62 protein-coding genes (2 of these 62 cut by a window edge) are annotated in these 53,146 nt (G+C 62.4%); 23 read left to right on the forward strand and 39 right to left on the reverse strand.

What is annotated here, in order from left to right:
• Positions 1-940, forward strand: partial view of a cellulase family glycosylhydrolase gene (locus tag AC1DY9_RS09110; RefSeq protein WP_477666336.1) — the 3' end only. Its footprint begins 1,490 nt before the window's first position; only the last 940 of its 2,430 coding nucleotides appear in the window; its start codon lies beyond the left edge, outside the window; it ends in the stop codon at positions 938-940.
• Between the two features lie 24 nt (positions 941-964).
• On the opposite strand, the gene AC1DY9_RS09115 is transcribed toward AC1DY9_RS09110, so the two are convergent.
• A complete protein-coding gene (locus AC1DY9_RS09115) occupies positions 965-1,924 on the reverse strand; it encodes a tripartite tricarboxylate transporter substrate binding protein (RefSeq protein WP_477666337.1) in 960 nt (319 codons plus the stop codon).
• Positions 1,925-1,973: 49 nt separating this feature from the next.
• A complete protein-coding gene (gene argE, locus AC1DY9_RS09120) occupies positions 1,974-3,200 on the reverse strand; it encodes an acetylornithine deacetylase (RefSeq protein WP_477666338.1) in 1,227 nt (408 codons plus the stop codon).
• 180 nt (positions 3,201-3,380) lie between these two features.
• Here argE and AC1DY9_RS09125 point away from each other — a divergent pair, with 180 nt between their 5' ends.
• On the forward strand, positions 3,381-3,890 hold the full coding sequence (locus tag AC1DY9_RS09125; RefSeq protein WP_457279178.1) for a DUF1993 domain-containing protein: 510 nt from the start codon (positions 3,381-3,383) through the stop codon (positions 3,888-3,890).
• Positions 3,891-3,953: 63 nt separating this feature from the next.
• Here the strand turns inward: AC1DY9_RS09125 and AC1DY9_RS09130 are convergent, their stop codons facing one another.
• The 8 genes from AC1DY9_RS09130 to AC1DY9_RS09165 form a co-directional block, all read right to left on the reverse strand.
• Positions 3,954-4,475 carry a hypothetical protein gene (locus AC1DY9_RS09130; RefSeq protein WP_457279177.1) on the reverse strand — a complete coding sequence of 174 codons (522 nt, stop codon included), beginning with the start codon at positions 4,473-4,475 and terminating at the stop codon, positions 3,954-3,956.
• A 622-nt stretch (positions 4,476-5,097) separates the two neighbouring features.
• Positions 5,098-5,796, reverse strand: coding sequence for a hypothetical protein (locus AC1DY9_RS09135; RefSeq protein ID WP_477666339.1), 699 nt, complete (start codon positions 5,794-5,796; stop codon positions 5,098-5,100).
• A 149-nt stretch (positions 5,797-5,945) separates the two neighbouring features.
• A complete protein-coding gene (locus tag AC1DY9_RS09140) occupies positions 5,946-6,995 on the reverse strand; it encodes a class I SAM-dependent methyltransferase (RefSeq protein WP_477666340.1) in 1,050 nt (349 codons plus the stop codon).
• 220 nt (positions 6,996-7,215) lie between these two features.
• Entirely contained in the window at positions 7,216-7,689 is a 474-nt protein-coding gene (locus AC1DY9_RS09145; RefSeq protein ID WP_457279173.1) for a DUF4864 domain-containing protein, read from the reverse strand.
• Positions 7,690-7,782: 93 nt separating this feature from the next.
• Positions 7,783-8,673 (reverse strand): PhzF family phenazine biosynthesis protein, encoded by an 891-nt coding sequence (locus AC1DY9_RS09150; protein ID WP_477666341.1) that lies wholly within the window; start codon positions 8,671-8,673, stop codon positions 7,783-7,785.
• Positions 8,674-8,792: 119 nt separating this feature from the next.
• Positions 8,793-9,029, reverse strand: coding sequence for a hypothetical protein (locus tag AC1DY9_RS09155; RefSeq protein ID WP_457279171.1), 237 nt, complete (start codon positions 9,027-9,029; stop codon positions 8,793-8,795).
• Positions 9,030-9,108: 79 nt separating this feature from the next.
• Positions 9,109-9,726, reverse strand: coding sequence for a ubiquinol-cytochrome c reductase iron-sulfur subunit (petA, locus tag AC1DY9_RS09160; protein ID WP_477666342.1), 618 nt, complete (start codon positions 9,724-9,726; stop codon positions 9,109-9,111).
• Positions 9,727-9,767: 41 nt separating this feature from the next.
• Positions 9,768-10,217, reverse strand: coding sequence for a carboxypeptidase-like regulatory domain-containing protein (locus AC1DY9_RS09165; protein WP_457279169.1), 450 nt, complete (start codon positions 10,215-10,217; stop codon positions 9,768-9,770).
• A gap of 278 nt (positions 10,218-10,495) precedes the next feature.
• Here AC1DY9_RS09165 and AC1DY9_RS09170 point away from each other — a divergent pair, with 278 nt between their 5' ends.
• A complete protein-coding gene (locus tag AC1DY9_RS09170) occupies positions 10,496-11,158 on the forward strand; it encodes an alpha/beta hydrolase (RefSeq protein ID WP_457279168.1) in 663 nt (220 codons plus the stop codon).
• A gap of 93 nt (positions 11,159-11,251) precedes the next feature.
• Here AC1DY9_RS09170 and AC1DY9_RS09175 read toward each other — a convergent pair whose 3' ends face one another.
• Together AC1DY9_RS09175 and AC1DY9_RS09180 are read right to left on the reverse strand one after the other, a co-directional pair.
• Positions 11,252-12,541: an MFS transporter gene (locus AC1DY9_RS09175; RefSeq protein ID WP_477666343.1), complete on the reverse strand. Its 1,290-nt coding sequence runs from the start codon at positions 12,539-12,541 to the stop codon at positions 11,252-11,254.
• 63 nt (positions 12,542-12,604) lie between these two features.
• Positions 12,605-13,342 (reverse strand): hypothetical protein, encoded by a 738-nt coding sequence (locus tag AC1DY9_RS09180; RefSeq protein WP_457279166.1) that lies wholly within the window; start codon positions 13,340-13,342, stop codon positions 12,605-12,607.
• A gap of 356 nt (positions 13,343-13,698) precedes the next feature.
• Here AC1DY9_RS09180 and gshA point away from each other — a divergent pair, with 356 nt between their 5' ends.
• Positions 13,699-15,285 carry a glutamate--cysteine ligase gene (gene gshA, locus AC1DY9_RS09185; protein ID WP_477666344.1) on the forward strand — a complete coding sequence of 529 codons (1,587 nt, stop codon included), beginning with the start codon at positions 13,699-13,701 and terminating at the stop codon, positions 15,283-15,285.
• A gap of 195 nt (positions 15,286-15,480) precedes the next feature.
• Here the strand turns inward: gshA and AC1DY9_RS09190 are convergent, their stop codons facing one another.
• Together AC1DY9_RS09190 and AC1DY9_RS09195 are read right to left on the reverse strand one after the other, a co-directional pair.
• Complete coding sequence (locus AC1DY9_RS09190) at positions 15,481-15,705, reverse strand: oxidoreductase-like domain-containing protein (RefSeq protein WP_457279164.1); 225 nt, start codon at positions 15,703-15,705, stop codon at positions 15,481-15,483.
• 20 nt (positions 15,706-15,725) lie between these two features.
• A complete protein-coding gene (locus tag AC1DY9_RS09195) occupies positions 15,726-16,001 on the reverse strand; it encodes a hypothetical protein (protein WP_457279163.1) in 276 nt (91 codons plus the stop codon).
• A gap of 230 nt (positions 16,002-16,231) precedes the next feature.
• Between AC1DY9_RS09195 and AC1DY9_RS09200 the strand changes: the two genes are divergently transcribed.
• Entirely contained in the window at positions 16,232-17,104 is an 873-nt protein-coding gene (locus tag AC1DY9_RS09200; RefSeq protein ID WP_477666345.1) for a MipA/OmpV family protein, read from the forward strand.
• Between the two features lie 148 nt (positions 17,105-17,252).
• Here the strand turns inward: AC1DY9_RS09200 and AC1DY9_RS09205 are convergent, their stop codons facing one another.
• Both AC1DY9_RS09205 and AC1DY9_RS09210 read right to left on the reverse strand, forming a co-directional pair.
• Positions 17,253-18,665, reverse strand: coding sequence for an ATP-binding protein (locus tag AC1DY9_RS09205; protein ID WP_457279785.1), 1,413 nt, complete (start codon positions 18,663-18,665; stop codon positions 17,253-17,255).
• A gap of 5 nt (positions 18,666-18,670) precedes the next feature.
• A complete protein-coding gene (locus tag AC1DY9_RS09210; RefSeq protein WP_477666346.1) occupies positions 18,671-19,336 on the reverse strand; it encodes a response regulator transcription factor in 666 nt (221 codons plus the stop codon).
• A 315-nt stretch (positions 19,337-19,651) separates the two neighbouring features.
• On the opposite strand from AC1DY9_RS09210, the gene ylqF reads away from it, so the two are divergent.
• The gene (ylqF, locus tag AC1DY9_RS09215; protein WP_477666347.1) at positions 19,652-20,626 is read left to right on the forward strand and encodes a ribosome biogenesis GTPase YlqF; all 975 of its coding nucleotides are present in this window, start codon (positions 19,652-19,654) and stop codon (positions 20,624-20,626) included.
• Between the two features lie 21 nt (positions 20,627-20,647).
• Here the strand turns inward: ylqF and AC1DY9_RS09220 are convergent, their stop codons facing one another.
• Both AC1DY9_RS09220 and AC1DY9_RS09225 read right to left on the reverse strand, forming a co-directional pair.
• Positions 20,648-20,848: a YgaP family membrane protein gene (locus AC1DY9_RS09220; protein ID WP_457279159.1), complete on the reverse strand. Its 201-nt coding sequence runs from the start codon at positions 20,846-20,848 to the stop codon at positions 20,648-20,650.
• Between the two features lie 26 nt (positions 20,849-20,874).
• Positions 20,875-21,312 carry a universal stress protein gene (locus AC1DY9_RS09225; RefSeq protein WP_457279158.1) on the reverse strand — a complete coding sequence of 146 codons (438 nt, stop codon included), beginning with the start codon at positions 21,310-21,312 and terminating at the stop codon, positions 20,875-20,877.
• Positions 21,313-21,565: 253 nt separating this feature from the next.
• On the opposite strand from AC1DY9_RS09225, the gene AC1DY9_RS09230 reads away from it, so the two are divergent.
• The gene (locus AC1DY9_RS09230; protein WP_457279784.1) at positions 21,566-22,153 is read left to right on the forward strand and encodes a hemerythrin domain-containing protein; all 588 of its coding nucleotides are present in this window, start codon (positions 21,566-21,568) and stop codon (positions 22,151-22,153) included.
• A 15-nt stretch (positions 22,154-22,168) separates the two neighbouring features.
• Here the strand turns inward: AC1DY9_RS09230 and AC1DY9_RS09235 are convergent, their stop codons facing one another.
• Complete coding sequence (locus AC1DY9_RS09235) at positions 22,169-22,825, reverse strand: GDSL-type esterase/lipase family protein (RefSeq protein WP_477666348.1); 657 nt, start codon at positions 22,823-22,825, stop codon at positions 22,169-22,171.
• A gap of 389 nt (positions 22,826-23,214) precedes the next feature.
• Between AC1DY9_RS09235 and AC1DY9_RS09240 the strand changes: the two genes are divergently transcribed.
• Positions 23,215-23,817, forward strand: a complete 603-nt coding sequence (locus AC1DY9_RS09240) for a hypothetical protein (RefSeq protein ID WP_477666349.1) — start codon at positions 23,215-23,217, stop codon at positions 23,815-23,817.
• Positions 23,818-23,821: 4 nt separating this feature from the next.
• On the opposite strand, the gene AC1DY9_RS09245 is transcribed toward AC1DY9_RS09240, so the two are convergent.
• Positions 23,822-24,070, reverse strand: a complete 249-nt coding sequence (locus AC1DY9_RS09245; RefSeq protein ID WP_477666350.1) for a hypothetical protein — start codon at positions 24,068-24,070, stop codon at positions 23,822-23,824.
• Here AC1DY9_RS09245 and AC1DY9_RS09250 point away from each other — a divergent pair.
• On the forward strand, positions 24,063-24,857 hold the full coding sequence (locus AC1DY9_RS09250; RefSeq protein ID WP_457279154.1) for an oxygen-binding di-iron domain-containing protein: 795 nt from the start codon (positions 24,063-24,065) through the stop codon (positions 24,855-24,857). The genes AC1DY9_RS09245 and AC1DY9_RS09250 overlap by 8 nt on opposite strands.
• Positions 24,858-24,882: 25 nt before the next feature.
• On the opposite strand, the gene AC1DY9_RS09255 is transcribed toward AC1DY9_RS09250, so the two are convergent.
• On the reverse strand, positions 24,883-25,551 hold the full coding sequence (locus tag AC1DY9_RS09255; protein WP_477666351.1) for a hypothetical protein: 669 nt from the start codon (positions 25,549-25,551) through the stop codon (positions 24,883-24,885).
• 158 nt (positions 25,552-25,709) lie between these two features.
• On the opposite strand from AC1DY9_RS09255, the gene AC1DY9_RS09260 reads away from it, so the two are divergent.
• A complete protein-coding gene (locus AC1DY9_RS09260) occupies positions 25,710-26,276 on the forward strand; it encodes a hypothetical protein (protein WP_477666352.1) in 567 nt (188 codons plus the stop codon).
• A gap of 183 nt (positions 26,277-26,459) precedes the next feature.
• Positions 26,460-27,014 carry a DUF2242 domain-containing protein gene (locus AC1DY9_RS09265; protein ID WP_477666353.1) on the forward strand — a complete coding sequence of 185 codons (555 nt, stop codon included), beginning with the start codon at positions 26,460-26,462 and terminating at the stop codon, positions 27,012-27,014.
• Positions 27,015-27,130: 116 nt separating this feature from the next.
• On the opposite strand, the gene trxC is transcribed toward AC1DY9_RS09265, so the two are convergent.
• The 4 genes from trxC to AC1DY9_RS09285 all read right to left on the reverse strand — a co-directional run bounded on the left by trxC (position 27,131) and on the right by AC1DY9_RS09285 (position 29,657).
• The gene (gene trxC / locus AC1DY9_RS09270; protein WP_457279151.1) at positions 27,131-27,568 is read right to left on the reverse strand and encodes a thioredoxin TrxC; all 438 of its coding nucleotides are present in this window, start codon (positions 27,566-27,568) and stop codon (positions 27,131-27,133) included.
• 206 nt (positions 27,569-27,774) lie between these two features.
• A complete protein-coding gene (locus tag AC1DY9_RS09275) occupies positions 27,775-28,296 on the reverse strand; it encodes a hypothetical protein (protein ID WP_457279150.1) in 522 nt (173 codons plus the stop codon).
• Between the two features lie 193 nt (positions 28,297-28,489).
• The gene (locus AC1DY9_RS09280; RefSeq protein WP_477666354.1) at positions 28,490-29,413 is read right to left on the reverse strand and encodes a peptidoglycan DD-metalloendopeptidase family protein; all 924 of its coding nucleotides are present in this window, start codon (positions 29,411-29,413) and stop codon (positions 28,490-28,492) included.
• 28 nt (positions 29,414-29,441) lie between these two features.
• Positions 29,442-29,657: a hypothetical protein gene (locus AC1DY9_RS09285; RefSeq protein WP_457279148.1), complete on the reverse strand. Its 216-nt coding sequence runs from the start codon at positions 29,655-29,657 to the stop codon at positions 29,442-29,444.
• Positions 29,658-29,913: 256 nt separating this feature from the next.
• Here AC1DY9_RS09285 and AC1DY9_RS09290 point away from each other — a divergent pair, with 256 nt between their 5' ends.
• The 7 genes from AC1DY9_RS09290 (at position 29,914) to AC1DY9_RS09320 (ending at position 33,035) form a co-directional block, all read left to right on the forward strand.
• Entirely contained in the window at positions 29,914-30,249 is a 336-nt protein-coding gene (locus AC1DY9_RS09290) for an ArsR/SmtB family transcription factor (RefSeq protein WP_457279147.1), read from the forward strand.
• Positions 30,246-30,680, forward strand: a complete 435-nt coding sequence (locus tag AC1DY9_RS09295; protein WP_477666355.1) for an SRPBCC family protein — start codon at positions 30,246-30,248, stop codon at positions 30,678-30,680. The genes AC1DY9_RS09290 and AC1DY9_RS09295 overlap by 4 nt, the downstream gene beginning before the upstream one ends.
• 39 nt (positions 30,681-30,719) lie before the next feature.
• Positions 30,720-31,169, forward strand: coding sequence for a DUF1801 domain-containing protein (locus AC1DY9_RS09300; RefSeq protein WP_477666356.1), 450 nt, complete (start codon positions 30,720-30,722; stop codon positions 31,167-31,169).
• Positions 31,170-31,212: 43 nt separating this feature from the next.
• Positions 31,213-31,620, forward strand: a complete 408-nt coding sequence (locus AC1DY9_RS09305; protein ID WP_477666357.1) for a DUF1801 domain-containing protein — start codon at positions 31,213-31,215, stop codon at positions 31,618-31,620.
• Positions 31,621-31,842: 222 nt separating this feature from the next.
• A complete protein-coding gene (locus AC1DY9_RS09310; RefSeq protein ID WP_477666358.1) occupies positions 31,843-32,322 on the forward strand; it encodes an SRPBCC family protein in 480 nt (159 codons plus the stop codon).
• 13 nt (positions 32,323-32,335) lie between these two features.
• Entirely contained in the window at positions 32,336-32,662 is a 327-nt protein-coding gene (locus AC1DY9_RS09315) for an ArsR/SmtB family transcription factor (RefSeq protein WP_477666359.1), read from the forward strand.
• A 22-nt stretch (positions 32,663-32,684) separates the two neighbouring features.
• Positions 32,685-33,035, forward strand: a complete 351-nt coding sequence (locus tag AC1DY9_RS09320; protein ID WP_477666360.1) for a DUF2200 domain-containing protein — start codon at positions 32,685-32,687, stop codon at positions 33,033-33,035.
• Positions 33,036-33,065: 30 nt separating this feature from the next.
• Here the strand turns inward: AC1DY9_RS09320 and AC1DY9_RS09325 are convergent, their stop codons facing one another.
• On the reverse strand, positions 33,066-33,668 hold the full coding sequence (locus tag AC1DY9_RS09325) for a pseudouridine synthase (RefSeq protein ID WP_477666361.1): 603 nt from the start codon (positions 33,666-33,668) through the stop codon (positions 33,066-33,068).
• A 41-nt stretch (positions 33,669-33,709) separates the two neighbouring features.
• On the opposite strand from AC1DY9_RS09325, the gene AC1DY9_RS09330 reads away from it, so the two are divergent.
• Positions 33,710-34,432: an SOS response-associated peptidase gene (locus AC1DY9_RS09330; RefSeq protein WP_477666362.1), complete on the forward strand. Its 723-nt coding sequence runs from the start codon at positions 33,710-33,712 to the stop codon at positions 34,430-34,432.
• Between the two features lie 121 nt (positions 34,433-34,553).
• Here AC1DY9_RS09330 and AC1DY9_RS09335 read toward each other — a convergent pair whose 3' ends face one another.
• From AC1DY9_RS09335 to AC1DY9_RS09355, 5 genes are all read right to left on the reverse strand, one after another.
• Positions 34,554-35,177, reverse strand: coding sequence for a DUF938 domain-containing protein (locus AC1DY9_RS09335; protein WP_477666363.1), 624 nt, complete (start codon positions 35,175-35,177; stop codon positions 34,554-34,556).
• Between the two features lie 22 nt (positions 35,178-35,199).
• Positions 35,200-36,948, reverse strand: coding sequence for an AIPR family protein (locus tag AC1DY9_RS09340; RefSeq protein ID WP_477666364.1), 1,749 nt, complete (start codon positions 36,946-36,948; stop codon positions 35,200-35,202).
• Between the two features lie 91 nt (positions 36,949-37,039).
• Positions 37,040-37,759 (reverse strand): alpha/beta hydrolase family protein, encoded by a 720-nt coding sequence (locus AC1DY9_RS09345; RefSeq protein ID WP_477666365.1) that lies wholly within the window; start codon positions 37,757-37,759, stop codon positions 37,040-37,042.
• A gap of 264 nt (positions 37,760-38,023) precedes the next feature.
• Entirely contained in the window at positions 38,024-40,852 is a 2,829-nt protein-coding gene (locus AC1DY9_RS09350) for a DUF3857 domain-containing protein (RefSeq protein WP_477666366.1), read from the reverse strand.
• A 79-nt stretch (positions 40,853-40,931) separates the two neighbouring features.
• Entirely contained in the window at positions 40,932-42,776 is a 1,845-nt protein-coding gene (locus tag AC1DY9_RS09355) for a glutamine--tRNA ligase/YqeY domain fusion protein (RefSeq protein ID WP_477666367.1), read from the reverse strand.
• 118 nt (positions 42,777-42,894) lie between these two features.
• On the opposite strand from AC1DY9_RS09355, the gene AC1DY9_RS09360 reads away from it, so the two are divergent.
• Positions 42,895-43,290, forward strand: coding sequence for a hypothetical protein (locus tag AC1DY9_RS09360; RefSeq protein WP_457279131.1), 396 nt, complete (start codon positions 42,895-42,897; stop codon positions 43,288-43,290).
• A gap of 120 nt (positions 43,291-43,410) precedes the next feature.
• On the opposite strand, the gene AC1DY9_RS09365 is transcribed toward AC1DY9_RS09360, so the two are convergent.
• The 7 genes from AC1DY9_RS09365 to AC1DY9_RS09395 all read right to left on the reverse strand — a co-directional run bounded on the left by AC1DY9_RS09365 (position 43,411) and on the right by AC1DY9_RS09395 (position 49,819).
• The gene (locus AC1DY9_RS09365) at positions 43,411-43,992 is read right to left on the reverse strand and encodes a DUF3455 domain-containing protein (protein ID WP_457279130.1); all 582 of its coding nucleotides are present in this window, start codon (positions 43,990-43,992) and stop codon (positions 43,411-43,413) included.
• Between the two features lie 335 nt (positions 43,993-44,327).
• Positions 44,328-44,918 carry a DUF3455 domain-containing protein gene (locus AC1DY9_RS09370; protein WP_457279129.1) on the reverse strand — a complete coding sequence of 197 codons (591 nt, stop codon included), beginning with the start codon at positions 44,916-44,918 and terminating at the stop codon, positions 44,328-44,330.
• A gap of 341 nt (positions 44,919-45,259) precedes the next feature.
• Complete coding sequence (locus AC1DY9_RS09375; protein ID WP_457279128.1) at positions 45,260-45,814, reverse strand: DUF3455 domain-containing protein; 555 nt, start codon at positions 45,812-45,814, stop codon at positions 45,260-45,262.
• Positions 45,815-46,161: 347 nt separating this feature from the next.
• Positions 46,162-46,833 (reverse strand): DUF924 family protein, encoded by a 672-nt coding sequence (locus tag AC1DY9_RS09380; RefSeq protein WP_477666368.1) that lies wholly within the window; start codon positions 46,831-46,833, stop codon positions 46,162-46,164.
• An 18-nt stretch (positions 46,834-46,851) separates the two neighbouring features.
• Entirely contained in the window at positions 46,852-48,012 is a 1,161-nt protein-coding gene (locus AC1DY9_RS09385; protein WP_477666400.1) for a branched-chain amino acid ABC transporter substrate-binding protein, read from the reverse strand.
• A gap of 234 nt (positions 48,013-48,246) precedes the next feature.
• Positions 48,247-49,272: an alpha/beta hydrolase family protein gene (locus AC1DY9_RS09390; protein WP_477666369.1), complete on the reverse strand. Its 1,026-nt coding sequence runs from the start codon at positions 49,270-49,272 to the stop codon at positions 48,247-48,249.
• A gap of 136 nt (positions 49,273-49,408) precedes the next feature.
• Complete coding sequence (locus AC1DY9_RS09395) at positions 49,409-49,819, reverse strand: DUF2306 domain-containing protein (protein WP_477666370.1); 411 nt, start codon at positions 49,817-49,819, stop codon at positions 49,409-49,411.
• 299 nt (positions 49,820-50,118) lie between these two features.
• On the opposite strand from AC1DY9_RS09395, the gene AC1DY9_RS09400 reads away from it, so the two are divergent.
• The 3 genes from AC1DY9_RS09400 to AC1DY9_RS09410 all read left to right on the forward strand — a co-directional run bounded on the left by AC1DY9_RS09400 (position 50,119) and on the right by AC1DY9_RS09410 (position 52,696).
• Entirely contained in the window at positions 50,119-50,952 is an 834-nt protein-coding gene (locus AC1DY9_RS09400; RefSeq protein WP_457279124.1) for an undecaprenyl-diphosphate phosphatase, read from the forward strand.
• A 44-nt stretch (positions 50,953-50,996) separates the two neighbouring features.
• Complete coding sequence (locus AC1DY9_RS09405) at positions 50,997-52,202, forward strand: dienelactone hydrolase family protein (protein ID WP_457279123.1); 1,206 nt, start codon at positions 50,997-50,999, stop codon at positions 52,200-52,202.
• Between the two features lie 98 nt (positions 52,203-52,300).
• The gene (locus tag AC1DY9_RS09410) at positions 52,301-52,696 is read left to right on the forward strand and encodes a DUF3597 domain-containing protein (protein WP_477666371.1); all 396 of its coding nucleotides are present in this window, start codon (positions 52,301-52,303) and stop codon (positions 52,694-52,696) included.
• An 18-nt stretch (positions 52,697-52,714) separates the two neighbouring features.
• Here the strand turns inward: AC1DY9_RS09410 and AC1DY9_RS09415 are convergent, their stop codons facing one another.
• Positions 52,715-53,146: the end of an acyl-CoA-binding protein gene (locus AC1DY9_RS09415; protein WP_477666372.1), read on the reverse strand. The gene runs 1,074 nt beyond the window's last position; the window shows 432 of its 1,506 coding nt (coding positions 1,075-1,506); its start codon lies off the right edge, out of view — the gene reads right to left on this strand; the stop codon is at positions 52,715-52,717.

The following is a 53,146-nucleotide window of genomic DNA, read 5'->3' on the forward strand; positions in this document are numbered from 1 at the left end:
CACGCCGGCAGCCAATCGGGTGGCTACGCTGACCTATACCAGCGGCGGCCAGCTGTCGGGCCAGGTGCCGCCGCCGCGCAAGGTGTTCTCGCTGACCGATCCGGTGGCCTACGCTGCCACCAGCCTGGCCGATGCCGCGCTGGCCATCATCGCGAAATACAACGCCTGCAAATGGGACATGACCCACGGCTACACCGACTACCTGCTGGGTGCGCCCGCCGCGGCCGGGCAGGCGGTGCGCGCGGTGTCGGATTCGGGTTATGGCTCCAGCCCCGGCAATGCCATGGAGATGATCAACTGGATCAACAGGGACGGCCCCAACATGGGCACGATGGCGCCGCCGGTGATGCGCGTCAACGCCGGCGGCAAAAAGTATTCGGACCACAGTGTTTACGACACGGCGGGCTTCTGGTGCAAAAAATCAGTGCCGATGGCCGGCATCCAGCCCAATCCGAAAAACCGCGTGCCCTACAACATTGAAGATCCCCATTTCGCCATTGCCGCGGTCAGTGTTCCGGGGCCCACCAATACCGGCGTGGTTTTCCAGGCCTCAAAGACCGAGACGCTCTACACCTCGGACCTGGGTTTCACCAACAGCCAGCCGTATGCCAAATGGGTGGACTCAGCGGGGCAGACCGTGCAACTGACCAGTGCCACGAAACTCACAGCGGGTGTGCCTGCCGTGATGGCGCTCACCTCTGCCCCCGGTGCGCAGAGGTTGCGTATCAATTCGGTGCAGGCAGGCACCGCCAGTGCCACGCTGGCGCCGGGTGTGTGCAGCCAGATGCTGATCGGCTGGGGTTATCTCAGCTACTACCCGCGCGGCAGTTTCAGGGGACACATTTACGCCGTCATCGCGGGCAAGGGCGCCCCCACCGTGGCCGAGCTGGCCGTGCTGGAAAAATACCTCGCCTCCGTGGCCGGCGTCACGCTGGCATAGGCCAGCGGTGAAGTATTGCCGGCGCTATTCGACCTTGGCGCCCGATGCCTTCACGACCTCGGCCATGCGCTTGTAGTCCACTGCCAGCAGTTTGGCAAAGTCGGCGTTGTTCAACGCCAGGGGTTCGATGCCCTGCTTGTCCAGGCGCTCAAGGATGACGGGGTCCTTGAGCAGTTTGGCGATGGCCGCGTTGACACGGTTGACGTCGGCTGCAGGTGTACCGGCAGGGCCCAGCAGGCCAAACCATGAATCAAACTGGTAGCCCGGCAAGCCGCTTTCGGCAATGGTAGGGACTTCAGGCAGGTATCTGGAACGCTTGGGGGAGGTCACGCCGATCAGCCGGATGCGGCTGTCTTTGGCGAAAGCCAGCGCACCAATGCTGGCGGCAATCACGGCCTGTGCGCGGCCAGAGATCACTTCATTGATGGCTTCGCCCGTGGCTTTGAGCGGCACATGCACCACGTCGATGCCAGCCAGGCCGTTGAAATACGCCATGGAAAGATGTGTGGCGCTGCCAACGCCGGCTGTCGCGTAATTCATCTTGCCCGGGTTGGCTTTAGCGTAGCGGATGTATTCGGCCGCGGTTTTGGCGGGCACCTCGGGGTGGATCATCAGCACGTAGTCGGCCGTGCCGATATGCGCCATGGGCGTAAAGTCTTTTTGCGGGTCGTAGGCGAGTTTGGTGTAGAGCGTACCGGCGATGTTGTGGCTGGCGGCAGCCAGCACCATCGCACCGCTGTCGGGCGGGGACTTGGCGACATAACCTGTGCCCACGGTGCCGCCCGCGCCTGGACGGTTTTCCACAATCACGGTTTGGCCCAGTGCAAGGCCGAGCTCGGTGGAGATGGACCGGGCCAGGATGTCCTGCACGCCGCCCGGTGCAAAAGGCACCACGATGCGCGCGATTTTGGGGTTGGCCTGCGCCAGTGCGCTGCCTGCGGTCAGTGCCAGGCTGGTGCCCAGGAAATCTCTGCGTTGCATCATGTGTTCTTTCGGGTGAGGTAGGGGGTGCAGTGGTCAGTTCAGGACGGGCTCACGACGGATTTATGCAGAGCTCGTCGGCCAGGCGGCGCATGAAGCGCTCGCACCAGGCCAGTTGCTCCAGCGTGACCCATTCGTTCGGCTGGTGTGCCTGCGCGATATGGCCGGGGCCGCACACGATGGTCGGCACACCGGCCTGGTGGAACAACGCAGCTTCCGTGCCAAAGGAAACCTTGCCGGCGCCCGAGTTGGCATCCACATCCGCGCACCTGAAGCACAACTGGGCGATTTCGCTGCCGGCTTCCGTCGCAAAACCGGGCAGCACCGAATTGAGTTTGTGGGTGATGCCGGTGTCAGCCGCCACCGCCTGCATGGCCGGCACCAGGCTGTCGGCAAAAGCTCTGGCTTCGTTGAACAGTGCATCGGGCGAATTCATGTGATGGTGGCGGATCTCCCAGGTCACATCGCAGTCGCGCGGGATGATGTTGAGCGCGGTGCCGCCGGCAATCACCCCGGTGTGGATGGTGGTGTGGGGCACGTCGTAAACCGGATCGAAGGGGCCTTCCTTGACCAGTCGCCTGTGCATGGTCTTGAGGTGGGCCACAAATTCGCAGGCGATCTCTACCGCGTTCACGCCCAGCGGCGTGAGCGATGAATGCGCTTCAAAACCGCGCACCGACGTCTTGTAGGCATGCTTGCCCTTGTGCGCAATCACCACCTGCATGCCGGTGGGTTCGCCCACGATGCAGCCCGCAGGCTTGTAACCCTGCTCCACCATGTCGGCAATCAGGCGGCGCACGCCGATGCAGCCGACTTCCTCGTCGTAGCTGAAGGCCAGGTGAACCGGGCGCTTGAGTTTGCGCTTGAGCAGTTCGGGCACCATCATGAGCGCGGTGGCTCCATAGCTTTTCATGTCGGTCACGCCGCGGCCATAGAGCTTGCCGCCAATAATTTGCGCTGCGAACGGGTCGGTGTCCCAGGGCTGGCCGTCCACCGGCACCACGTCGGTATGGCCCGACAGCACGATACCGCCCACTTTGGTTTCGCCGTTTTCGGCGGGCAGGGTGGCCCACAGGTTGGCCTTCTTGCCGCTGTCGTCATAAGTGCGCCGGCATTCAATGCCCAGTGCCTCAAGCCGTGCCTGCGTCCAGTCAAGAAGGGGCAGGTTGCTGTCGCGCGAGACGGACGCGAAGGACACCCATTTTTCAATGATTGGCAGGGCGGCGAGGTCGGTGGCCTGCACGGCCTGGCGGGCGGCGGCGGGGAGAGGGGCGTTCATGGTGGGGCCTTTTGGGGAGGGCGGAAATTGGTATGACAGCATACTATTTTGCGAAGGGCTTCGCCGTCCCCGCAGGCCATTGCCGGGCTGCAAAGCGTTCCCGCCGCAATCCGGCGAGAATGCAGGGCGCCGCGCGCAGGGCGCGGCAGGCTATCTCCATTCCTTTACCGAAAGCTTTTCATGACCAGCAGCATCTACACCACGTCCATTCCCGTTTTCAAGCAGATGCTGGGTGGCCTCAAGGGCGTCCTGGCCAAGGCCGAAGCCCACGTTTCCGCCAAAAACATCGACCCGAATGCGCTGCTGCAGGCCCGCCTCTTCCCCGACATGTTCCCCTTGCTGCGCCAGGTGCAAGTGGCCAGCGATTTCGCCAAGAGCGTGTCGGCTCGGCTGGCCGGTGTGGAAGTGCCGAAGATCGAAGACAAGGAAACGACGTTTGCCGAACTGCAGGCGCGTATTGACACCATCCTCGCCTTCGTCGAAGGCCTGGACGTGGCGAAATTTGATGGGGCCGCCACGCGGGAGATCGTCACGCAAGCCGGCACGCCCAAGGAAAAGCGCTTTACCGGCCAGTCCTATTTGCTGAATTACGGCCTGCCGCATTTCTTTTTTCACACCACCACGGCATACGCCATCCTGCGCCACAACGGCGTGGAAGTCGGCAAAAAAGATTACATCGGCTCGTATTGAGCCCATCGCCCGCACCCGGGATGGGTGCCTGCTGCCGGGCCCCGGTGGCGCCCGGTGGTGCGCCTAGTGCGCCGGGCTTTGTGCCAGCGCGGGCGCTCCGGGCGCAGCCGGTTCCACGGGCGCACGTGGCGCGTAGCCGCTGCGCGGCCGGGTGGGGCTTTGCATCCAGATGGTCGGGTCGGGCATTTCCTGATGGGGGCAGCTGTCGCCGCCGTCAAGCTGCCATGAAATGCCGTGGAGCCAGTCACTGGCGCGCGGCTCAAAACGCATGATGTCCGCCATCAACACTTTCTGGAAAGCCGCCGCGTAGGTCAGCAGGCGCAGGTCCCACTGCTTCATGATGATGCGCAGGTACATGCCTTCGCCGCGTGTGGGGTTGGCGGTCAGCAACATCTGGCAGTCCAGCCAGTTCGACGGAATGCCCGCCCGCCGGGCAGTGTCCCGCAACAGCACCTGAATGAGCTGCTGCCGCACGCCGATGGTGGAGTGTTCGTCGCCGGGGACAGAGACTTCCGATTCAGGGTGGGTGGCGCTTGAGGCCGTTTTTGGCTGGCTTTTCAGTCCAAAGAGCTGTTGAAGTTTCATGAGGTGCCCGCATCGCGTTGCGGCGCCAGCTGTCTGACAAGAGGTATTTTTCGCTCTGTCTTTGGCTAACACCGCGTGTTACAAAGTGTTAACAATGTCGACGACTGGCGTCCGCAAGTCAAGCCGAGGGCTCTTTAAAAGCGGAATTTTTTCATGAAAACGCGGCCAAAATGATGTGCTTCGTGAGTATTCAACCTGGACGCTACAGGCGAGAACTGGCCGCGGTTGGGATTTTCAATCGAAGACGCTGGCAGCGCCGGGAAGCCTGCGCTGGATTTGCACTTGGCAAACGTCAATTTTCGTTAAATGTTTCTTTGTGTAACTGATTGATGATTTTTGCCGGCGAAGAAGGGTGTTGGCATGACGCGAATCCAGCCTGGCGCGATGCCCGCGCAACTGGACTTCAGTGACACGAAAGCGGGCCTGCATCGGGCCCATCTGGCATGTGTCCCGGCCTGCGCGAACATTTGAGCAAGCGTTGAGGGGGCGGCTGCTGTTCTTACGGGAAAAGAGCCTGCAGGCCAGACAGGACGAGCGCAAGCAGCTATTAAATCGATAGCGATACGACAGCCTTGCGCAGGTGCTTGTGGTTTAGCGGCGCGCGGTTGAACAGATGCGCGCGTTACTTTCCACCATTTCCGCCACCGTTGCCTCCGCCATTACCACCGCCGTGGCCGCCTCCATTGCCTCCGCCCTGACCTCCATTGCCGTTGCTGCCGCTTTTACCGGACTCTTTTCCGGTGCCCAGGCCCTTGCTGGAGGCATGGGCCGTGGCGACATTGCTGGCATGAACGGCATGGATGTTGTCGTTGGCTTTCTTGCCGCTCTTGGACGTGTGCGAAGCGCTCACGACGGCGCCTAGTTTCACGCCCATGCTGTTGGCAATCTGGCCCCAGCCAATGCCGTCGGCCTTCTGGGACAGCAACCCGCCCAGTGTGGCTGAGAGCTGTGAAGGCGTAGGGTTGGTAATGCCCTGTTTGGCCAGTGAAGTCTTGGCCAGCGCAAGCGCGATGTTGATGTTGCCGTAACCCATTTTTCCGGTGGCCGGCGAAAGGCTTGCGGCCGGCGCGGTGGCGTTGGGTCCGGTCGGGCTGGGGCTCAGCGAGATCGGTGTGCCCGTGCGCAGCCCCTCAACCAGCGACTCGGCGTTTTGGGGTGAACCGGCAAACGCGCTGTAGCGGCTCGCCAGCCTTGCGCCTTCCGGATTCCCGGCCGTGGTGCTCACACCGGCGTCTGTTGTTTGTGCAGCGATGACAACACCGCCGGCCAGAAACATGGCAGTGGCCGTTGCGGCGATGGTGATGGTTTTTTTGATCAGCATGGGGTGCCTCGCTTTCTGAATCAACCCTGAAGCAGGCCGGACCGCGACATACGGTGCGACCTTTTTTTATCTTAAAGGCCGTGTGGCACCGCTCGACCGTCTTCCGGCGCCGTCCTACGGCCAAGCCCGCCAAAAATGAAGCCGCGGCGCTAGGCGCGCACAAAATAGATGAACGTGGTGCCCGGAAAAATATGCCGGTAGACAGGCCGGGCAATGACCCGCGCCAGGTTTTTGGGCTGAAGCAGGCCCGAGGCGCTGTTGTACAGCCGATAGAGTTTGGGGCGCAGCGGTTTCAGGCCAAACTCTTTTCCGAAGGCGACGAGCGATTCATGGCTGAAAGCGTTGATGTGTTCGAGCGGGGCGATGGGCATCTGGTCGTCGGGCGACAGCGCGCCGAAATCTTTCCCCTGGCTGATCTTTTTCAGCGCGGCAGCCGCGTTGGGAACGCTGATCTTGATGACCCCGTCGCCTGACAGGGCATCGCGCAGTTTTTCGAGCACCAGCCTGGGCTCCGTCAGGTGTTCAAAGACCTGCTCCGTATTGATGAACCGGAACCTCCTGGCCGGCAGGTCGGCCAGGCCGACAACCCGCAGCCCCACGGATTTGCCGTGGCGGGCGCGTTCCTCGGAAAGCTCCACACCCCACACATTGCAGCCAAATCCCATGGCCATTTTTGACCAGTGCGCCCAGCCGAAGCCGAAGTCAAGCGCATCCAGCTCACCCGGCGGAAGCCCGAAGTATTGAATGATGAACTGGACCTGCTCGGCCAGGTAGCGGTATTCGTCCAGGCTGTAGTTGCGGTGCTCGCGGTCCAGCTCGGTGCCGGGAACCCAGTCGTTGTAGATCTCGCCGAGCAAGGGGTCGTCGGGCACCTGTTGCTGAAAGACCAGGCTGCAGCTGTTGCAGCGCGCCAGCGCATAGACGCCTGCGTCGGCAGTCCTTGACGCATGGCCTTCATAGTGCCTTGCAAGATAGGCCTGAACGCCCGCGCCGGCGTACGGTTCCTCGTAAACCACGGAGAGGGAAGCCGACAGGCAACCGGGACACCGCGTCCTGATCTTGAGGGCCGATTCACGCGGCTGCGTGGCACGCTGACGCTGTTGTGCATGGCGTGGCGCCTGCAGGTTTTCCCTGAGCGACGGCGAAGCCGGATCCCCCGGCAGACGCGGGAATTCAAGTGAGGTGGCGGGCATGTTCATGGGTTGAGTCCGGAATGCCGCAAACGCAGCAGCACCAAACACCTTAGCCTCCAGCAGGCAGGAGCGGGTAACCCTCTGTAAACCACGTATCGGTGCTCTTTGCCGCATACGCGTCCGGTTGGCGTGGCGTTTCAATGCGGGCCACGGCAATGGTGCCTGTCCCCGGGACGGCTCCCGCCTCTGGGAAAACCGTTATCAGCAGGCGCCGCGGACTGGCGTACTACGCCATACGGCCCTTGTTTTCGACCACCACGCACCCGGTGATGCGCCACGCTTTGTTGCTTTGCCGTTCGAGGCTGTAAACCGCCAGCCACGAAACACCGTTGGCATCGGCCATTTGCACCCGCTGGATCACCTGGTCGTTCTTGCCGTCGGGTTTCAGAAAGGCGACCGATGCCGGGCGGTATACCACCGGGTAATCGCGGCGCACCATCGCCATGAACCCCTGGGGCGTTCCGACGGCCTTCTGCACATTGGGGGCCGCAAAAGAAAACGCCCTGGCTGCGTCATCCTTTGCGAAGGCCGCCAGCTGGGCCTGCACCACGGTGCGCACCGTCTTCTCGTCAGCCGCGGTAAAGGGCGCTGCACTTGCCGGCACTGCCGTGCATACCAGCAACAGCGCCGCGCTGCCGGCAGCGAGCAGCCGGGCCATGCGGTTCAGCACACAGTTCAAATGGATCAGGCGAGCAGTCATAGGGCTAATCTTTCCTGGATTCGATGGCCGCAGTGGCTAAAGGTGTTGAAGGTGCTGAAGGTACGCAAGTGGCGCGCCAACGGATGCCATCCCTCAAATCAGCCGGCCGTGCGCCAGCACCACGACGCCGCCGCTGACCAGCATCTCACCGGCAGCGTTGGCCTCCACCGTGATGCGGCTGGGGCGCCCGGCAAAACGCCCCTGCTTGAGCGTGATGACTTCGTTCACCTTCGCCGCGCCGTGGCGCAGCAGGTAGGCGCCCGCCGGCCCGGCGGCGCTTCCGGTGGCAATGTCTTCCACCAGCCCGGCGTTGTCCCAGGTGCGGCCTTCGCGCGCCGACACGTCCAGCACGTAGGCGAATTTGGCGCCCACGGTGGCCAGCAGCGCCTCAAAATCTGGGTGCACAATTTTTGCGCGCTCCAGGCCGCCGATCACGGGCACCAGCAAGTAGGGCAGGCCGGTAGACACCACCTGCAGCGGAAAACGCACATCCAGCTGCGCCGGGCCCAGCCCGAATGCCGCGAGAAACGGCAGGCTGTCCGCGTGGCCGAGGGCTGCCTCGAAGCGGGCCACGCCCTGGTTCATGCTGGCGTCGTAAGTGCCCGGTGTGCCTTCTTTGCGTGTGGTGCTGATGGCAACTGCCCGTGTGCCCAGCATCAGCGTCCAGGCAGCAGAAGGCTGATGCCCCGCATGCAGGTGATGCAACAAACCTGCTGCGCCCAGCAGGGGGTGGCCGGCGAAGTCGAGCTCTTCCTCCATCGTGAATATTCGCGCCTCGAAGCGGTTCCCGGGGCCGTCAGGCGTGAGGAAAATGCTCTCGAACTGCCGCATTTCGATGGTCAGGCGTTGCATCTGGCGCGCCGGCAAGGGGCTTTCGGGCAGAAACACCGACAGGCCGTTGCCGGCCAGCGCCTCGTGGGTAAACACGTCCACCTGGTAGTACTGCAGCCCCGACAAGGGCGGCATGGTTGTCATCACTGTCATGTGGCAATTCTCCTGCGGGGAATTATCGCGGTGCAGGTCATTGCGGCGGCATCCCGGCTTGCGGGCTGCCGTTTCTGTTTGGGATCCAGCGGCTTGCACCGCGGGATCGCCTGTGCGGTTTAAATCCCGAGCAGCTTCTTCGCGCCGCCCAGCGCTTTCATGGAGTCGTCGTGCTTGCCTTCCTTGTGAAACTTTTCGCCATCGGCGCGAAGCTCTTTCACTTTGGTCATGTCGGCGGGCGAGAGCTTGGGGTTGGTGGAGAGCTTGGCGTCAATCGCCTTCATCTCGTTGGGGCAGTTATGGGCAAACGCCAGGGACGAAGTGGCCAGGGCGACGGCGGCAATGATGAGCTTCATGTGAATCTCCAACCTGCGTCAGAAAATGCTGACGCCAGATGCTAGCAAAGCCTCTGCTGTGGCACAAGCCGCAGTGACACTAGCTTGTCTGGCCGATTTGCAGCTTGGTGGCGTCGATGAACTGGTATTCCGGGATGTCCAGGTTGGTCGGCGCCGGTACGTTCTTCACTACGCGGCCGGCAAGATCAAACCGGGAGCCGTGGCAGGGGCAAAAAAATCCGCCGGGCGCGTGAAGCTCGGCATTCAGCGCGCTGTCGTCCAGGCGCAGGGTCGGTGAGCAGCCCAGGTGCGTGCACACCCCCACCGCCACCAGGATTTCGGGGCGCTCGGAGCGGGTCGCGTTGGCGCACGATTTCGGTTGCTCGGATCGCCTGGACTGCGGGTCTGCCAATGCCGCATTGGGCTGTTGCAGCGCGCGCACCATCTCCTCACTGCGGCGCATCAGCCAGACCGGTTTTCCGCGCCAGGCGACGGTGCGCAGCTCGCCTGTCGCCAATGTGGAAATATCGACAAGCACCGGGCCGCCCTGGGCGCGTGCCACTTCAGAGGGCGCAAGGCTGGCGGCGAAGGGGTAGGCCGCGGCCAGCAGCCCGGCGCCGGCGGCGATGCCGGTTGCGGCCGCCAGCAGGCGTCGCCGCTCGGCGTCCGGCAGGGTGCCGTCGTCTATCGCCCGGATCAGTTCGGTGACGCTGCGCATGATCTGACTTGAAACGTTAAATTGAGGCAGGCCCGGTGTGCTTACGGCGCGGTTTTATCGGCGCCCGCTCCCCAGAGGAACACCTCTCTGGAGGGTTTGCCTGCCCTCACGTCCACCTTCCTGCGCTGGGTCTGGCCGGCCAGCGTCGCCTCCACGGCATAACTGCCCGGTGCCAGCCGGGCCAGCAGGAAGGGGCCTTCCGACGTGGCCTGAAGCACTTCATTTCCCCGGGCATCGAGCACCCGCACCTTCACGTCGGCCGCGAAGTCGGCACGCTGCTTGTCCTTGATGGCAAATTCGAGTGTCAGCGGCCATTGCCCGCTGGCATTGCGGATCGCTGCGGATTCGTCGGCGCCGATGCCGCCGCTCAGGTATTCAACCGGGCCGCCGGTGCGCACCGGCGGCAAGGGGGCGCTTGCCTGGGCCAGTGCGCCGCCCGCCATAAGCGCACCGAGGACGGCCGAGGCGGCCTTGTGGGTCAGGGTTTTCATTTCAGCGTGCTCCTTCTGCAACGATGGGCAGCAAGTCGGCGCAGTGTGCTGCCTGGCACTGTGTTCATGCGGCCTGTCGATAGGTGCGAAGGCCTGGCCAGCTACCTTGTCATCACACCGTAGCAGGCTTTGTGCGCCAGGTGTTCAGCGCTGCCGGAAACCATTGTTCGCGGGTCAGCTTAGGCCGGTCTTAAAATCCCCGCTGGCATGCTTTGCAGCTTCAAGCCCGCAGCATTCAATCGTCATCTGTTCCTTCAACCACCTGGACCCGTCACCCCATGCCCCTCGAAGTCATTGAAGCCCAGACCGGCGACAAGCCCGTCGCCACTGTCCTCATCATGCACGGCCTCGGGGCCGACGGCCGGGACTTCCTGCCAATTGCAGAGCAGATGGATTTGTCCAGCGTGGGCGATGTGCGTTTCCTGTTTCCGAGTGCACCCAGCATTCCGGTCACCATCAACGGCGGCTACGTCATGCCGGCCTGGTACGACCTGCTGGGCGCCGACCTGGTCAGCCGGCAGGACGAGGCCGGGCTGCGCAAGTCGCAAGGCGACATCGAGGCCTTGATCGCCCGGGAAAAGTCCCGCGGCATTCCCGCCAGCCGCATTGTGGTGGCGGGCTTTTCGCAGGGCTGCGCCATGGCGCTCATGACGGGCCTGCGCCACGGCGAACGGCTGGCCGGTATTGCGGGCCTGTCGGGTTACCTGCCGCTGGCCGACAAGACGGCCGCCGAGCGCAGCGCCGCCAACCAGGACGTACCCATTTTTCTGGCGCATGGCACGCGCGACGGCGTGGTGGTGCTGCCGCGCGCCACCGCCACGCGCGATGCACTCAACGCCATGGGCTACACGGTCGAGTGGCACGAGTACATGATGGAGCACTCGGTGTGCCCACAGGAAATCACCGACCTGGAACAATGGTTGTGCCGGGTTCTGGCCTGACGGGATTTTAAGGAAGAATGGCTGCAGCCCTTATAGAAAGAGCGCAAGCAGCTATTAAAAGCATAGCGGTCCAGGCAGGACCAAGGCGTTGTTTCAGGCCGCCGCGGTTTTCGTCGTGGCCGCCCGCGCCATCCGCCGCACGCGCCACAGCAGGAAAAACGCGATGCTGAAGTTCAGCAGGTTCCACGCAATGCCGTTGAGGAAGGCGGCATGGTAGGAACCGGTGAGGTCAAACACCTTGCCTGACATCCAGCCGCCGAGCGCCATGCCCAGCAAGGATGCCATGATCACCGTGCCCACGCGCGCGCCGGCCTCGGCTGGCTCGAAGTATTCGCGCACGATGATGGCGTAAGCCGGTACGAGGCCGCCCTGGAACAGGCCGAACAGCGCGGCGATGACGTAAAGCGATACCAGCCCGTCAAAGGGCAAAAACAGCAGCAGCGCGACGCCTTGCAGCACCGAGCCCAGCATCAGTGTGCGCAGCCCGCCGATGCGGTCGCAGATCGCGCCCGACACCAGCCGGCTGACCACACCGCAGGCCAGCATCAGCGACAGCATTTCAGCGCCGCGCGCCGCGCCGTAGCCCAGGTCGGTGCAGTACGACACGATGTGCACCTGCGGCATGGCCATGGCCACGCAGCAGGCCACGCTGGCCACGCACAGCAGCATTTGCGCCGAGCCCGGCGTCAGGCCGAAAGGCATGCTGCTGGTGGTGGCGGCGATGCCGCTGTTGCCCACCGCCGACGCCACGGCCACCGGCGGGCGCTTGCGCATCAAAAGGGCCAGCGCTGTCATGGTGACGAAGCTGAAGAGGCCGAGCCACAGATAGGTCTGGCGCCAGCCCACGGCCTCGACAAAATGCTGCACGATGGGCGGCCAGATCGCGCCGCCCAGGTAGTTGCCGCTGGCGCACACCGCCACGGCAAAACCGCGGCGCCGTACAAACCAGAGCGAGGTGTCGGCCAGCAGCGGCGCAAAGGTGGCGGCAGAGCCGAGAAAGCCGATCAGCAGGCCGTGGGCCAGCGAGAACATCCAGATGTTGCCGGCCATGGCGGCCAGGGAAAAACCCAGACCCAGGCCCACCGCGCCAATCAGCAACGGAACCATGACGCCGAAGCGGTCGGCCAGCCGCCCCATCAGCACGCCGCCAACGCCGAAGCCGATCATGAGCGCGGTGTAGGGCAGGGAGGCATCGGCCCGCGTCACGCTGAATTCAGCCTGCACTGCGGGCAGCACCACGGCCACCACATACATGCCGCAGGCGCCGACGGTCATCAGGGCCAGCGTGACCATGAGCCGCATCACCGCGTAACGCGAGTCGATGAGGAAGGAGGAATCTTGCGTGGCGGTTGCGGGGCCTGGGGGCGTGACGGGAGGGCTCATCAGGCAAGCGTACACCAGCAGCTGCCCCGCTGCGCTGTTGATGGCCCGGCCGGACCTGGTGCGTTACAGCGGCGAAGGGCGTGTGGCTTCGTAACCGACGGCGGAGTTGCTGTCGCTTGGCTGGCCCAGTTCCTGGTCGCGGATGCGAAAGAGCCGCTCCAGGTCTTTCATGGCGTCTGCGTCAGCTGCAGAGACCGGGGCCGGCCGTGCCACCGGTGCTGCGGGCTGGGCCGGCAGGCTGGCGGCCACAACGGGGGCGGCTGGCACGGGCGCCGCAGAGGCTGTTGCCGCCGCGGGAAGAGGGGCCAGGGACGCCAGCGGCGCGCTGCGTGGCGGGCGAACCGATGCGCCAGCAGGTGGCCGGACGGGATCGGCCCAATACGACTTGTCGGGCATGGTCGGGTTGGGGCAGGTTTCTGCCACTTCCAGTTGCCAGGAAATGCCGTGCAGCCATTGGGCCGCCCCGGGTTCAAAGCGCGTGATTTCTTCCATCAGGGCGTTCTGGAAGGCGAAGGCGTACTTCAGCAGGCGGTCGTCCCAATGCCGCACAACGAGGCGTACATACATGCCAGGGCCGCGGCTGCGGCTGGACACGAGCAGCATCTGGCAATCGATCCAGGGCAAGGGAATACCGTATTTGCGCATGGCATCGCGCAGCAGCACCTGCACCAGGTGGCGGCGCGTGGCGTTGTCCGAGCCGTCTTCAATGGTGAGCGGGTTGTCCCGGCTGGACGCGCCTGTGCGTTTGGGCGACGCTGCGGGGGTTGAACCGCCGAAAAGGCTGGCTAGCAGTTTTTTCATTTTTTGATCAAGCTCTACGCTGCCTCAGGCTAAAAGACCGCAAAACCATGAGTTTGGCGGAAATTGAAGGGTAAAACAGCCGTGTTACGGAATGTTTTTTATCGTCGTCCAGCTTGTCTGACAAGTCAAGGGAGTTCTGCACCTTGGGGCACCGGCGTCGCTCACTTTCCACATCCCGGCCACCAAACTGCGGATTTCTGCCCGGAAAGTGCGGTGTATGGCCCAAATCCGGCCGGCCTGCACAGACCCCGCGCCAGACCCCACCCGGGCTGTGCTGGCAAGCCCGGAAGCGCCAGCGCAAAGCGCCGTGCTGTGATAACTTCCACGCCAATTCAAGATTCTGGGGGAATGACGATATGACCAAGTTGCAGGCGCCTGCGGGCGCGCTACAGGACCGCCTGAAAGCGCTCACCCCGGCCCGGCTCAAGGGCATGCGCCGCGGTATCGAGAAGGAAAGCCTGCGCGCCAAACCCGGCGGCGGCCTGGCCCTCACACCGCATCCCGCGGCCCTGGGCTCGGCCCTCACGCATCCGGGCATCACCACGGACTTCAGCGAATCGCAGGTTGAGCTGGTCACCGGCGCCCACCCCAGCCCTGAAGCCACGCTGCAGGAACTGACGGAGCTGCACCAGTTCACCTACCGCACCATGAAAGAGCTGGGCGACGAAATGCTCTGGGTGTCCAGCATGCCCTGCGGCCTGCCGACCGACGAAACCATTCCCATCGCCCGTTTCGGTTCGTCCAATGTGGGGCGCGCCAAGAGCGTTTACCGCATGGGCCTGTCGCACCGTTACGGCCGGCGCATGCAAACCATTTCCGGCATTCACTACAACTGGTCCCTGCCCGGGGTGAGCAGCAAGGAATACTTCGCGCTGATCCGCAACTTCCGCCGCCAGGCATTTTTGCTGCTGTACCTGTTTGGCGCTTCGCCCGCGGTGTGTTCCACGTTTGTGGAAGGGCGCCAGCACGAGCTGCAAACCCTGAGCGACAGCACCATGTACATGCCTTACGGCACTTCGCTGCGCATGGGCCGCCTGGGCTACCAGAGCGATGCGCAGGCTTCGCTTGCCGTGAGCTACAACAGCCTGGATGGTTACGGCGCTTCGCTGCAGGACGCGCTGACCCGGCCCTACCCGGCCTATGAGGCAGTGGGCATCCGCAACCCCGGCGGCGACTACAACCAGCTGGCCACCACGCTGCTGCAGATTGAAAACGAGTTTTACGGCACCATTCGCCCCAAGCGCGTGATCTTCCCCGGCGAACGGCCGCTGCATGCACTGCGCGAGCGCGGCGTCGAATACATCGAAGTGCGGCTGATGGACCTGGACCCTTTCGAGCCCGTCGGCATCAATGCGCAGACCATGCGTTTCCTCGATGTGTTCCTGCTGCACTGCCTGCTCAGCGACAGCCCGAACGACACGCCCCAGGAAATCGCCGAGCTCAAGCACAACCAGCACCAGACGGCGGCGCGCGGGCGCGAGCCCGGCCTGAAACTCAAGCGCGGTGGCCATGAGATCACGCTGACGGCCTGGGGTGCGGAGGTGGTGGGCCAATGCGCGCCCATCGCGGCGGCGCTTGACGCCGCGCATGGCGGCACGCAATACAGCGACGCCCTGACGTTGGCCAGCGCCGCCTTGCTGGATCCGTCCACCTTGCCTTCGGCCCGTGTGCTGGCCGCCATGGCCGACAGCCACGACAACTCCTTCATCCGGTTCAGCCGGGCGCAGTCTGAAAAGACGCAAGGCATCCTGCAGGCGCAGCCGCTGTCGGCCGGCCAGCTGGCACACTTCGCCGCATTGACCGATGCTTCCGTTCAGGAACAAAAGAAGATTGAAGCTGCGGACACCATGCCGTTTGAGGTGTACCGGCAGCAATACGTGTCGGCTGAGCGCCTGGGCATGCCAGGCCGCGAAGTTGAGCACACCCCTGTTGGGGCTCACTGATAGGCACACCCCTATCGGCATTCACTTCGTGTAATGCCTTTTCCCCTTGCAGGGGACGGGCGCCTTGGGGCCGGCGAAGCCGGACCCCGGCCCCCACTGGCAGTATTGCTCACCCCTGCTGGCGTCGCTGATCCGGTGTCGAGGTTGTAGCGGTTGCTATCAATTCAGTAGCTGCCGGCGCAGGATCTTATTGGGCTAGAGACCGATTTGGCATTTGAAAATCGCTTCTTCGGCGTCTTCACGCCAGTGCGCCACGGCTGCGTACCAGCCTTCCCATACGCAGCCGTTGCAGCCGCGACCGCAGCAGGTGGTGGGCTCGGGGGGAGGTGGCCGCAAGCGGATGTCCGCAGCAGCGGCGCGCTCCTGCAGGGCGCTGAAGATCGCCAGGGCGGCGTTGTGGTCAGTGAGGCTTTCGGGCATGGGCCTGGTGTGGGCGCCTGTCAGGGTTTGGCGGAGGCTGCCATGCGCCGGCGAAGGTACAGGCCGATGAATGCACAGCCCAGCACCAGTGCAAACCAGCCCACCAGGGCTGATTTGGCGACGATGCCCTGCATGCCCGGTGAGGTGATGAAGTAGGGCGACACCACCACACCGAGGCCGATCAGCACACACAGGATGCCTTTGATCATCAGCTCGTTGTTGGCCTTGAGGGTGGAAGCGGCCAGGCGGCGGGCCGGGATCACGGGTTTTTGGTCGGGGGCTGCGGGCAGGGGCATGGGGGGTTTGATAGATGGGGTTGCAAGGCGCTCGGGGTGGCCCTGGTAGCTGTAGTGACGGTCCGGCGCCGTGGTACCTATTGTCCTTCATCGCGCTTGCGTGGATGTAACAGGCCCGCGGGCTTGCCTGGCACAAATGGCCAGCCTTAACGATTTCTTAATACCGCTAAGAACTCCTTAAATTCGCGTCGGCATGATCCGCTCCAGCTTAACCACTGGAGAACCTGAAGATGACCTCTCGCCAATCGCGCCGTCCTGCCAAACCTGTGCCGTCCAGCGCCCCATCCACCGCCGGGCAAACGGCAAACCGCCCCGCCGGAACAGCGGCAAAAGCTTCGCTTCCGCTGTTCTCGCTGTTCCTGCTGGCGGCTTTCGCCCAGCCAGCCGCCGCCCAGTCACAGCCTGCGCAGGGCCAGAGCCAAGGTGAGGTGGCATCCTCGTGGGGCCTCGGTGTGGGTGTCGGCGTGGAGCGCAAGCCCTACCGCGACTTTGACAACAAGACCAGGCTCTTGCCGTTGCTCACCTATGAAAACAAATGGGTCAGCGTCTTCGGCCCGGGCATAGACTTCAAGCTGCCTTCGGCGGGCCCGGTGTCCTTCCGCTTGCGTGCGCGCTATTCGATGGAAGGCTACGAGGCTTCCGATTCCCCTTTCCTGGCCGGCATGGACGAACGCAAGGACGGCATCTGGCTGGGTGGCGCGGCCATCTGGCGCAACGACATCGCCAACCTCTCGGCCGAGCTGCTGGGCGACGCCTCTGGCAACAGCAAGGGCACGAAGTTCAAGCTGACCCTGGACCGCCGCTTCCAGGCGGGCAGCTTCGACATCACGCCGCGTCTGGCAGCGACCCGGCTCGACGACAAATACGTGTCCTACTACTACGGCGTGAACGCCGCCGAGGTGCGCGCCGGCCGGGCTTTCTACCAGGGCGGTTCGGCCGTCAACCTGGAAGCCGGGCTGCGCGTGGGTTATGCGCTCGCGCCGCGGCAAAGCATCTTCCTGGACCTGAGCACCACCAACCTGGGCTCCAGCATCAAGGACAGCCCACTGGTCGACCGCTCCAGCCAGAGCAGTGTGCGTGTGGGTTACCTCTACCGTTTCTGAGTCCTTCGACTACCCCGTTGCAGGGCCTGCCGGGCCGCGGCCCTGCACTTCAAGTTCCGGCGGTCCTTACACGAAGGAGTTACCAAACATGCGAACCGACACAATCTATCTCGTGAAGAAAGCAGCCTGGCGCGGGTGGATACATTCCTTAAGCTGGTTGCGCAGGCACCGCGCCTACCCCGGCTGAGCCGGCTCCCTCGGCCGGCAGCGGAAACAGCACGCGCACGCAAAAGCCCTTGCCGTCCAGCCCGGTCCCGGTTTCGATGGCGGCCTCGTGCAGCTGCGCGATGCCGGCCACCAGCGACAGGCCTATGCCGCTGCCGCGCCCGCCGTTGCCCGCTACGCGGTGAAAGCGGCGAAAGATCGCTTCGTGCTCAGCCTCGGGCACGCCCGGGCCGTCATCGGCCACTTCCAGGCAGATCCGTTCCCGGCCGGCTTCGCCGCGGTAACCGCAGCTAAGCTTCACGCGGCCGCCCTCGGTGGTGTAGCGCAGCGCGTTGTCCAGCAGGTTGCGCAGCAGGATGCCGATCTCGTCGACGTCGCATTCGATGGGGCAGGGCGTGAGCGCGAGGATGATGCTGCGGCGCTGCTGCTGTGCCTGCATGTCGAACTCCTGGCTCACATGCATGATGAGCTCGCTCAAATCGGCCAGGCTTTTTTGCGGCGCATGAACGCCCGCGTCCATGCGCGCCAGATCCAGCAGCTGGTCAGAAAGGCGCGTGCTGCGTTCGGCAACCGCCAGCAGCTTGACGAGGGCGGCGTCCTTGTCGGCCACCGTGGCCGCGCGCAAGGCGACCTGGGCCTGCGCCTGGAGCGCAGATAAAGGCGTACGCAGCTCATGGGCCGCATCGCCGATAAAACGCCGCTCGCCCTGCATCGCCTGGTCCAGCTGGTCCAGCAGGTGATTAAAGGACTCAACCAGCGGCCGGATCTCGTTGGGCAGTTGCGCTACCGGCAGCGGCGTGAGGTCAAACTTGCGGCGGCTGCGCACGGCGGTTTCCAGCGCCGTCAGGGGGCGCAGCGACTTGTTCACCGCAAACCACATGAGCAGGCCGGCCACGGTCAGCAGCATCGTCGTCAGGCCCAGCAACGCAAAGATCTTGTTGCGTATTTCTTCGTCGATCACGCTGTGCCGCACGGCCACCTGCACGCTGACCTCACCGGTGCTGTCGGACACCGAGAAGATGCGCCAGCGCTCGCCGTTGACGGTGGAACTGGTAAAGCCATCGTTGAAGGACGGCAGCAACGGGACGCGCGGAGAATCCGGTGCCCGAACGATCAGCTCCTTGCGGTTCGTCCAGACCTGGAAGGTCAGGTTGACGTCGCGCGGCATGTTCTCGTTACGCAATTGCAGGCCGTGGCTGAAGGAGGGTTTGAGCTTCGCGCCGCTGGGGATGGCCGTCAGGATCTTGGTGCCTATGGCCTGCAGCTTGCTGTCCCAGCGGTCGCTCTGGCCGCGCAGGGTGTACACCAGCAGCACGGTGAGCGCGCAGGCCCAGCACAAGGTAATGGTCGCGCCCAGAACCGCCAGCACACGGCCCTTGAGTGACCTGACGAACACGCACTTCAAGGCTGGGCCTCGCCGATCATGTAACCCTGGCCGTGCACGGTGGTGATCAGGTGCTCGCCAAGCTTTCGGCGCAGCTGGTGGATGAACACCGCAATCGTGTTGCTCTCAATCGCCGAGGTGTTGCCGTAGACCACGTCTTCCAGGTGGTCACGCGTGACCACGTGGCCGGGCCGCTCCAGCAGGGCCAGCAACGTGCGGTATTCGTGTGCGCTCAGGGCCACCCGCACGCCGCTGCGCGTCACAGCGCGTTTGCTGCGGTCCAGGCTGACGTCGCCATAGGTGTGCACCGGTACCACCTTGCCCTGGCTGCGGCGTATCACGGCGCGCACGCGGGCCCACAGCTCATCGAGCTGGAAGGGTTTGACAAGGTAGTCGTCCGCACCGGCGTCCAGCCCCAGGATGCGCTCGCTCAGCTGCCCGCGCGCCGTGAGAATCAGCACCGGCGTGACGTCGTAGCGCCCGCGCAGGGCGCGCAGCACGGCCAGGCCCGAATCGCCGGGCAGGCCGAGGTCCAGCAGCACGGCTTCGTAGACATGGTCCACCAGCGCCAGCTTGGCGGCCAGCGCATCGCCGACGTGGTCGACCGTCCAGGCAATCTGGCGCGCCGCGTCGCACACCGCTTCGGCCAGCATGGCGTCGTCTTCTACCAGGAGCAGGTGCACGGATTTGTCTCTTTCGGGTCGCTGTGTGGGATGACAGGATGGGGCTGCCAGGCGCAGTGCACGCCATGCATTGATCGTGCCGATGGCTGATTAACCACTTATTAACAAGTACACCCCCGTCCAGGCTCACTGCGTGTAGCCTGTTCCCCCTTGCAGGGGGCGGCGCCTGCGGCCCGGCAGAGCCGGTTCCGCGGCCCCTGCTGGTGGTGCCTTCTTCGCCAGGAGGGTATTTTGCGGTATGCGGCGACAATTGGGGTATCGCAGGGGTCTTCGCCCCATGCCCCCAAACCCGAACCCCAGAAAGAAAAGATCCCGATGGCCATCCAGTGGTTTCCCGGTCACATGCACCTGACCAAAAAAGCCATCAGTGAGCGCATCAAGGAAATTGATGTCGTCATTGAGTTGCTTGATGCGCGCCTGCCCGGCTCCAGCGCCAACCCCATGCTGGCCGAGCTCACCAGCGCCAAGCCCGCGCTCAAGGTGCTCAACAAGCGCGACCTGGCCGACGCCACCCGCACGCCGCTCTGGCTGGATCACTACAACAGCCTGCCTGCCACCCGCGCCATCGAACTCGACGCCAGCGAAACCACGCCCGCCCGCCGCCTCATCGACGCCTGCCACGCGCTGGCACCAACACGCGGCACCATGGTCAAGCCTATGCGGGTGCTGATCTGCGGCATTCCCAACGTCGGCAAGTCCACCCTGATTAACACCCTCACCGGCAAGCGCGCCACCAAAACCGGCGACGAAGCCGGCATCACCAAGGTCGAGCAGCGCCTGGTACTGGCCGACGGGTTTTATTTATGGGACACACCCGGCATGCTGTGGCCGCGCATCATCGTGGCCAAAAGCGGCTACAACCTGGCCGCCAGCGGTGCCATTGGCCGCAACGCCTTTAATGAGGAAGAGGTGGCGCTCGAGCTGCTGGATTACCTGATCAAGCACTACCCGGCCTTGCTGGAGGCGCGCTACAAGGTCGAAGTCACGCCGGACATCACCGACGAGCAACTGCTGGAAGAAATCGGCCGAAAGCGCGGCGCGGTGCTCTCCAAGGGCCGGGTCAACCTGCAAAAGGCCGCCGAGATCGTGATCTACGAATTCCGGGCGGGAACGCTGGGCCGTGTGACCCTGGAAACGCCTGACGAATTTGCCGAATGGGCGACCGCCGGCCGGCTACTCGACGCCGAGCGCCAGGTGAAAAAAGACAAGATCGAAACCAACCGGTTGATCAAGTTCAAGAAGATTCCCCGGCCGGATAAATCCGGCAGGTCCGGGTCCGACGAACCCTGAGGCCAGCCACCGCGCACGGGGTCACGTGGGGCCTGTTTTGCAGGTCCGTATGCCAAACAGCGTGTAAGCCGGGCACCAGCCCAGCAACCCTGTCAGCAGGGGCACGACTCCCAGCAGCGCCCACCAGCGCCAGGCGGGCTCCACCACAAAATACAGGCTGAGGATGACGAGTCCCGCCACGATGCGTGCCGCTCGGTCGGCAGTGCCGGCGTTCTTTTTCATGATGAGCTCCTTTGGCATAGTGGTTTCTAGTGCAGTACCAGCACCGGTTTTTTGCTGTGAGACAGCACCTTCTGGGTTTCACTGCCCAGTAGGAACCCGGTGATGCCCTTGCGGCCGTGCGAAGCCATCACGATGAGGTCGCAAGCTTTGCCGTCCGCCATCCGGACGATGGTTTCGTAGGGGTGGTCGCCTGCGACACAAACGGTTTCGCAAGGCACGCCCGCCTTGTCGGCGGCGTCTTTCAGCGCAGACAGGAATGCCTCTGCCTGCGCCTGGCATTCCCTCATGAATTGGTCCCGCGTGTCTTCCAGCATCTGGACCCGGTAGGTCAGCAGGTGGAACTCCTGCATCACATGCAAGCCCGTGATCCTGGCCCGGGCTTCCCTGGCGAAGGTTACGGCCCGTGCAATCGCCCGTTCCGAAGCGGGCGATCCGTCGGTGGGTAGAAGGATATGTTTGAACATGGCAAATCTCCTTGTCATCCTGGGCGGCTCATCGCCGGCGCGGCAAACCTTGAGCAGGAGGCGGTTCCACTTTAGGTTGCTGCCGCCAAACGGCTTTGATGCAGGTCAAGCCATCGCCTCAATGGGAAGGGGGTGGGGCGATATTCGTTCCCGGGGCGATACCGGCTGGAAAAATCCGCGTGGTTTGATCTTCATCAAGTCCGGGGGAGAACCTGGTGGCATTCTTGGTGGCACTTACCCGCCGGAGACCGCCATTCACAAACATGCCAGCGTGCAGATCATCCTTGATGAGCACGCCTCCCTTTCCGCCATGCTGCGTTCCATGCTGCTCATGGTGGCGCGCGGCCCGGGCGACCGTGCGCAGCAGTTCTTCGACGTCTTTCGGGCCATGCTGTTTTATATCGACGAGTTCCCCGAGCGCCTGCATCACCCGAAAGAGTCGGACCTGCTGTTTCCCCGCGTGGTGCGCTCCGCGCCATCGGTTATGGCCACGGTGCAGCAGCTGGAGCGCGACCACATGAGCGGCGAGAAGGCCGTGCGTGAACTGCAGCACCTGCTGCTTGCCTGGGAACTGCTGGGCGAGCAACGAAAGCCCGAGTTCGAGGCGCAGTGCAAACGCTACGTCGAGTTTTACCTCGAGCACATGCGGCTCGAAGAAACAGTCATCCTGCCGCAGGCTGAAAAAGTGCTCACCGAGGCCGACTGGAAAGAGCTGGACACCGCCTTCCAGCAAAACCGTGACCCGCTTGCCGGCAAGCACGCGGCCGACCCGGTGTATGACCGCCTCTTCACACGCATCGTGATGGAGGCGCCGGCGCCCATCGGGCTGGGTGACGCCTGACGTTGGCCTGGGGTTCTAGGTCACAAACTTCATGTCGCGCAGCCAGCTGGCCAGGCGCTCGGCAAACACTTTGTAGCCTTCCGCATTCGCGTGGATCTGGTCAGAACGCAATTCGCTGCGTGACAGCACATAAGACCAGGCATCTGAAAAAAGCGGGGTGGCTGTTTCCGCGGCGACCTCGGCATACACCTCATGGTCTTTCAGTGAGCCCATCGCGGCAGAAAGCAGCACGGGTTTGGGCTGTGCGATCAGTACCACCTGCGTGCTGGCAGCGGCGGTTTGCACGATCGACTTGATGGCGGCGCGGGTGCCGTCCGGCGGCATGTTGCGCAGAAAGTCGTTGCCGCCAATGCACACCAGCACCAGGCCCGGCTTGTTTTCCTGCAGCAGCGCCGGCAACCGTGCCAGTGCGCCGGCCGCTGTGTCGCCGTTGATGCCCGCGTTCTGCGTGACGTAGCCGGTCAACAGTTCCAGCTGCTGCGGGTAGCTGGCGCCCGCAGGGGCGCCATAGCCAAAGGTCAGCGAATCGCCCAGGCACAGCAGGGTGGCCTCCTTGGGCAGGGTCTTGCCTTTGGGGCCGGCCTTTCTGGAGCAAGCCGTAGCCAGCAGCAGCGCAGAGCCGGCAGCACCCAGCAGGAGTTGGCGGCGAAGGGGTTGGTGATGCGAGTCCATGCGTCGTGCCGGTTTATTTCAGGTTATCGGGTGGAGCCGGGTGTGCGGCCGGCGTCTTGTCTTACGGATGCAGCTGCTTGCGGCTCAGCGAAGGGATGATCAGCATGCGCACAGTCTAACCATGCTAAAGCGCATCTGGACACCACTGCAAGCGCGAGGTAATGCAAGGGTAATCACTGCGTAATGACGGGGTAAAGCTCCGTTTGCCTTACACGGCATTCACAAGAGCGGGCCAACAATGGTTTCACTGAAGCGCAAAGGCCTTTGAAAGCAGCGATTCAGGAGCAGCCCCGACAGCCGCTTGCCGAACCGGAGATTTATCACCGCCACTGCAAGTTGCCCACCGGGTTGCTGGCAATCAAACGCATAAGCATTCCAAGGAGAACCTCATGAAATCGAAATTCCTCACTGTCTCGTTGCTGGCCTCAGCCCTGTTCGCCGGCCTGGGGTTTGCACCCGCCATGGCGCAGGGCACTCACACACCCGGCATTGACCAGGCGCAGCAAGCCATCAGCGCGCGCATTCAGCAGGGTCTGGCCTCCGGCCACATCACACCGTCCGAAGCGCAGGTGCTGTACCGCCGCGACCAGGAGATCGCGGCCCGCGAGGCGCGCTTCAAATCCAACGGCGTCGCCACGCCGCAAGAGCGCCAGCAGCTCCGCGCCGACCTGGACGGCCTCAACGCCGAAGTGGAACGCATGATGAACAACCGCAATGTGGCGGGCAGGCCTGGCAATGCCGGCAACACCCCCGGCATCGACAACCGTGAATTCCAGATCAGCCAGCGCATTGACGAAGGCGTCCGCACGGGCCGCATCACGCAGCGCGAAGCCGCGAAGCTGCACCAGCGTGAACGCCGCATTGAGCGCCATGAGACCCAATTCAAGTCCGACGGCGTGGTGACCGCGCAGGAGCGCCGTCAGCTGCGCAATGAGCTGACATCGCTGCGCGACGACGTGGAACGCATGATGAACAACCGCCGCCGCGGTTAAGCGGTTAAGTAAAGCGCTGTTCCGGGCGCCGCCACGCGGTGCCTGGACAGCTGCCATGCGCAAGCAAGGCGCGCCGGTGCTCATTGAAGCGCCGGCGCGCTTTTTTTGCCTGCGGCATTGCTCGTGTTGCGCCGGTGTGGGTGGCGGCGCGCGCTTCAGGCGTGTCATTGACCTGCATCAATACGCGAGCAGCAGGCCGCTTATAAAGTTGCTTTTTTTTTCTGCGTCGCCGCACGCATTCAGCCATGCCCATAGAGCTTTACCGTGACGACAGGCATGCCTGCCTGATGTTCACCGACCTGATCGAAGAAGACGGGCAAGCCGTCCAGTCCAACCAGTTCCTGATTGTCGACAACGGCACCGGCGCCGTGATCGACCCGGGCGGCAACCTGGCGTTCAACGAACTGTTCCTGGGCATGTCGCGCCACTTCAGTCCGCAAAAACTGTCTTACATCATCGCCTCCCACGCCGACCCCGACATCATTGCCTCGCTGGACCGCTGGCTCACGTCCACTCCGGCGCAACTGGTGATCTCGCGTGTATGGGAGCGTTTTGTGCCGCACTTCACCAAGGTCGGCAAGACCGAGCAGCGCCTGGTCGGCGTGCCCGACAGCGGCGGGCGGTTGCCGCTGGGGCAGAGCGAGCTGTGGCTGCTGCCCGCGCACTTCCTGCACTCGGAAGGCAACTTCCATTTTTACGATCCCATCAGCCGCATCCTGTTCACCGGTGACTTGGGTGTGTCGATGATGTCCGGCCGAACGGCGCAGGTGCCCGTCACCGACCTGAAGCCCCATCTGCCGTTGATGGAGGGTTTTCACAAACGCTACATGGTGTCGAACAAGGTCCTGCGCCTGTGGGTGGCCATGGCGCGCCGGCTGGATATTTCCATGCTGGTGCCCCAGCACGGAGCGCCGCTCAAAGGCCCGGCCATCGGCCAGTTTTTTGACTGGGCGGAATCGCTGAAATGCGGCATCGACCTGTTTGACGAACGCAACTACCAGGTACCCACCGGGCAGATCAATGGCCGGGCGGTGGCTTGAGCCGCCGGGACAAGGCAGGCGTTTGCTACAGCCGGCTGATGGAACACACGTAGACCACCTCGCACGAGCTGGCTCCGGTGTCTTCCCGCACGGTGGAGCTTCGCCAGCGCCAGCCGTCGGGTTTCTGCGCTTCCACCAGCCAGCCGTCGATGCGCACGCGGTCGTTGCGCTTCACGCGGGTCAGTGCTTTGGCAACCGCGTCCGTGGCCGGGATCAGGTGCATGTTGGCGCTGCTACGTGCAATTTCCGGCGGCGGCAGTGGTGGTTCGTTGTCCCACCGGTAGTAGTACCAGCGTGACGACTGGCTGATCATCAGCTGCGACAACACCTTGTCGTCGGCCATGCGCTGCCAGCCTAAAGCCAGGTCGGTGGGCGACAGCGTGGCCTCGTTGCCCATCCGGTAGTCTTCGCGCGACAGCACCCGCGCGTCCACGCTAAAGCCCGCCAGCGGCGTCAGGGTCGCGGCTTTCAGCACGAAAGGCGCCATGTCGCCTGGCACACTGGTTTGCAGCGGCTCGTCGCCGCTATTGACCTGCGGCGGCAGCGGACAGGCAAGGTCGTTGCCCACACCCGCCGCGCGGAAGGTGTTGGGTGAAAACCACCAGTGCAACCCCGCCAGCAGCGCGCAGGCCACCAGTGCAAAGCGCAGGCTGACAAAGCCGGAATTCGGGCGGCGGTGCGGGCTTTGGGTCATGGAGGTGATGCGGGTGTCTTCAAATCGGATTCTGCTTCAGAGCGGCGGGCCAATTATGAGCCTGTGAGCCCGGTTGCCGTGTCGTTTGTGCCACGGGCGCCGGCCGCGATGCCGGATATGCTTCGGGGCTGGAGCAGAGGTGCAACAAGGGTTAAATCATGAATGCGGTGACCGGAAAGTGGATCAAGTGGGGCGTGCTGGCGGTATTGGCGGTGTTGGTGTGTCTGGTCGCCGTCGTAGGGGTTTTGAACCGTGACCGCCTGGAGGTCTATTACGGCTACCTGCGCGTCGAATCACCCGCGGTGACGATGCGCTACGCCCAGCTCTCCGGCCAGATGGACGAAGCCGCTGTGCGCAAGCATTTTGGAGAAGTGTTCCTGAGCTGCTCCAACCAGCAGGGCGGGCCTGCCGGGACCGACCGGCTTTGCCATGCGGCTGTGGACAAAGCCGATGGGGAACCCGCAATGATGCTCGTGGCTTTTTTCAGCAAGGGCCGCCTGACTTCCACGGTGGTGCATGTTCCCTGGTGGGTGCACGGCAGGTGGCACGATCGCCTGGTAGGGCAGTACGGAAAAGCGGAACGCGCAGGCATTGTTTCGCGGATGGGCGGTCCGGTTCTGCGCTGGACCTTGCCCAACGGCACGCTCGAATACAACCGCGACCGGAGCTTTAACCCGCTGGAATGGAGCGCCGTCTTCTGGTCCGCAGGCGCGGACCAGAAATAGCGGGCCGACGTAGCGAACCGAACTAGCGAGCCGGTTTTTCGGCCGGCCAGCTGGCCTCGCGAACGATTTGCTACAACTGCGACGCACCCGATGCGTGAGCTGGCGCCTCTAACGGAGGTATTGGAGGTATGGTGACACCTTGTGCATGAGACACCTCTTATCCTTGTGGAAACTTCCCTTTTGATGCAACTCTGGAAATCCTGCCGACTCCCCGCCGTGCTGCTGGCAGCATGCGGCCTGTTGCCCCTGCTGACAGGCTGCGTCACCGGCGCCAAGGCATTTCCGCTGCAGGAAAAGTTTGCCTCCACCCAGACGTATTCGCGCCTGTTTGACGCCACCCCTGCACGGACCTGCGAGGCCTCGCGGCGTGCACTGCTGAGCCAGGGCTACATCATCAACATGGCCAGCGCCGAACTGGTGGAAGGGCAAAAAGCCTTCCAGCCCGAGCCCGAGGCGCACCTGCAAATGGTGGTTCGCGTGGTGTGCGCACCCGACACGCCCGACGGAAAAGTGAGCCTGGGTTTTGTTACGGCCCTGCAGGACAGCTACGCCATGAAAAAGACCAACAACTCCGCCAGCCTGGGTGTGGGCGCCATTGGCTCCGTCTCGCTGCCCTTCACGTCGAGCAATGAGTCCATGGTCAAGGTGGGCAGTGAAACCATCACCGCCGATGACTTTTACGACCGATTTTTTGACCTGGTGAGGCGCTACCTGGTGGCGGACGCCGCGCTCGACTGATTGAGCGCAGTGAACGCGCCCCGGCGCGGGCGCACAAAAATGATTGAAAAAAGTGCCAGCAGGCTAATACAGTCGGGCGCAAGCAGCTATGAAAAGCATAGCGCCGACTGATAGTCTCAGCGTAAATTACCCTGCACCCAGCGCACGATGTCGGCCGCGCCCATGGCGCCGGCCTGGCGCGCCACTTCACGGCCGCCCTTGAACAATGCCAGCGTGGGAATGCTGCGGATATTGAAGCGTGCGCCCAGGTTGGGCACCGCTTCGGTGTCGACCTTGGCTACGCGCACCTGCGGCTCCAGCTGTGCTGCCGCCTGCTCATAGGCTGGCGCCATTTGCCGGCACGGCCCGCACCACGGCGCCCAGAAGTCCACCAGCACCGGAATCTGGTTGCGGGTGATGTGTTTGTCAAACGCGGCTTCGTCCAGCGCGGTGGAATGCGCGGTAAACAGCGCCTTCTTGCAGCTGCCGCAAGTTGGCTCGCTGCCCAGCTGGTCGGCGCGCACGCGGTTGGTGGTGTGGCAGTGCGGGCAGACGATGTGGAGAGGGTCGGTCATCAGGCGCAGCTGGGGGCCGTGGCCGGCATTTCAAGCGCGGGTCTGCAGTTGCCGGGTCAGCAAGCCGTCGGATTCCGCTCGTGAAAAAGCCGCCTGAAAAGGCGGCTTTTTCTTTGGGGCCCATGCGCTACTTCGGTATGCTACTGATTTGATAGCTGCTTGCGCCCGTCTGTAAAGGGCTAAAGCCCCCTTTTATTCAGAAATGTTCAGGCAGCCTTGGCGGTGCGGCGCTGGCTGAAAGCGGTCTTGCGCTTGGCGGTGCTGGCCTGGTCGCCGGCAATTTTGCTGGCGAGCTGGGCGGTCTTCTGCTCGATCTGCGCGGCGAGTTTGCTCAGTGCCAGGGCGCCCGGCGCGGTGGCCTGGGCCAGCGTGTTCAGGGTGGTCACGCCGGTTTTTTCTTCAAACAGGCTGGCATTGGCGGCAGCGCGTTCCACGCCGCTCTCCAGAACCTTGACCAGCTGGCTCACCACTTGCTGCGCGCCGTTGGTCGTCAGCATCAGGCCCTTGGTGTAATACACGCTGAAGGCCAGTTGTGCTGCCGTGGCATTTTTGGCCGTTTCGGCCGTCAGCTCGGTGCGCGACTGTTTCAGGGCGCGGTTCCAGCGCTGCTCCAGCAGGATGACTGCGCGCTCGCCGCCGGCGCGGTAGGCGTTGATCACGTGGCGGGCGGTGTTGCCGGAAGACTCGATGAGGTCGGTTGCAACGGTAGACAGGTTTTTGGCGGTCATGGTGTTTCCTTCAAAGGGGTTGAACAATGATTCATCATCAATGTTTTCCCTAGTGAGTGCGACCTACCGGGCTAGAGGGGCCGGTCCAGATTCAGTTACAGCCGGTTTTGGTGTGGAGGCGCTACGTTTTTAATAGCTGCTTGCGCAATATCCTATTGGGCTGTGGCCGCTTTCCCCTTAAATAACCTGTCGGCTACTCGCCGCCTGCCCGGGCCCCCAGAAACAGCGCCGGGTCCACCATGGCGCGGTTCAGCATCACGCCCCAGTGCAGGTGCGGCCCGGTGACGCGGCCTGTGGCACCCACGGCGCCCAGGCGCTCGCCCGTCTTCAGTGTGTCGCCAACGGCCACGCCAATCGCGCTCAGGTGGCACATCATGCTCAGCAGGCCGCCGCCGTGGTCCAGCCACACCGTGTTGCCGTTGAAAAAATAGTCGCCCGTGTCAATGACGCGGGCGGGCAGCGGCGCCACCACCGGCGTGCCCGTGGCGGCGGCGATGTCCATGCCGCTGTGCGGGTTGCGCGACTGCCCGTTGAAGACGCGGCGCAGCCCGAACGAGCTGGAGCGGCGGCCCGGCACCGGCACCTGCATGCGCAGCGGCGTTTGCGGCAATGGCTCGCTGAAGGTGGCCATCACCACTTCCTGGTGCGCGCGCTCGCGTTCGTAGCGCGCCTGGTCTTCGGGCGACAAATCCACCGTGCCGGGCGCTACCTTGAGGCGCTGCTCAAGGTAGTGCTTGGGCGCTACCGTGTAAGCAAGCTGCTGCTGGCTGCCGTCAGGGGCCAGCACCGAGATGGTCGCCTCGCCGGGCTCTGCAGACAGCGCAATGCCTACCAGCGCCGTCCACCCCGCAGGGTCACCCAGCACCAGCAAGGGCACACCGCCTGCCTGCGCCACGGGCCGCACCGCCGCCGGGCCCAGTGGCAGCCGGGCAATGCCGCCGGGAACCTGCGACGCGGTGGGCCAGGCGCCCGAGGGCGCAGGCGCCGCGGCAAGGCATGAGGCAGGCAAGGCCAGCAGGCTTGCGCCCGCCAGCAGCACTGAGCGGCGGGTGGGCGGGGAGGGCTGCAACGATGGCAAGAAAGGCAGGAAAGTGGAGCGTGAGGTGCTGACGGGCATGGAGTCGATTATTGCGGCGCCGCGGCGCTTACTGCGTGAGCGTGATTTTTCCTTTGCTCACGTAGTCGTCAAACTGGATGCGCGGAATCGCCGTGACGGCGGCAACACCGTCGCCGGCGTCCCAGCTGAGCGTGGCGCTGTCCGGCTCCAGCGCAACTTCCACACGCACACGCGGGATCTCGATGGGCGTACCGTCACCCGGTGTGTAAGTCACGTCACCGGTAATCATGGCGAACTGGGGCATGGCTATCTCCTGGCAGGGGTCGTTATGCGCCCCCGGACGGCGGCGCTTGAAACCATTTGGCACGCATCGCAAGCGTTTGTCTGTCAGAGAAAGGCGGCATTGTTGAATGGCGGCGTTCATGAACTGCCTTCCATGATGGCAACGGGTTGTCACGCTCAGGTCACGCTGAGGCTGACGGGGCTGAATCCCCGGGGCTTTCACTTTCTGGATGCAGGGTGGGTTGACAGACCAATAACCATATGGTTATGATTTCGGCATGCAAACAGTTTCCAACGAGGTCGCCAACGAAGTTTTCAAAGCCCTGGCCGACCCGACACGCCGGGCGATTTTTGAGCGCCTGGCCCAGGACGGGGCGCAAACCGTGCGTGCGCTGACGGACCGCGCAGGCGTGTCGCAGCCGGCGGTGTCCAAGCACCTGCGCATCCTGAAGCAGGCAAGGCTGGTGGACGACAGGCGCGAGGGCCGCGAAACGCATTACAGCGCCCAGCCGCTGGCGCTTTCAGTCCTGCGCGACTGGGTGAGTTTTTATGGCGCCTTCTGGAACGACCGCATCGATCATCTCGAATCACTTTTGAAAAGGATGGACCAATGAGCAACACCACAACCCTTGACACCACTACGGCCTCCACTGAAACACGCGCCGTCGTCGTCGAGCGCGAGATCCCTTACCCGCCCGAAAAAATCTGGCGCGCCCTCACGCAGCCGCACCTGATCGAAGAGTGGCTCATGAAGAACGACTTCAAGCCCGTCATGGACCAGCGTTTCAGCCTGCGCGCAGACTGGGGCGCTGTCGAATGCCAGGTTCTGGCCATCGAGCCCGACAAAACGCTGTCTTACACCTGGGCCGCCTATGGCCTTGAAAGCGTCGTCACCTGGACGCTTACCCCCACAGGCACGGGCACACACCTGCGCATGGAACAGTCAGGCTTCCGGCTGGACCAGGAGCAGGCCTACCAGGGCGCCAAGCACGGCTGGCCACAGTTCTTTGCCAAGCTGGAAGAGGTTCTGGCGCGGGCAGGTTGACTGCCCAGGTCTTCAACGCGAGGCATTGAGATGAATGCAATGGCCAAAAAGAAGCCCGATGCGAGCAGGGTGCCGGCAAAGGCAGGCAAGCCGGCCCTGCTCGCAGGCGGCAACCCGCAGATACCCAAAGGCGAGGGCGACGCGCCCGTGCAGGCTTACATCGCGGCCATGCCGGGCTGGAAGCGCGACATCGGGCAACGCCTTGACGCGCTCATCGTGCGCACCGTTCCCGGTGTGCACAAGGCCGTCAAATGGAACTCACCCTTCTACGGTGTGGCGGACCAGGGCTGGTTCCTCAGCGTCCATTGCTTCACGAAGTACGTCAAGGTGGCATTTTTTCGCGGCACGTCGCTGCGGCCTGTTCCGCCTGGTGAGTCGAAAAGCAAAGACACGCGCTACCTCGACATCCATGAAGACGACCCCTTCGACGAAGCGCAGTTAGCTGACTGGGTGAAACAGGCCAGCCAGTTGCCCGGCGAAAAGATGTGAGCGAACGCCGGACATGAAGGTACATCAAGAAAGGAGCAACAACATGAACAAAACCAAGAGCGCACCAGCTGAAGCAAAAGAATCAGGCTCAGCTTCTGAGTTGATAGACGCAAAGATCAAAGGCCTCGATGACTGGCGCGGCAACACGCTCGCCCGCGTCCGGGCCATCGTCACGCAGGCAGTTCCCAATGTGGTCGAGGAATGGAAGTGGAGCGTTCCCGTGTGGTCTAAAGACGGCATCCTCTGCACCGGCGAGACCTACAAGAAGGCCGTGAAGCTGACCTTCCCCAAAGGCGCAAAGATGGAAGACCCTTCAGGCCTTTTCAACTCCAGCCTCGAAGGCAACACCCGCCGCGCCATTGACTTTCATGAGGGCGACAAGATCGATGAGAAAGCGCTGAAGGCATTGATACGCGAAGCCGCGACGCTGAACAAACCATCGGCCAAATAGCTGGGCTCCAGGGCCACTTTCACGCGTCCTTGGGGAGTCCCGATCGGCGAACCACTTTGAGGCCTGTAGCGCTCTCACGCGCTGGTTAAGTATTTAGCGTGCAGTTTTCACCATCCGGTTGCAATTTATCGCCGGCGATAAAAATGGTTGCAAATTAATGCAACCATTTTGTTGCGGTTTTGAATTGGCTTGCGCATAATTAATGCAACCAGGAGATTGCATATGACTTCATCAACGACATCGTCTTCATCCACAGACCGCATCGAACGCAGCACCTTGATCAACGCCCCCGTGTCACGGGTCTGGCGCGCGCTGGTGAACGCCGAAGAATTTGGCGGCTGGTTCGGCGTGGCGCTCAAGGGCAAAAACTTTATTGCCGGCCAGCAGGTGCAGGGCCACATCACCATTCCGGGCTATGAGCATGTGCTGTTTGACGTGCTCATTGAGCGGATAGAGCCCGAAAAGCTGTTCTCTTACCGCTGGCACCCCTACGCGGTAGACCCGGCCATCGACTATTCGAAAGAGCCCACCACGCTGGTCGAGTTCACCCTCAAAGACACGGGCAAGGGCACCCTGCTCAGCGTGGTGGAATCAGGCTTTGACAAAATCCCCGTAGCACGCCGCGCAGAGGCCATTCGGATGAACACCGGCGGCTGGGAAGGCCAGTTGGACAATATCCAGAAATATGTCACCTCGCACTAAAACCTCTGAAGTCTTGACCCCCCAGCCCGGCCCCGCAGGCGTCTTCGCCGCCCTGGGCGACGAAACCCGCCTGCGGCTGGTGGCCGTGCTCTGCGTGGGCGGCGCCGTGTCAATTGCCCAGCTCACCTCCACTACCGACATCACCCGCCAGGCCGTGACCAAGCACCTGCATGTGCTGGCCGACGCGGGGCTGGTGCATCACGTCAAAGTAGGGCGAGAGCGTCTGTGGCAGTTTGACCCACAGCAGCTCGACGAAGCCCGCCGCTCACTGGATTTGATTGCCCAGCAGTGGGACCAGGCACTGGGCCGGTTGAAGGCCGCGCTCGAGGCAGAGGCATAGCCGCTTTGCAGAAGGAATGACGATGCCCCAGCACAAGATTTTCACGATGGCTTTTGCCAAGGTCTACCCGATGTTGGTTCAAAAAGCCGAACGCAAAGGCCGCACCAAAGAAGAAGTCGATCAGATCATCTGCTGGCTGACCGGTTATGACCAAAAGGGGCTGGACAAACAAATCAGACAGCAAAACGATTTCGAAACTTTCTTCGCCCAGGCCCCAGCCATGCATCCGAATGTCTCACTGATCAAAGGTGTGGTCTGCGGTGTTCGCGTAGAAGAGGTCGAAGACCCACTGATGCAGAAGATTCGCTGGCTGGACAAGCTGATTGATGAGCTTGCCAAAGGAAAGGCGATGGAGAAGATCCTGCGGCAGTAACTTCTGCGGCGTGTTGCCCCATTCCGCCTTCTATTCCGCTTGCTCTTGCGCCTCACGCCAGAGGCCCTGCGCCAGGCCCTGCAGCGCATAGGGGCCGATGGAAGCGCGAATCAGTCGCAAAGTTGGAAAGCCCACGGCAGCCGTCATGCGCCGCACCTGCCGGTTGCGCCCTTCGCGAATGCCCAGTTCCAGCCACGTCGTGGGTATGGCCTTGCGCACGCGCACGGGCGGCTCGCGCTCCCACAGGCCCGGCGGTGTGTCGATCAGCCGCGCGTTGGCGGGGCGCGTCATGCCGTCGTTGAGCTGCACGCCCTGGCGCAATGCATCCACCGCAGCTTCGTCGGGTACGCCTTCAACCTGCACCCAGTAGATTTTTTCCATCTTGAAGCGCGGGTCACTGATGCGCGCCTGCAGCGCGCCGTCGCTCGTCAGCAGCAGCAGGCCCTCGCTGTCCGCGTCCAGCCGGCCGGCCACATACACCTCGGGCACTGCAATGAAGTCTTTCAGCCCGCGCCAGCGGCCTTCGGGCGTGAACTGGCTCAGCACGCCGTAGGGCTTGTTAAAGCAGATCAGGCGCGGCGGCATGCCGGTTGGGGTGGGCGGAGTGAAGCTGGGGCTGGGCATGGGTGTCATTGGACCATGCCCTGGTAGCGGCACTGCGATAGCATCGCCGCATGAGTACCCAATACGAGAGCATCAAAACCGCCACGCTTTATACCGATGCCTTCGGAGTGGCCTCCCCGGAATCGCCCGTGGAACGCAATGTGTGGCCGCGCAAGCCGGGTGTTTTTATCCGCGCGATCAAAGCTGATGAAGCCGATGAAGCTGAGGAAGCCGAAGAGGTTGACGAGCCCACAGGCGCTGAAAAGCTCCCGCGAGCGCTGCTTTCGCACGAGCTGGTAGTCGGGCAGTTTGGCCTGGTGCCGCGCTGGGTCAAGTCGGCGTCAGACGCCAAACTGCGTTCGACCAAGCTGGTCAATGCCCGCTCGGAAACCGTCACCACGTCCAGCAATTTCCGCGATGCCTGGCTGGGCGGTCAGCGCTGCATCGTGCCCATGATGGCGTTTATGGAAGACGATTGGCGCAGCGGCAAGGCCGTGCCCACCCGCATTGCCCGGGTAGATGGCCAACCCCTGGGTGTGGCGGGCCTGTGGGAGAGCTGGACAGGCGCGGATGGCGAAGTCATCGTCAGCTACGCACTCCTCACAGTAAATGCCAACAGCCACGCCCTGATGAGCCGGTACCAGCAGCCCGGCAACGAAAAACGCATGCTGGCGATCCTGAACGAGGGCGCCTACGATGCCTGGCTTAGCGCCCGCACGGAAAAGGCCAGGGAGTTCATGCGGGCGTACCCAGCTAATTGGTTGACCGCCAACCCGGTTGAGAAAAGCCGCTGATCGCTACGCTAGCCGGATTAAAACGAAAATTTATTAAAAATGAGGCTGTAGCCCTTGATGGGAAAGCGCGACTAGCTATAGAAATAATAGCGGGGTCAGCTTGCCGCCAGCGAGTGCGCGGTTAATGTTTTGCCAACTGCTGTGATTTGGCCCAAACCAGCAGCAGGTTGTTGGCCGGCATGGCGTGCCGGGCTTGCAGCTGCAGGCCGGCGCGCGCGGCTTCCTGCTCCACATCTTCCCTTCGCCTGATGCCCCACGACGGATCTTGCGCGCGCAGGCTTTGGTCAAAGCTGAGGTTGCCTTCCGACGTAGGCACGCCGTCTTCCAGATATGGCCCGTAAGTCACCAGTACGCCGCCCGGCGCCAGATGGCGCGCGCTGCCCTGCATCAGCGCAGCGCAAGTCGCCCAAGGCGAGATGTGCAGCATGTTGGCGCAGTAAATCAGGTCGAATTGTTCGGTGCTCGGTAGCCATTCAGGTGCCGTCACGTCGAGCACCAGGGGAGGGCGCACATTGCGCAAGCCCTGTTCGGCTATGTGGGCAGAGATGGAGTCCATCGCGGCAGGCATCGCATCGGTAGGCTGCCATGTCCATTGCGGCAGAGCCGCGGCGAACCAGGCGACGTGCTGGCCTGTGCCTGAGGCGATCTCTAGCGCATTGCCTTGCTCAGACAAGACTTCGCGCAGGACATCGAGGATGGGCTGCTTGTTGCGGTCTGCGGCGGGGCTGTAGTTGGGGAGAAACATCGGCGTTCTGAGTGCTAAGGGCTCACGCCTCGGTAGCTTTTTGTGTACTTCGGGAGCGTGGCAAGAAAAATACTCGACTCTTACTGTTCTGACGCACAACGTAGTCGAAGAGTTCTCTACTCTTTGTTTGATTCTTGAAGAAATTCGGAATCATTGCTTTAGAGTGGAATCGTTGCATGTATTCCAAGGCGGAGTGTGCAATGGTATTCACGGCATCGAGCGTTCGAAGGTCATCAATATAGTCGTCAAATACAAAATCCTGCTCATCAAAGCGGTTGACATTCATCTGCTTAAAAACTAGCGCCGAAATAATCCTGTTGCCAGAGGTCAAGATCCGATGCTCACGGGGCGTGGCTACTTTGGATCGTCGAGTCTCTATAGCGCTATCAATTAATCTTTGTGCCTGTACGCAGTTCCAGACGAAGGTTCCGGAAACTGATGGATTAAAAAGGGCTTTATACGGTGCTTTAGAAAGCTCCTCCCAAAGCCTCCCAATCTGATTTTTCAATATCACAATAATTGAAACGTCTCCGGACGCGCATGCGAGTGCTGTCGTGCTGTCCTGGAGGTCAAAATCGCGATTGCCCTTTGGACTATCTTCACGTCGCATGATCTGATAGTTGATTTTGTCGATCAAAAGTTCCGTGCGGATACGCTTTTGCTCCTTATCCTGGGATACAAAATCTTTAGCATCGATTTTGTTCTGACGGTTGTTTGTTCTAGTGACCTCATCTCCGAAGCTCTCGCCTTCTTCGCCAAGCTCTATCACGCGGAACTGAACTAAGCAGGAGGATAGGTCGGCGTCCGGATTCTTGGCGATGAATTGCCCGATGGTGCTTACCGTCTGAGCACCATTTACGACGTGAAAATCCTCACAATGAAAATAACCAAGCTCGTGCTTGCCTCCTCCTTTTTGCAATTTTTTTACTGTTTTTGCAGTGGCAGTGATTCCGTTATTGAAGTACCAAAATTGTTCTGGTCGTTCTTCGAGGGATTGACGTATCTCGCGATTGACATCGCTACTGTCTCCGAGCGAGCCGCGAAGATTTTTTGCGACCAATCTATCTTTATGGTCGAGCCAGGTTTGCCCTAAATCTGCTGCGGAAACCATTCCGAATATTGCACGCTTCGGCTCTTCTAGGCGCCCCCAGTATTGGACTGGGAATTCAACCGTTACTGGACTATTCAGATCTTCTGTAAGCGACTGATGCAATCTCTTTTGATTGATTGCGACCCAACTCAATGCATCGCTTGCATCATTTGTTTCTCGCTCTAGATCGTCTAGATCACGCGTAGATATTGTCGAAAGTTCGGATGCCCCTGAATGAACGACGACAGCCACGATTCTCAACGTCGGTATCCCTAGTACCTCATCAACTTCGACGCTTCTCTTCTGGAGTTTTTCATTGAATCTGTCGTAGCTCTGGCTAATGAGATCTCTTATTCCTGCAGTGAATTTTTTGATCGATCCATTGTCAGGTTCACCTTTTCCGTCTTTAAACCACTTGGATTGAATTAGGTACAACGTTTCTTCTGGATCGTGAAAGAAGACTGCATCTATGCCGTTGTCGCCCCCTCCGTCGACAACAGACGCAGCGGCTTCAGCGGGTAGGCAATTGGTTAGGTGTTGGACGATATAAGCCGCCAATGCCCTTGAGCGCTTTATGTCTTCAAAATTCTCCGCACCAACTCGTTGGTCATTCATGTCTATCAATGGATAGAGCACGCTTTGAAGCTGCCTCTCTATTTGCCGTAAGTGAAGTTCACTCATTCTCTTGCCCCCTGTTTTTAGTTTTTTTCAATTCAACGCGACGCGCTGAACGTTGTTAGCCTAGCCCGTCTTTCGATGGCTTTACCTATCGTTACCCCTTAAGCCCCTTACCTGCCCGTCCCACCATCTCCTCAGTCCCCAAATCCCTCGCACACCACCCCGCCACAATGCGCGACGAATTCGACAGGCCATGCGCATCCGCCCCGGTGCCTTCGCCCTGCAGCACCTGAACCGGAATCTGCGCTTTCTGCAGCGCGTCGGCCATCACGGTCTGCGAGGCCCAGAAAACGTTTTTGTCGTTCGGGTTGCCGAGTACAAACACGCGCAGCTTGGGGTTGACCTTTTCCTTGGCGACAAACTTCCACGGCTCGTAGGAGTCGGCGTAATTGGTGGTGTCTTTGGTGCGGCCCATCATTTCCCAGCGGATGCGGGGAGAGGAGGGTGCTGAGGTGGGGATGGCGCAGACGATGTCTGAACGTTCGGTGATCAAGGACGAGGTGACGTGGCCGCCGCCGCTTTGTCCGGCGATGACCCATTCTTCTACGCCGTAGCGCTTCTTGATCTCGTCTAACGCGGCCGAGATGATGAGTGATTCGTCAATGCGCCTGCGCTGCATGTGGTCGCCTGATGAGCCGTGGGTGCCCGGGCGGCCCATGTAGATGTAGGGCATGCCGAGTGTTTTGGCCCAACTGTCGGCGAAGTTTTGCAACTGGGCATTGGTCAAGTCCAGGTAGTTTTTGCTGGTCTTGCCTATGCCTACAGATGTCGCCGTGAAAGAACACGATGGCGCGTTTGACGGGCTGGTCGCCAAAACCGGCCTTCCAGTATTTGATGCATTCGGCGCCCGAGCTGGCCGTAGCGGCCCAGACTGTATTGGCGGCGGCTGCGCATTGCGCCTGGGTGGCCTTGACGCCGTGCAGGATGGCTGACTCTGAAAAATCGCCTGCGTCGCTAAATTCGAAACGGCCGAACTGGGCATGACCGGTGGCCGGTACCAGCAGGGACGCCGCCCATCCCGTCATCACCAGAAAATTCCGGAGGCGCTTGGGATAGGGCGATGGGCGCATATGTGGGCTCAGGGCTTGGCGACACCCATCTGTTGCAGCTCCAGGCCCGCTGCGACGTGCTCGATGTAGAGGAGGACGCCTTTTTCGCGGGCCTTGTTGAAAAACTCGGCGGCTTTTGTCTTGTCGCCCTGGGCGTAGTAGTTTTGGCCAACATAGAAGTAGCCCTCCACAAGAGCCATGTCGCGCTCGTCGCCCTTTTTGCTGTCAAGTGTGGCCAGGGCCTGTTCGGGCGTCATCAGGCCGTGCAGCATGGCAAGGGCGGGGCGGGGCCAGTCACCGCCAGGCTTGGCCCTGGCAAGCGCTTGTTGTGCGGCGTCCGGCGTGATGCCCAGCCGCTTTTGTGTCCATACGCGCCACAGCTCTGCATAAAGTGCGGCGTCGGCATCAGCCTGTTTGGACTGGCTTGCTTTGGCAAAGTCTTCTGCCGCTGCCGCAAGCTGGCCGCCGTAGAAACGCGCATGGCCGCGCCGATACATCACGTGGTCGCTTTCGTCGCCGAGTGAAATGGCCTTGCTGTAGTCGGCAACGCTGCGGGTGTAGTCGCGCAGGCCAAAGTACACATTGCCGCGGCAGGCATAGGCGCGTGCAGAGTTGGGGCTGCCCTTGATGGCAAGCTGGGCATCCTTCAGGGCTTCTTCGGGTTTGCCGAGGTCGGTGAGCGCTTCGGCGCGTTCGCACAGGGCATCTGCCAGGTCGTCGCCGCTCAGCCGGCCGCTGTCGATGCCTTTGCCGACCTTGCCGATGCGGTCGTTCAGGCGATCTTCAATCGTCTTGCGCAGGGTCTTGGTGCCCAGGCCCAGCAGGCCGGATGACTTGATGTCGTCTTTACGCACTACCGCAATGGGGTAAAAAATCTCGCCGGTGCGGCGCAGGGCGGCCGCATAGGCAGGCACGCGTGAGGCCTCGATCTGGGTTTGCAATACGGCCAGCTCGATGGTGGTTGCTGCCCGGTTACCGCGGAAGCTGGCGGAGACCTGGTAGTCAAAGGCGTCGTTGCGCACGGAGCGCGTGATGGGGTCACGCACCACAGACACCTCAGGCGGAAATTCAATCTCGATCGAGTAGCGATTCTTGCGCGGCAGGACTTCCATGGACAGCGGCTGGGTTCGATTGACCGACGGCGGCATGACCACCATGCCCGCCATGTTGCTGGCGCTGTAGCGCACCGCCCACTCGCTGCCAGCCGAGATGGCCAGGTTGGGAACGGTGTACTGGGTTTTGACGGTTACAACGTTGTTGATGGTGTCGTCGAGCACCTGGAGCGGCTCAGAGAAACGGATGCCCGGGTAGCGCCGCTCATACGCTTCGCGGAACACCTTGTCGCGCTGCTCCGTCGTCCAGGCAGCCAGCTGGATGCGGCGCACTTCCGCGCTGTAGCCCGACCAGAGGTGTTGGCTCTCGAGCGCGCCGTCGCCGCCAAATTTCGGCAGGGTGATTTTTTCGGTGAGTTCGTTGCGGGAGATCGCGGCGTAATCAGCTGATTTGATGCGGGTGAAGCTGCTGTTACCGGGTTGAACAACGAGTACCTCAGAGCCTTCATGCGGCTGGCCCAGTGCGTCCAGCCGTCCGGTCTGTCCGATCAGGGTGGGGTCGAGAAAGTAGGTTTTGCCTTCCACTTCCGCGCGCACGATGGCGTGGTCGAAAGCGTAAGGTGAAGGCAGCTTCTTCGAAAGCCCGTCGCGCACGCGGGTGGACACCAGCACGGGTTGCGCCTTGATGCCCAGCGCACGCAGCATCTCGATCAGCATGAATGATTTGTCCTTGCAGTCGCCATAGCGGCGCTGCAGGGTGAGCGCAGGTTGCGTGGGGCGGTGCGAACTTTCACCCAGGGACACCGAGAAATAACGGATTTCGTTCTGCACCCATTGCAGTGCACCGGAGACGCGCTCGTCTATGGTGGGCTTGGTGCCCAGCGTTTGCACTACCTGCATGATTTCAGGAGGCAAGGGTGCGTTGCTACGGAACAGCTGATCAGCCCAGTCCGACACCTCGGCCCAGCTCTGGAACTCCGAGAACTGCATGGAGCGGCCCACATAAAAACTGGAAGGAACCGACGCTTCAAAGTCCACGGCCGGCAGCGCGAGTTGTTCCCAACGGAGTTTTTTCATCGCGCCGCTGACTGACTCGACAGGCTTTGGATAGTCCTTGTTCAGGTCGCCCAAAAAACGCACATTGATCTTGCGCGCGGAAGGATAGTTAAGCGTGACACGGCGCCGGTCAACCGGGCCGCCCTGGTCCCAGCTGGCGTAGTCAATGAAGCGGTTGCCCATGACCGGGTTGGCTCCGATGGTGGAGTAGGCGATCTCCAGCATGTCGCCGACGCGCAGGTCCTCAACCAGGATGGATGCGGTGGTTTCGCCGTTATAGGCGCCCATGTCGAGGCCGGTTTCCTGCTGAAGGAAGCGAATTTCGGCCGTGGCGAGTTTGTCAAGAACCTGGCCTGCGCGGTGAATGCGCAGGATATGGAGCTTGGCCCGCTGGTATTCGGGGTTGAAGGACACCTGCATCGTGCCCAGCGACTGCAACGGGGCATTGGTGTTGGCCAGCCAGGCCCGGTGTACAAAGCTGGTAGGTTGTGCGGCCACCATGAACTGCGTGTCCGCCAGTATGGTTACCACTGGTGCCTTGCTTTGCGTGGCAGGCAGGTTGGTGATGGGTTCGACCCAACTGGGCAGGGCCGCCTGGCGCTCGAATTTGTCGGATGAAATCCGTACTTCCTTGACGCCTTCGTTCGGACCCTGGGTAGCAGGCGCCGGCTGGGAGTGCGCGGCCAGTGCGCACAGAGCGAGCGTGCCCATCAACATCGTGCTGCGCACGGCATGCAACCAGATTTTCAAAATATTCTCCCTCGTAATTCGAATTGTTTTGTAGACGCATTTTTGGGCTTCGTTGGCGCTGCGTCCTTCGGGTTGCCAGCTATTTGGCCCAGTTGTCCTTCATGCCTGTGACCCGATTGAATACGGCTTTACCGGCAGAGTGATCCACCAGGTCAGTCACAAAGTACCCATGCCGCTCAAACTGAAAGCGCGTGCCGGCAGGCACATTGGTCAATGACGGCTCAACGTAGGCAGTCACTGCCTTGAGGCTGTCGGGATTCAACTCATCGTGGAAATCCTTGTCGCCGGTGCCGGGGTGTTCGGTGGTGAAGAGGCGGTCATAAAGGCGCACTTCGGCCTGCACCGCGTCGTTCACGCCCACCCAGGTGATCACGCCCTTGACCTTGATGGCGTCGGAGCCGGGGGTGCCGCTCTTGGTGTCGGGGACCAGGGTGGCGTGCACTTCGGTGACCTTGCCGTTCGCGTCTTTCACTGCGCCAGTGCATTCGATGACGTGGCCGTACTTCAGGCGCACCTTGCTGCCGGCAATGGCTTGCTTGCTCGCGTTGATGTGCGGCGGGAAAAGGCGGAAGAAACCTTTGGGTGGCGTTTCTTCGTAGTCGGTGCGTTCAATCCAGACTTCCTTGCCGATCTTGAACTGGCGCTTACCCATCTCTTCGTGGTGCGGATGAACCGGGGCGCTGCAATCGTCGAGCTTGCCTGCGCCCATCACTTCGTCCCAGTTGGTCAGTACCAGTTTGACGGGGTCGAGCACGGCCATGGCGCGTGGGGCGATGGGGTCGAGGGTGTCGCGGAGGGACCCTTCGAGCGTGCTGTAGTCGATCCAGCTGTCGCTCTTGGTGACGCCGATGCGTTCGGCAAACAGTTGCAGCGACTCGGGTGTGTAGCCGCGGCGGCGCAAACCGACGATGGTGGGCATACGGGGGTCGTCCCAGCCGCTCACGCGCTTTTCAGTGACCAGCTGGGCGAGCTTGCGTTTGCTGGTGAGCACGTAGGTGAGGTTCAGGCGCGCAAATTCGTACTGGCGTGGGTGCGGTGTGGCGATCAGCTTGCCTTCGGCCAAACGGTCGAGCAGCCAGTCGTAAAACGGGCGCTGGTCTTCAAACTCCAGCGTGCAGATGCTGTGGGTGATTTGCTCGAGTGCGTCTTCGACCGGGTGGGCGAAGGTGTACATGGGGTAGATGCACCATTTGTCGCCGGTGTTGTGGTGGTGGGCGCGGCGTATGCGGTAGATGGCCGGGTCACGCATGTTGATGTTGGGGGAGGCCATGTCGATTTTTGCGCGCAGCACGGCGGCGCCGTCGGGCAGCTTGCCGTCTCGCATCTCGCGAAAGCGGGCCAGGTTTTCAGCGGGCGTGCGGCCGCGGAAGGGGCTGTTGGTGCCGGGGTGGCCGAAGTCGCCGCGGTTGTGGCGCATTTCTTCGGCGGTTTGCTCATCAACGTAGGCGTTGCCGCTTTCAATCAAATATTCAGCCGCGCGGTACATGAAGTCGAAGTAGTCGCTGGCCTGGTAGGGCTTGTCACCGCCCTTGCCATTGCCGATCTGCGCCCAGTCATAGCCCAGCCACTTGACGGCTTCGATGATGCTGTCGACGTATTCGGTGTCTTCTTTTTCGGGGTTGGTGTCATCAAAGCGCAGGTGGCACACGCCGCCGTAGTCACGCGCCAGGCCGAAGTTCAGGCAAATGCTTTTGGCATGGCCCACGTGTAAGTAGCCGTTGGGCTCGGGCGGAAAGCGCAGGCGCACCTTGGCCGGGTCGGGCTGGCCTCCAGCGTGGTGGGCGGCGTCCCCGGGGCTGCCGCCCCAGCGGCGGCTGGCATAAGTGCCTTCGGCCAGGTCTTTTTCGATGATCTGGCGCAGGAAGTTGCTGGGCTTGTGGGCTTCTTTGTCGGCGGGGGCGGAGGCAGGGGCGGGGGTGGTCATTGGCTGATTTTAGGGGGTTACGTTTGGCTACGCTCTTCACTGTGCATGCGGTACGCCGTTACGGGGGTGGCGCGTTTAATAAACACATGGGCATTTCCTGCCCTGTTAAGGAGATCATATGAAGACAGCATTCAAGGCAAACCGCTCCGTCGCCATGGCTGGTGCCGCAGCCGCATTGGCCCTGGCCGCCTTCGGCTTTGCCGGTGCAGCCCAGGCCCGCGACAACGTGACCTTTTCTGTAGGGGTTGCCGCCCCAGGTGTGCAGGTCGGCGTGACAAACGCCTACCCGGTGTACCAGCAGCCTGTTTATGTGCAGCCGGCACCTGTGTATTACCAGCCTGCGCCGGTGTACTACCAGCCGCGCCCTGTGTACGTCAGGCCTGCGCCTGTGTATTACGCACCGCAGCCGGTGTACTACGGCCCCAGGCACGGCGGCTACTATGGTCCGCGCCCGGTGTATTACCAGGGGCATGGCCACGGCCGCGGACATGGTCACGGCCACGGATATCGCTAAGAATCGTTAAGGGGTTTTGAAAGGCATCCTGCCGGTCAATCACGCCCCAAAACCCTCAAACAAAAAGCCCGCTTCGTGCGGGCTTTTTGTTGGGCGCTGAAAGGTTGGTGGGTTGCAGTACTAGGCGGCCGGGCGCCAAAAGACATAGTCGGCCTCGTAAGGCACCGACACCCGCATGCCCAGGCTGGCGGAGGTGCATGGGGTGGCCGACACAACCCCGCCCGCGGTTCTGCGGCTCTGGATGTAGCTGACGCTGGCGAGGGCACCCGGGGTGTCTGAAGGGCTCACCATGGCCCGCTGCAGCGGAAGGCTGCTGCGGTCGGTGAACACTTCGACCAGTTCCCGCGCGGCGACTTTGGAGCCGTCGCTGTGCACCCAGCGTGAGCGCAAACCCGGGTAGTACATGACGGTCTGGCCATAACTGTCTTGCAGCCGCAGCCCGGGCGTCTGGAGCAGCCAGGCGTATTCATAGGGCGCACGTTTGATGGCCTGGCATTCGTACAGGAGGTCGCCCTTGCCCTGCGCTTCCAGCACGGCCTGGTGGCCCGCCGGCACGCGTATGGCTTCAGGCAGGGCCTGCTGGGCGTTGTAGGGGTTGGGCAGGCGTACGCTGCAGGCGCCAAGCACCCCCACTGCGCCGGTGACCATGAGCACGCTTCGCAGCAGGGCGAAGAAGGGAGCGCGAGAGGCTTTGGTGTTCACGGCAGGTTCCAGGTGAGGGGCGATGGTCTCAGGCACCAGTAAAACACAATAAGCCAGGCCCGCTGTAGGACGCCGAAGAGAATGGGTGCGGGCAAAGGTCGGCAGGTTTCACCGGGTAGGGTGATGGCGCATTGGAAGCGTCCAGCCGGTATTCCATGCCGGTGCCAATGCCGATGTCGTGATGCAGCTCCATCCCAGTGCCAAATATGGCTGTAGCCCAATAAGAATAAGCGCGAGCAGCTATAAATTCAGTAGCAGGTTGATTCTGCCAACGCCAGAAAAAAAGCCCGCAGACCAGGGGCCTGCGGGCTTTTGGGTTCCATTGCCGCTCTGCTTCAAGAGGCTTTCCAGAAAATATAGTCGGCCTGGTAAGACGTTGTCAGCTTGTCGCCGAGGTCGGCTTGCGTGCAGGCCTTGCCCAGCTCCTGGCCGCCCTTGGTCTTGATGCGCTGGATGTAGGTGATGTTTTGCAGGACGCCGGGCGTGGCGCCGGATGCACCGGTGGAAAGCTGGTTCGGCAGGTTGGTGGCGCCTATGCGGGGTGCCAGCGCCACCTGCGTGCCGACGACGCTGGAGCCGTCGATGTGCGTCCAGGTGGCAGGCGGGCCGGAATATTTCGCGACGGTTTTGCCGGTGCGGTCCAGCAGGTCGGCCTCGGGCCTCACGAGAACCCAGCCGATGGTGCCGGCCGTGTCGGCGTTGGCCTTGCACTCGTAATGAAGCAGGCCGCTGGCGGTGGTTTCAAGCGCCACAACATGCCCGGGCGGCACCTTGACCGATGCGTCCAGCGGGTCCTGCGTGTATTCCTTGGGAAGCGGCGCGACGCCGGAGCAGGCGGTGATCAGCGCGGCAGTGCCGGTGACCATGGCCAGCGTGACGGCAACGCTCTTGCTATAGGCCCAAAAGGTGTTGTGTGTGCTTTTCATGAAGGCTCCTCGGGTTGTTGTTTTGCCCGCTAACCAGTAAAGCCCGCTGAAATGTAAACATCTGTAGGACGCCGCGCAGCCTCGTTGCCAGCGCCTGGCCGGACCGTTTGCGGGCAAACGCGACAGCTCAGGCGACACGTCAAAAGACAGGTCACGCAACCAGCCAAAGAGGAGGCCAACTGCCCATAAAAAAGCCCGCAGCGCCGGCCTTGCGGCAAGCCTGCGGGCGTAAGACCAGCCCCGCCTGACTTCAGAGCTGGCGGCTCACCCTGAGGAGATGCGGGTGAAGGGTGTCGGGCGCCGGGAAGTGCCTGTGCGAACCTCCCTGCACTTTCCGGCGTTTACATCGCCTTGTAGAAGATGTAGCCGGCCTGGTACTTCACGACCTGTTTGGCGCCCATGTTGCCGGCGGCGCAGGGCATGGCGGGCGCAATGCCGCCCTGGGTGTCCACGCGCTGGATGTAGGTCACGCCGCTCATGGTGCCGCTGCCCATGGCCGGGTTGCCCTTGACGAGCTGCAAAGGGATGTTGCCCATGCCGCCGGGGGCGACCGCGATTTGCGTTGCCGTCAGTTTGGAGCCGTCCATGCTTTCCCAGGTGGCCGGCGGGCCGTAGTATTTGCCGACCTGCTTGCCGCTGCGGTCATTGAGCTTCGCGTCGGGGCCGACAAAGACCCATTCAAACTGGCCGGCCATGTCTTTTTTTGCGTTGCACTGGTAGGTGATGTCGCCCACGCCGACGGTCTCCATCGCGACCTTGTTGCCGGCCGGTACCTGCACGGCGGCAGGCAGGCTGGCCTGCGAGTACGTGGGCATCATGGGCGACATGCTGCCGCAGGCGGCGAGCAGGGACACGAGCAGAACTGAAGCTGAGGCGGTGGCTGTGCGTAAAGTCATTTTTGAACTCCTGGGTTTTTGTGAACCGGCCAGGCTGGCCGGCATGTACCGGACGTCCGCCCTTGTTGTTGGCGATGTGGCGCGGGACGTCCCGTTGCTAGTACGGCGTAGCCGAGGCTATGGATTCAAAAGCAGGAAAGATGAGGCCTACTGTTGCTTGCTATCAAATTAGTAGCTGCTTTCGCAAGTTCCACTTGGGCTGGAGGCCGATTTGATGCATAACTCCCGCTGAGCCGGTTCTTCGGCGTATTCACCAGCGGGGGCCGCGGAACCGGCTTTGCCGGGCCGCAGGCGCCGTCCCGGAGGGGAGAACAGGCTACACGCAGTGAGCCTGGACAGGGGGAACCTTATTGCCCGAAGCGCGGGCCCTTGAGGAGAAAGTCGGCTTCCTCGGGCGTATCGGTACGCCCCAGTGCCGCGTTGCGGTAGGGGAAGCGTCCGAAGCGGGCGATGATGTCCCGGTGCTGGTGGGCGAAGTCAAGATTGCCGCGCAGGCGCTGCTTGAGTGAGTCGGGCGCGTCGTCCACCAGCCGGGTGAAGCGCGCCACGCATTCATCTTGCAGCGCCAGGCTTTCGGCATGCATCAGCGGCATGTACAAAAAGACGCGCCCGGCCCAGGGCAGCTGCAGGTCGGTTTGGGCGGCCAGCGCCTCCAGCACCAGTTGCTGGGCCCGCGCGTCGCCGGCAAAGGCCTTGCCGGAGCCGCGAAAGACATTGCGTGTGAACTGGTCCAAAAGGATGACCAGCGCCAGGCGGTGAAGGGGCGGTTGCGCCCAGCCTTGCAGGCCGCCGTCCACGGCTGCCTCGACCGCATGGCCGAAGCGCGTGCGGATGTCTTCGTCGAGTTCGGCGCCGCCGCCAAACCAGCGTTTGCCAAGGTCTTGCGTGGGCCAGTCTTTTTCGACGCCGTCGCCCAGCCAGAAGTCCAGGACTTCGGCGGGCGTGGCGTGGTGGCGGGCAGGCGCCGCGCCGGAAGATGCACCAGGGAATGCGCCAGGCAATGAGGTGGGTTCGGTCATGACGACCGAAAGCTTAGCCTACCAGCGGTCGGAGCGCAGCTGCAGGTCCCAAACACCCTTGCGGATCGAGTAAACGCCGACCACGCCGTAACGCTGCTCGCCCACCGAGTCCCACTTCATGGAGCCGGTAATCGGCGCGTAGCCGTCAAAGGTGCGCAGGGTTTCGGTGATTTTTTCGGGCTTGACCGAGTTGGCGCGCCGCATGGCGCCGGCCAGGATGTACATCGCGTCGTAGGTGTAGTGGCCGCCGTAAGCCGGCTCCCTTTTGAAGGTGTCCTGGTACTTGCTCAGGAAGGCCTTGCCGTTGACGAATTCCTTGGCGTCCAGGATGGGCGAAGTAGCGTAGATGCCCTTGACTGTGTCGCTGCCCTTGAGCATGTCGGTCGTCTTGATGGTGTCGCCGCCCAGGATGCTGACCTGCTGGTTGTAGTCGATCTTCTTGAGGGCATCAATCAGCGCGAGGATCTGGAAGTCGCCTTGCGTGGACACGACCACTTCGACATTGCCGTCCTTGATCTTGCCGGCCAGCTCGTCAAACTTGGTGGTCTTGTCGTCGGATGAATAGGTGACCACTACTGCCTTGCCGGCTTTCTTCAGCTCGACGGCCGCACCGGCGGCCAGGCCCTTGCCGTAGGTGGTGCCGTCATCGACGATGGCGAACTTGCTGGCACTGAGCTGGTTGGCGGCGAAGGAGCCGATCGCGCGGGCCTGCAGGTTGTCGTTGGCCACCAGGCGGAAGGTGGTGGCCAGGCCCAACTCGGTGAACTTGGGGTTGGTCGAGATGGCCAGCTGGGGAATGTTTTTGGCGGCATAGACCGGTGCGGCCGGGATGCTGACGCCCGAATTGAGATTGCCGATCACGGCGACCACGCCGGCGTCGACGAGCTGCTGCGCGACTTCCACACCGGTTTTTGGATCAGACCGGTCGTCCATGGCCACGATTTCAATCTTGACCGTCTTGCCCTTGATCTGGAAGCCCTCCTTGTTGATCTCGTCCACGGCCATCTTCACGCCGTTGTGCAAGTCCTGGCCGAGCGCGGCGAGGTTTCCCGACAGCGGTTGGGCAACGCCGATCTTGATGGTGTCTGGCGGGTTGTCACAGCCCGAGAGCAGGGCGCTGGCTACGGCAATGGCGGTCAGGCCGACCAGGGTATTGCGGCGGGAGGTGAAGCTGTTCATCGTGAGAACCTTGGTGGTAATGTTGGTGTAACTGAATGTATATTTCACCTTCATGAAGCGGTAGTAGGGTTCACCCATCAGCGAATGAATGTACGAGTAGATAAGTTTTACTAATGGTTCTTATTGGTTCGTTTTTGACTCAAAAATGCACCTGAAAGGCTCATTTTTGGTTCACTTCGATGCGTGACTGCCTGGCGTGCCTGTGGCCAGCCTCACAAACCCGTTGCCGGGAATTTAAGGGAGCAGGTGCCTGCGCAGGAAGCTGCTGATCTTCTGGTCCACCGCGGGAAGCTCGCTGCGGTCAAAGCCGGGCGGGTCCAGCAGCAGGTCTTTGGCCAGGGCCGACATGGCATCGGCCGGTGGCGGCGGCGACAGCAGCGCACCGTGGCCGCCGGTGGGCAGGTCGGCCACGTGTTCGCAGCGCTTGCAGGCCGCAAGCACCACGTCGCTGTGAAAACGGGGCACCAGCCAGCGGTCTTGCCGGGCGGTGACCAGCCCGAGCGGCACGGGCGGTGAGGCCAGCGAGGCCATGTCGAAATCGGCGGCCAGCGGAACGCCGGCAACCACTGCGCGAATGCGCGGATCGGTGTGGGTTTGCCAGCCTGCGTCGCTGAATCTTTGGCGAATCACTGCCAGCGCCACCGTTTTTTTCAGGCCGTCCAGCATGCCGCCCGTGAGCCGGGTGGTCAGCCCGACGCAGGTGTGAAAGTCCTCGGCAATGTTGGCCTCGCAATGCCGGGCCAGCAGCGCCGGGGACCAGCGGCCGCCGGCGAGCGTCAGGGCGGTGTGTCCGCCGGCCGACATGCCGTACATGCCGACCTTGTCCAGCGACAGCAGCGGTGCCAGGCGCTGGTCATGCGCTACCGCGTCAATGGCGCGGGACACTTCGGCGGGCCGCAGCTTCCAGCTGTCGGGTCCGGGGGTGGATGGGTCCATGGCGTTGTCGCCGCGGTGCCGGGGAAACGCGACCACGAAGCCGTCTTCGACCAGGCGGCGTGCCAGGTCGGTGTAGGTCCAGGGCGAGCCGCCCGAGCCGTGCGAGATCACCACCAGGCGCGTATTGCCGCGCACCGGCTGGCCACCGCGATCAAGTTTGAGGGAATAGGAGCCGAACTGGGCCTGCCGGTCTTCACCGGCGGAAGGGTAAAAAACGCTGATGGGGTCATCGTCCTGCAGGCCGGGCAGTTCGGTGAATCCCATGCCGGCCTGCACGCAGGTGGCGGCGAGCAGCAACAGGCCACTCAGGACATAACGGTGCATGGGTGTTCCTTCTTTTTCTGGGCGCCCGGGTGGGGCATTGTGTGCGTCTGAGGGATTTTCACCGGACTCCGTGCACGGACCGTCCTGCCACGGGCTCGTCAAAAAATGCTGCGGCTTTTCCGGGCGATGTGGAAAGTCACAGCAGGCCGAGCTGCATCCACAGCATCTTGCCCAGGTAGCGGTCGGGCATCAGCGTGAACACGCCTGCCACAAGGCATGCGCCAATGTAGAGGGACTGCATGGCGCGGCGGTGGCCCGCAATGTTGCCGCGGCTCAAATGCCAGAATGCGCCGGTCAGGCTGAGCAGTGTGAAGGGCACCAGCAGGTGGATGGGTGTGTAGCCGTCGATATTGGGGTAGTCATAGTCGCGGATGAAAACTGCCGTCGCGGCGGTGACCAGCATCATCGTCACAAAAGCATAACCAAAAGCCCGGTGCAGCTTGGGCCGCTGCACGCGTCCTTTGCGCGCCCACAGCGCGACGGGCCCAATGACGATGGCGGTGCTGGCAGCAAACAGATGAATGGCGATCAGCGGTGTCAGTTGCATGGCTGTGGCGACTGGCGAAGGGGTAACAAATTGTGCACAGAAATGCCACCCCTGTCCAGACTCACTGCGGTAGCTGGTTCCCCCTCGAGGGAGCAGGCGCCTGCGGTCTGGCAAAGCCACTCCCGCGGCCCTACTGGTGAAATACCCCATCCGGGTTGCGCGCCGGGAGCTCTTGAACCCAGCCGGGGCCGCGGAACCGGCTTTGCCGGGCCGCAGGCGCAGCGGCCCCCTCGGGGGGCAGGGAGCGACACGAAGTGCGCGACCGTGGGGGCCATAATCTTTCATTTTCTGGAGACCGCGTGGATATAGCACTGTTGATCAAAGCCGCCGTCATGGGCATCGTCGAGGGCCTGACTGAATTCCTGCCGATCTCTTCGACAGGGCACCTGATATTGGCCGGCGCTCTGCTGGGATTTGACGATGAAAAAGCCAAGGTGTTTGACATCGCGATCCAGACCGGCGCCATTTTTGCGGTGATCCTCGTGTACTGGCAGAAGATCCGCGCCACAGCCGTAGCCCTGCCGACCGAGAAACAGGCGCAACAGTTTGTGCTGAATGTGCTGGTGGCCTTTGTGCCCGCCGTGGTGCTGGGCCTGCTGTTCGGCAAGGCCATCAAGGCCCATCTTTTCACGCCGGTGGTGGTGGCCAGCACCTTCATCATCGGCGGCTTCATCATCCTCTGGGCCGAAAAGCGCCAGCAAAAGAACACCGCGGCTGCGCGCATCCAGGAGGTGGAGGACATGACCGTGATGGACGCGGTGAAGGTCGGCCTGGTGCAATGCCTGGCGATGATTCCCGGCACCAGCCGAAGCGGTGCGACCATCATCGGCGGCATGCTGCTGGGGCTGTCGCGCAAGGCCGCGACCGACTTCTCGTTTTTCCTGGCCATGCCGACGCTGATTGGCGCCGGCGCCTACAGCCTGTACAAGGAACGGGCGCTGCTGTCTGCTGCCGACATGCCCATGTTCGCGGTAGGCCTGGTGTTTTCGTTTTTCAGCGCCTGGCTTTGCGTGCGCTGGCTGCTGCGCTACATCTCGACCAACAGCTTTGTGCCGTTTGCCTGGTACCGCATCGCGTTCGGCATTGTGGTGCTGGCCACGGCATGGAGCGGGCTGGTGGTTTGGGCGGCGTAAACAACTGAGCGTCCGGTAAAAGAGACGCAGAGGAGGGGACTACCATGACCTGGCTTCGTTATTTTTCTGTTCTTCTTTTTGGCTTTCTGCTGGCACAGCTGTCGCATGCGAGTGGCCCGGTATTTATCCCGTCGCAGGACGGCAAGCTGCAGATTCCCGGCTACTGGTTCGACACCGGCGACAAGGATCCGCGGCCCGTCATCATCGGCCTGCATGGCTGTGGCGGCGGGCTCGACAGCAAAGGCAATTTTGCCGAGCGGCTCTTCCGCTATGGCGGGTACTTCAACGCGGAGCGCATGCATTTCCTCGCGCTGGACAGCTTCACCCCGCGTGGCCAGAAATCGATTTGCGAGACGCCCAACAAGCTTCGCACCATTCACGAAAGCGACCGCCGCGAGGACGTGTTCGCCGCCATCGACTGGCTGGTGAAGCAGCCGTCCGTGGATGCTTCGCGCATTGTGGTCCTGGGCTGGTCGCATGGCGCGCAGACAGTGCTCAGCACCATCGACGCCACAGACAAATTCGTGCAGGCACAGAAGGTGCAGCCGCGCGCCGCCGTGGCTTTTTACCCTGGCTGCCTGCTGAACAACAGGATGTGGAACTATGAAGTCCATGTGCCGCTTTTGATCATGATCGGCGAGCTTGACGACTGGACACTGGCCCCGGAATGCGTCACCCTGCATGGGCGCCTGCAAAAGAACAAAGCCAATGCGCCGGTGGAACTGACGGTTTACCCCGGCAGCTACCACGGCTTTGACGGCCCCGGGCCTGTCAAGCAAATGGAAGGCCTGGGCAACACCAAAACCGGCAAGGCCACGGTGGGCGGTAACCCCGCAGCGCGGGAAGCATCGCATGCGCGCATGTTCGAGTTTCTCTCGGCGCAATTGGGCCAGCCTTTGCTGTTGTCGCACGCCCAGCGCTTCAAAGGGCATCACTACGTGGTGCCGCCTGCCTCCGGCTTTGCGGCGGCCGATGACACGGCGGCCGTGCCGCTCAGCGACGCCGGCAAGGCGCGTTATGCCCACTTCCGTACCTTGCCGTCCCCCAAAGCCTTTGCCGTGACGGAAAAGGGCGGCTGGTACTTCAACGCTGGCGAGCCCGAAGCGATCGCGACGACCTTCCAGCAGTGTGCGAGGGCAAAATCAAGGTGCTGGCTGTATGCGGTAGACGATCAGGTGGTGTGGCAGCCCGATGCGGCGGCGCGAGCGGGTGAAGCGGGCCTGAAACGCGTGAGTGCGCCAGCCCGTTGAGCGATGCGTTGCCCAAGCTGCGATTGGCGTGACGTCTGACAAAAGCTGTCACGTCCCGGTGTTACGCTGGATTTTTAAACTTCACCCAGGGGCGCACCATGAGTATTCTCGGCAAAATTTTCGGCAAGATATTTCCCTCGCTGCAAACGCCCGACGCAGCGCCGCCGGTGGCTGCCGCCCCCGCTGACACAGCCCCCGCAGCGCCTGCCCCGGCGCCTGCAGCGCCGCCCATGCAGCAGGTCGATGTCGAAGCCCTGCTCAACGGCATGGCCAGCAAGAACCCGGAAAAACTCAACTGGAAGACCTCCATCGTCGACCTGATGAAGCTCCTGCACCTGGACAGCAGCCTGGGTGAGCGCAAGGAGCTGGCGAAGGAGCTGGGTTACACGGGCGACATGAATGACAGCGCGACCATGAACATCTGGCTGCACAAGCAGGTCATGAACAAGCTGGCAGCCAACGGCGGCAAGGTACCCGCCGACCTGATGGACTAGGCTTGCGAGGGGTAACGCTCAGGCGGACCTGAGCTTTTCGACCAGGGCTGTGTAGCCGGCCATCGCGTCTTCGCGGGTCATGCCCTTGCGCTGGGCCCATGCATCGTATTTGGCGCGGCCTGTCACGTCCATCATGCCGGGGCGTTCGCCGGTCGCGTCGCCCAGCGTCGCCTGTTTGTACAGGGCATAGAGGCCCAGCAGGGCTTCGTTGTCAGGTGGTTGGGCCAGCGTCTTCACTGCGATGCCGGCGGCTTCAAAAGCGCGCTCGGCTTCGCTGGGCCCGGCAGGGGCCACCGGTTCACCAAAGTGCGCGTCTTCCAGCGCCACGTCGTCGGGAAACCAGCGCGCATCGAGCAGCCGGCCCGAGCGCACCGCAAAGGCCAGCACACCCTGCGACATCAGGCCGCCGGCCGTGAGCGTGGCGGGCACCACGGCCACGCCGGCATTGAA

It is taken from the genome of Polaromonas sp. P1_F6 (genome assembly GCF_056405695.1).

Bases quoted from the DNA above. Each gene is read 5' to 3' on its own strand.
- AC1DY9_RS09115 (WP_477666337.1), bottom strand. From the start codon at position 1,924: ATGATGCAACGCAGAGATTTCCTGGGCACCAGCCTGGCACTGACCGCA.
- argE (WP_477666338.1), bottom strand. From the start codon at position 3,200: ATGAACGCCCCTCTCCCCGCCGCCGCCCGCCAGGCCGTGCAGGCCACC.
- AC1DY9_RS09125 (WP_457279178.1), top strand. From the start codon at position 3,381: ATGACCAGCAGCATCTACACCACGTCCATTCCCGTTTTCAAGCAGATG.
- AC1DY9_RS09130 (WP_457279177.1), bottom strand. From the start codon at position 4,475: ATGAAACTTCAACAGCTCTTTGGACTGAAAAGCCAGCCAAAAACGGCC.
- AC1DY9_RS09135 (WP_477666339.1), bottom strand. From the start codon at position 5,796: ATGCTGATCAAAAAAACCATCACCATCGCCGCAACGGCCACTGCCATG.
- AC1DY9_RS09140 (WP_477666340.1), bottom strand. From the start codon at position 6,995: ATGAACATGCCCGCCACCTCACTTGAATTCCCGCGTCTGCCGGGGGAT.
- AC1DY9_RS09145 (WP_457279173.1), bottom strand. From the start codon at position 7,689: ATGACTGCTCGCCTGATCCATTTGAACTGTGTGCTGAACCGCATGGCC.
- AC1DY9_RS09150 (WP_477666341.1), bottom strand. From the start codon at position 8,673: ATGACAGTGATGACAACCATGCCGCCCTTGTCGGGGCTGCAGTACTAC.
- AC1DY9_RS09155 (WP_457279171.1), bottom strand. From the start codon at position 9,029: ATGAAGCTCATCATTGCCGCCGTCGCCCTGGCCACTTCGTCCCTGGCG.
- petA (WP_477666342.1), bottom strand. From the start codon at position 9,726: ATGCGCAGCGTCACCGAACTGATCCGGGCGATAGACGACGGCACCCTG.
- AC1DY9_RS09165 (WP_457279169.1), bottom strand. From the start codon at position 10,217: ATGAAAACCCTGACCCACAAGGCCGCCTCGGCCGTCCTCGGTGCGCTT.
- AC1DY9_RS09170 (WP_457279168.1), top strand. From the start codon at position 10,496: ATGCCCCTCGAAGTCATTGAAGCCCAGACCGGCGACAAGCCCGTCGCC.
- AC1DY9_RS09175 (WP_477666343.1), bottom strand. From the start codon at position 12,541: ATGAGCCCTCCCGTCACGCCCCCAGGCCCCGCAACCGCCACGCAAGAT.
- AC1DY9_RS09180 (WP_457279166.1), bottom strand. From the start codon at position 13,342: ATGAAAAAACTGCTAGCCAGCCTTTTCGGCGGTTCAACCCCCGCAGCG.
- gshA (WP_477666344.1), top strand. From the start codon at position 13,699: ATGACCAAGTTGCAGGCGCCTGCGGGCGCGCTACAGGACCGCCTGAAA.
- AC1DY9_RS09190 (WP_457279164.1), bottom strand. From the start codon at position 15,705: ATGCCCGAAAGCCTCACTGACCACAACGCCGCCCTGGCGATCTTCAGC.
- AC1DY9_RS09195 (WP_457279163.1), bottom strand. From the start codon at position 16,001: ATGCCCCTGCCCGCAGCCCCCGACCAAAAACCCGTGATCCCGGCCCGC.
- AC1DY9_RS09200 (WP_477666345.1), top strand. From the start codon at position 16,232: ATGACCTCTCGCCAATCGCGCCGTCCTGCCAAACCTGTGCCGTCCAGC.
- ylqF (WP_477666347.1), top strand. From the start codon at position 19,652: ATGGCCATCCAGTGGTTTCCCGGTCACATGCACCTGACCAAAAAAGCC.
- AC1DY9_RS09220 (WP_457279159.1), bottom strand. From the start codon at position 20,848: ATGAAAAAGAACGCCGGCACTGCCGACCGAGCGGCACGCATCGTGGCG.
- AC1DY9_RS09225 (WP_457279158.1), bottom strand. From the start codon at position 21,312: ATGTTCAAACATATCCTTCTACCCACCGACGGATCGCCCGCTTCGGAA.
- AC1DY9_RS09235 (WP_477666348.1), bottom strand. From the start codon at position 22,825: ATGGACTCGCATCACCAACCCCTTCGCCGCCAACTCCTGCTGGGTGCT.
- AC1DY9_RS09240 (WP_477666349.1), top strand. From the start codon at position 23,215: ATGAAATCGAAATTCCTCACTGTCTCGTTGCTGGCCTCAGCCCTGTTC.
- AC1DY9_RS09250 (WP_457279154.1), top strand. From the start codon at position 24,063: ATGCCCATAGAGCTTTACCGTGACGACAGGCATGCCTGCCTGATGTTC.
- AC1DY9_RS09245 (WP_477666350.1), bottom strand. From the start codon at position 24,070: ATGGGCATGGCTGAATGCGTGCGGCGACGCAGAAAAAAAAAGCAACTT.
- AC1DY9_RS09255 (WP_477666351.1), bottom strand. From the start codon at position 25,551: ATGACCCAAAGCCCGCACCGCCGCCCGAATTCCGGCTTTGTCAGCCTG.
- AC1DY9_RS09260 (WP_477666352.1), top strand. From the start codon at position 25,710: ATGAATGCGGTGACCGGAAAGTGGATCAAGTGGGGCGTGCTGGCGGTA.
- AC1DY9_RS09265 (WP_477666353.1), top strand. From the start codon at position 26,460: ATGCAACTCTGGAAATCCTGCCGACTCCCCGCCGTGCTGCTGGCAGCA.
- trxC (WP_457279151.1), bottom strand. From the start codon at position 27,568: ATGACCGACCCTCTCCACATCGTCTGCCCGCACTGCCACACCACCAAC.
- AC1DY9_RS09275 (WP_457279150.1), bottom strand. From the start codon at position 28,296: ATGACCGCCAAAAACCTGTCTACCGTTGCAACCGACCTCATCGAGTCT.
- AC1DY9_RS09280 (WP_477666354.1), bottom strand. From the start codon at position 29,413: ATGCCCGTCAGCACCTCACGCTCCACTTTCCTGCCTTTCTTGCCATCG.
- AC1DY9_RS09285 (WP_457279148.1), bottom strand. From the start codon at position 29,657: ATGCCCCAGTTCGCCATGATTACCGGTGACGTGACTTACACACCGGGT.
- AC1DY9_RS09290 (WP_457279147.1), top strand. From the start codon at position 29,914: ATGCAAACAGTTTCCAACGAGGTCGCCAACGAAGTTTTCAAAGCCCTG.
- AC1DY9_RS09295 (WP_477666355.1), top strand. From the start codon at position 30,246: ATGAGCAACACCACAACCCTTGACACCACTACGGCCTCCACTGAAACA.
- AC1DY9_RS09300 (WP_477666356.1), top strand. From the start codon at position 30,720: ATGGCCAAAAAGAAGCCCGATGCGAGCAGGGTGCCGGCAAAGGCAGGC.
- AC1DY9_RS09305 (WP_477666357.1), top strand. From the start codon at position 31,213: ATGAACAAAACCAAGAGCGCACCAGCTGAAGCAAAAGAATCAGGCTCA.
- AC1DY9_RS09310 (WP_477666358.1), top strand. From the start codon at position 31,843: ATGACTTCATCAACGACATCGTCTTCATCCACAGACCGCATCGAACGC.
- AC1DY9_RS09320 (WP_477666360.1), top strand. From the start codon at position 32,685: ATGCCCCAGCACAAGATTTTCACGATGGCTTTTGCCAAGGTCTACCCG.
- AC1DY9_RS09325 (WP_477666361.1), bottom strand. From the start codon at position 33,668: ATGACACCCATGCCCAGCCCCAGCTTCACTCCGCCCACCCCAACCGGC.
- AC1DY9_RS09330 (WP_477666362.1), top strand. From the start codon at position 33,710: ATGAGTACCCAATACGAGAGCATCAAAACCGCCACGCTTTATACCGAT.
- AC1DY9_RS09335 (WP_477666363.1), bottom strand. From the start codon at position 35,177: ATGTTTCTCCCCAACTACAGCCCCGCCGCAGACCGCAACAAGCAGCCC.
- AC1DY9_RS09340 (WP_477666364.1), bottom strand. From the start codon at position 36,948: ATGAGTGAACTTCACTTACGGCAAATAGAGAGGCAGCTTCAAAGCGTG.
- AC1DY9_RS09355 (WP_477666367.1), bottom strand. From the start codon at position 42,776: ATGACCACCCCCGCCCCTGCCTCCGCCCCCGCCGACAAAGAAGCCCAC.
- AC1DY9_RS09360 (WP_457279131.1), top strand. From the start codon at position 42,895: ATGAAGACAGCATTCAAGGCAAACCGCTCCGTCGCCATGGCTGGTGCC.
- AC1DY9_RS09370 (WP_457279129.1), bottom strand. From the start codon at position 44,918: ATGAAAAGCACACACAACACCTTTTGGGCCTATAGCAAGAGCGTTGCC.
- AC1DY9_RS09375 (WP_457279128.1), bottom strand. From the start codon at position 45,814: ATGACTTTACGCACAGCCACCGCCTCAGCTTCAGTTCTGCTCGTGTCC.
- AC1DY9_RS09380 (WP_477666368.1), bottom strand. From the start codon at position 46,833: ATGACCGAACCCACCTCATTGCCTGGCGCATTCCCTGGTGCATCTTCC.
- AC1DY9_RS09385 (WP_477666400.1), bottom strand. From the start codon at position 48,012: ATGAACAGCTTCACCTCCCGCCGCAATACCCTGGTCGGCCTGACCGCC.
- AC1DY9_RS09390 (WP_477666369.1), bottom strand. From the start codon at position 49,272: ATGCACCGTTATGTCCTGAGTGGCCTGTTGCTGCTCGCCGCCACCTGC.
- AC1DY9_RS09395 (WP_477666370.1), bottom strand. From the start codon at position 49,819: ATGCAACTGACACCGCTGATCGCCATTCATCTGTTTGCTGCCAGCACC.
- AC1DY9_RS09405 (WP_457279123.1), top strand. From the start codon at position 50,997: ATGACCTGGCTTCGTTATTTTTCTGTTCTTCTTTTTGGCTTTCTGCTG.
- AC1DY9_RS09410 (WP_477666371.1), top strand. From the start codon at position 52,301: ATGAGTATTCTCGGCAAAATTTTCGGCAAGATATTTCCCTCGCTGCAA.